The 56489-nt window shown below is 67.8% G+C and carries 51 protein-coding genes and 1 pseudogene; 34 read left to right on the top strand and 18 right to left on the bottom strand.

The features are described from left to right. Positions 1 to 827: 827 nt before the first annotated feature. Positions 828 to 968 (top strand): hypothetical protein, encoded by a 141-nt coding sequence (locus L3V18_RS11475; RefSeq protein ID WP_237054986.1) that lies wholly within the window; start codon positions 828 to 830, stop codon positions 966 to 968. A gap of 167 nt (positions 969 to 1135) precedes the next feature. Here the strand turns inward: L3V18_RS11475 and L3V18_RS11470 are convergent, their stop codons facing one another. After that, positions 1136 to 2449 carry a sigma-54-dependent transcriptional regulator gene (locus L3V18_RS11470; protein WP_237054984.1) on the bottom strand — a complete coding sequence of 438 codons (1314 nt, stop codon included), beginning with the start codon at positions 2447 to 2449 and terminating at the stop codon, positions 1136 to 1138. 242 nt (positions 2450 to 2691) lie between these two features. On the opposite strand from L3V18_RS11470, the gene L3V18_RS11465 reads away from it, so the two are divergent. Beyond that, entirely contained in the window at positions 2692 to 2835 is a 144-nt protein-coding gene (locus L3V18_RS11465; RefSeq protein ID WP_237054982.1) for a hypothetical protein, read from the top strand. Between the two features lie 244 nt (positions 2836 to 3079). Here L3V18_RS11465 and L3V18_RS11460 read toward each other — a convergent pair whose 3' ends face one another. After that, on the bottom strand, positions 3080 to 3622 hold the full coding sequence (locus tag L3V18_RS11460) for a COG4315 family predicted lipoprotein (RefSeq protein ID WP_237054980.1): 543 nt from the start codon (positions 3620 to 3622) through the stop codon (positions 3080 to 3082). 244 nt (positions 3623 to 3866) lie between these two features. Between L3V18_RS11460 and otsB the strand changes: the two genes are divergently transcribed. The 7 genes and pseudogenes from otsB to L3V18_RS11425 all read left to right on the top strand — a co-directional run bounded on the left by otsB (position 3867) and on the right by L3V18_RS11425 (position 12514). After that, the gene (otsB, locus tag L3V18_RS11455) at positions 3867 to 4790 is read left to right on the top strand and encodes a trehalose-phosphatase (protein WP_237054978.1); all 924 of its coding nucleotides are present in this window, start codon (positions 3867 to 3869) and stop codon (positions 4788 to 4790) included. Between the two features lie 205 nt (positions 4791 to 4995). Then, a pseudogene (gene otsA / locus L3V18_RS11450) lies at positions 4996 to 6360 on the top strand (alpha,alpha-trehalose-phosphate synthase (UDP-forming)); the annotation flags it as partial. A gap of 529 nt (positions 6361 to 6889) precedes the next feature. Then, positions 6890 to 7942, top strand: coding sequence for a dTDP-glucose 4,6-dehydratase (rfbB, locus tag L3V18_RS11445; RefSeq protein WP_237054976.1), 1053 nt, complete (start codon positions 6890 to 6892; stop codon positions 7940 to 7942). A gap of 10 nt (positions 7943 to 7952) precedes the next feature. Further along, entirely contained in the window at positions 7953 to 8837 is an 885-nt protein-coding gene (gene rfbA, locus L3V18_RS11440; protein ID WP_237054974.1) for a glucose-1-phosphate thymidylyltransferase RfbA, read from the top strand. Further along, on the top strand, positions 8834 to 9391 hold the full coding sequence (rfbC, locus tag L3V18_RS11435; protein WP_237054972.1) for a dTDP-4-dehydrorhamnose 3,5-epimerase: 558 nt from the start codon (positions 8834 to 8836) through the stop codon (positions 9389 to 9391). Before rfbA ends, rfbC begins: the two co-directional genes overlap by 4 nt. Further along, positions 9388 to 10287, top strand: coding sequence for a dTDP-4-dehydrorhamnose reductase (rfbD, locus tag L3V18_RS11430; RefSeq protein ID WP_237054970.1), 900 nt, complete (start codon positions 9388 to 9390; stop codon positions 10285 to 10287). Before rfbC ends, rfbD begins: the two co-directional genes overlap by 4 nt. Before the next feature lie 232 nt (positions 10288 to 10519). Next, positions 10520 to 12514: an alpha/beta hydrolase family protein gene (locus L3V18_RS11425; RefSeq protein ID WP_237055307.1), complete on the top strand. Its 1995-nt coding sequence runs from the start codon at positions 10520 to 10522 to the stop codon at positions 12512 to 12514. Between the two features lie 85 nt (positions 12515 to 12599). Here L3V18_RS11425 and L3V18_RS11420 read toward each other — a convergent pair whose 3' ends face one another. Then, complete coding sequence (locus L3V18_RS11420) at positions 12600 to 14327, bottom strand: peptide MFS transporter (protein ID WP_237054968.1); 1728 nt, start codon at positions 14325 to 14327, stop codon at positions 12600 to 12602. Positions 14328 to 14504: 177 nt separating this feature from the next. Between L3V18_RS11420 and L3V18_RS11415 the strand changes: the two genes are divergently transcribed. The 5 genes from L3V18_RS11415 (at position 14505) to L3V18_RS11395 (ending at position 21097) form a co-directional block, all read left to right on the top strand. Then, a complete protein-coding gene (locus L3V18_RS11415) occupies positions 14505 to 16574 on the top strand; it encodes a S9 family peptidase (RefSeq protein ID WP_237054967.1) in 2070 nt (689 codons plus the stop codon). A gap of 66 nt (positions 16575 to 16640) precedes the next feature. Then, positions 16641 to 17903: a DUF819 family protein gene (locus L3V18_RS11410; protein WP_237054965.1), complete on the top strand. Its 1263-nt coding sequence runs from the start codon at positions 16641 to 16643 to the stop codon at positions 17901 to 17903. A 194-nt stretch (positions 17904 to 18097) separates the two neighbouring features. Continuing rightward, complete coding sequence (locus L3V18_RS11405; RefSeq protein WP_237054963.1) at positions 18098 to 19786, top strand: carbon starvation CstA family protein; 1689 nt, start codon at positions 18098 to 18100, stop codon at positions 19784 to 19786. Further along, positions 19786 to 20064, top strand: coding sequence for a cory-CC-star protein (locus tag L3V18_RS11400; RefSeq protein WP_237054961.1), 279 nt, complete (start codon positions 19786 to 19788; stop codon positions 20062 to 20064). The genes L3V18_RS11405 and L3V18_RS11400 overlap by 1 nt, the downstream gene beginning before the upstream one ends. Before the next feature lie 10 nt (positions 20065 to 20074). After that, complete coding sequence (locus L3V18_RS11395; RefSeq protein WP_237054959.1) at positions 20075 to 21097, top strand: ArsA family ATPase; 1023 nt, start codon at positions 20075 to 20077, stop codon at positions 21095 to 21097. 138 nt (positions 21098 to 21235) lie between these two features. On the opposite strand, the gene L3V18_RS11390 is transcribed toward L3V18_RS11395, so the two are convergent. The 8 genes from L3V18_RS11390 to L3V18_RS11355 form a co-directional block, all read right to left on the bottom strand. Then, positions 21236 to 22252 carry a Tle-like phospholipase domain-containing protein gene (locus L3V18_RS11390; RefSeq protein WP_425493522.1) on the bottom strand — a complete coding sequence of 339 codons (1017 nt, stop codon included), beginning with the start codon at positions 22250 to 22252 and terminating at the stop codon, positions 21236 to 21238. A gap of 77 nt (positions 22253 to 22329) precedes the next feature. Beyond that, entirely contained in the window at positions 22330 to 23085 is a 756-nt protein-coding gene (locus L3V18_RS11385) for an ankyrin repeat domain-containing protein (protein WP_425493515.1), read from the bottom strand. 249 nt (positions 23086 to 23334) lie between these two features. Then, complete coding sequence (gene corA, locus L3V18_RS11380) at positions 23335 to 24339, bottom strand: magnesium/cobalt transporter CorA (RefSeq protein WP_425493514.1); 1005 nt, start codon at positions 24337 to 24339, stop codon at positions 23335 to 23337. Between the two features lie 29 nt (positions 24340 to 24368). After that, entirely contained in the window at positions 24369 to 25625 is a 1257-nt protein-coding gene (locus L3V18_RS11375; RefSeq protein ID WP_237054953.1) for a lipoprotein N-acyltransferase Lnb domain-containing protein, read from the bottom strand. Beyond that, positions 25618 to 26526 carry a CorC family transporter gene (locus L3V18_RS11370; protein WP_237054951.1) on the bottom strand — a complete coding sequence of 303 codons (909 nt, stop codon included), beginning with the start codon at positions 26524 to 26526 and terminating at the stop codon, positions 25618 to 25620. The genes L3V18_RS11375 and L3V18_RS11370 overlap by 8 nt, the downstream gene beginning before the upstream one ends. Before the next feature lie 157 nt (positions 26527 to 26683). Further along, positions 26684 to 27166 carry an rRNA maturation RNase YbeY gene (gene ybeY, locus L3V18_RS11365; RefSeq protein WP_237054949.1) on the bottom strand — a complete coding sequence of 161 codons (483 nt, stop codon included), beginning with the start codon at positions 27164 to 27166 and terminating at the stop codon, positions 26684 to 26686. Then, positions 27163 to 28212 (bottom strand): PhoH family protein, encoded by a 1050-nt coding sequence (locus tag L3V18_RS11360; RefSeq protein WP_237054947.1) that lies wholly within the window; start codon positions 28210 to 28212, stop codon positions 27163 to 27165. Before L3V18_RS11360 ends, ybeY begins: the two co-directional genes overlap by 4 nt. Positions 28213 to 28343: 131 nt before the next feature. Then, positions 28344 to 28589 (bottom strand): hypothetical protein, encoded by a 246-nt coding sequence (locus L3V18_RS11355; RefSeq protein ID WP_237054945.1) that lies wholly within the window; start codon positions 28587 to 28589, stop codon positions 28344 to 28346. 140 nt (positions 28590 to 28729) lie between these two features. Between L3V18_RS11355 and L3V18_RS11350 the strand changes: the two genes are divergently transcribed. The 4 genes from L3V18_RS11350 (at position 28730) to L3V18_RS11335 (ending at position 32719) form a co-directional block, all read left to right on the top strand. Further along, entirely contained in the window at positions 28730 to 29473 is a 744-nt protein-coding gene (locus L3V18_RS11350; protein ID WP_237054944.1) for a TetR/AcrR family transcriptional regulator, read from the top strand. 197 nt (positions 29474 to 29670) lie between these two features. Beyond that, positions 29671 to 30636, top strand: coding sequence for an HlyD family secretion protein (locus L3V18_RS11345; protein WP_237054942.1), 966 nt, complete (start codon positions 29671 to 29673; stop codon positions 30634 to 30636). A 41-nt stretch (positions 30637 to 30677) separates the two neighbouring features. Then, positions 30678 to 31622, top strand: a complete 945-nt coding sequence (locus tag L3V18_RS11340; protein WP_237055305.1) for an ABC transporter ATP-binding protein — start codon at positions 30678 to 30680, stop codon at positions 31620 to 31622. Then, complete coding sequence (locus tag L3V18_RS11335) at positions 31619 to 32719, top strand: ABC transporter permease (RefSeq protein WP_237054940.1); 1101 nt, start codon at positions 31619 to 31621, stop codon at positions 32717 to 32719. The genes L3V18_RS11340 and L3V18_RS11335 overlap by 4 nt, the downstream gene beginning before the upstream one ends. A 232-nt stretch (positions 32720 to 32951) precedes the next feature. On the opposite strand, the gene msrB is transcribed toward L3V18_RS11335, so the two are convergent. Next, positions 32952 to 33398, bottom strand: a complete 447-nt coding sequence (msrB, locus tag L3V18_RS11330) for a peptide-methionine (R)-S-oxide reductase MsrB (protein ID WP_237054939.1) — start codon at positions 33396 to 33398, stop codon at positions 32952 to 32954. A gap of 121 nt (positions 33399 to 33519) precedes the next feature. On the opposite strand from msrB, the gene L3V18_RS11325 reads away from it, so the two are divergent. Together L3V18_RS11325 and L3V18_RS11320 are read left to right on the top strand one after the other, a co-directional pair. Further along, positions 33520 to 34773: a bifunctional alpha/beta hydrolase/OsmC family protein gene (locus tag L3V18_RS11325; protein ID WP_237054937.1), complete on the top strand. Its 1254-nt coding sequence runs from the start codon at positions 33520 to 33522 to the stop codon at positions 34771 to 34773. Between the two features lie 121 nt (positions 34774 to 34894). Beyond that, positions 34895 to 36598, top strand: coding sequence for an amidohydrolase (locus L3V18_RS11320; protein WP_237054935.1), 1704 nt, complete (start codon positions 34895 to 34897; stop codon positions 36596 to 36598). A gap of 48 nt (positions 36599 to 36646) precedes the next feature. Here the strand turns inward: L3V18_RS11320 and L3V18_RS11315 are convergent, their stop codons facing one another. Both L3V18_RS11315 and miaB read right to left on the bottom strand, forming a co-directional pair. Continuing rightward, complete coding sequence (locus L3V18_RS11315; RefSeq protein ID WP_237054933.1) at positions 36647 to 37309, bottom strand: phosphatase PAP2 family protein; 663 nt, start codon at positions 37307 to 37309, stop codon at positions 36647 to 36649. Between the two features lie 19 nt (positions 37310 to 37328). Next, entirely contained in the window at positions 37329 to 38792 is a 1464-nt protein-coding gene (gene miaB, locus L3V18_RS11310; RefSeq protein ID WP_237054931.1) for a tRNA (N6-isopentenyl adenosine(37)-C2)-methylthiotransferase MiaB, read from the bottom strand. A 143-nt stretch (positions 38793 to 38935) separates the two neighbouring features. Here miaB and L3V18_RS11305 point away from each other — a divergent pair, with 143 nt between their 5' ends. From L3V18_RS11305 to L3V18_RS11280, 6 genes are all read left to right on the top strand, one after another. Then, complete coding sequence (locus tag L3V18_RS11305) at positions 38936 to 39856, top strand: lytic transglycosylase domain-containing protein (RefSeq protein WP_237054929.1); 921 nt, start codon at positions 38936 to 38938, stop codon at positions 39854 to 39856. A 200-nt stretch (positions 39857 to 40056) separates the two neighbouring features. Further along, on the top strand, positions 40057 to 40704 hold the full coding sequence (gene petA / locus L3V18_RS11300; RefSeq protein ID WP_237054927.1) for a ubiquinol-cytochrome c reductase iron-sulfur subunit: 648 nt from the start codon (positions 40057 to 40059) through the stop codon (positions 40702 to 40704). 3 nt (positions 40705 to 40707) lie between these two features. Beyond that, positions 40708 to 41967, top strand: a complete 1260-nt coding sequence (locus tag L3V18_RS11295; RefSeq protein WP_237054926.1) for a cytochrome b — start codon at positions 40708 to 40710, stop codon at positions 41965 to 41967. A 76-nt stretch (positions 41968 to 42043) separates the two neighbouring features. Continuing rightward, positions 42044 to 42784, top strand: a complete 741-nt coding sequence (locus L3V18_RS11290; RefSeq protein ID WP_237055302.1) for a cytochrome c1 — start codon at positions 42044 to 42046, stop codon at positions 42782 to 42784. Between the two features lie 194 nt (positions 42785 to 42978). Continuing rightward, the gene (locus L3V18_RS11285; RefSeq protein ID WP_237055300.1) at positions 42979 to 43614 is read left to right on the top strand and encodes a glutathione S-transferase N-terminal domain-containing protein; all 636 of its coding nucleotides are present in this window, start codon (positions 42979 to 42981) and stop codon (positions 43612 to 43614) included. A 163-nt stretch (positions 43615 to 43777) separates the two neighbouring features. Then, positions 43778 to 44314 carry a ClpXP protease specificity-enhancing factor gene (locus L3V18_RS11280; protein WP_237054924.1) on the top strand — a complete coding sequence of 179 codons (537 nt, stop codon included), beginning with the start codon at positions 43778 to 43780 and terminating at the stop codon, positions 44312 to 44314. A 179-nt stretch (positions 44315 to 44493) separates the two neighbouring features. On the opposite strand, the gene L3V18_RS11275 is transcribed toward L3V18_RS11280, so the two are convergent. From L3V18_RS11275 to L3V18_RS11265, 3 genes are all read right to left on the bottom strand, one after another. Beyond that, on the bottom strand, positions 44494 to 44817 hold the full coding sequence (locus tag L3V18_RS11275; RefSeq protein WP_237054922.1) for a DUF3301 domain-containing protein: 324 nt from the start codon (positions 44815 to 44817) through the stop codon (positions 44494 to 44496). Positions 44818 to 44908: 91 nt separating this feature from the next. Then, positions 44909 to 45796, bottom strand: coding sequence for a carboxylating nicotinate-nucleotide diphosphorylase (gene nadC, locus L3V18_RS11270; protein WP_237054920.1), 888 nt, complete (start codon positions 45794 to 45796; stop codon positions 44909 to 44911). Then, positions 45793 to 46062, bottom strand: coding sequence for a Trm112 family protein (locus tag L3V18_RS11265; RefSeq protein ID WP_237054918.1), 270 nt, complete (start codon positions 46060 to 46062; stop codon positions 45793 to 45795). The genes nadC and L3V18_RS11265 overlap by 4 nt, the downstream gene beginning before the upstream one ends. A gap of 187 nt (positions 46063 to 46249) precedes the next feature. Between L3V18_RS11265 and purE the strand changes: the two genes are divergently transcribed. The 3 genes from purE to L3V18_RS11250 are packed head-to-tail and all read left to right on the top strand — an operon-like array spanning position 46250 to position 48502. After that, positions 46250 to 46759 (top strand): 5-(carboxyamino)imidazole ribonucleotide mutase, encoded by a 510-nt coding sequence (gene purE / locus L3V18_RS11260; protein ID WP_237054916.1) that lies wholly within the window; start codon positions 46250 to 46252, stop codon positions 46757 to 46759. 35 nt (positions 46760 to 46794) lie between these two features. Next, positions 46795 to 47937: a 5-(carboxyamino)imidazole ribonucleotide synthase gene (locus L3V18_RS11255; protein WP_237055299.1), complete on the top strand. Its 1143-nt coding sequence runs from the start codon at positions 46795 to 46797 to the stop codon at positions 47935 to 47937. 22 nt (positions 47938 to 47959) lie between these two features. Further along, entirely contained in the window at positions 47960 to 48502 is a 543-nt protein-coding gene (locus L3V18_RS11250; protein WP_237054914.1) for a hypothetical protein, read from the top strand. 72 nt (positions 48503 to 48574) lie between these two features. On the opposite strand, the gene sodB is transcribed toward L3V18_RS11250, so the two are convergent. Then, entirely contained in the window at positions 48575 to 49153 is a 579-nt protein-coding gene (gene sodB, locus L3V18_RS11245) for a superoxide dismutase [Fe] (RefSeq protein ID WP_237054912.1), read from the bottom strand. Positions 49154 to 49344: 191 nt separating this feature from the next. On the opposite strand from sodB, the gene grxD reads away from it, so the two are divergent. The 5 genes from grxD (at position 49345) to ppnN (ending at position 56403) form a co-directional block, all read left to right on the top strand. Further along, positions 49345 to 49698 (top strand): Grx4 family monothiol glutaredoxin, encoded by a 354-nt coding sequence (grxD, locus tag L3V18_RS11240; RefSeq protein ID WP_237054910.1) that lies wholly within the window; start codon positions 49345 to 49347, stop codon positions 49696 to 49698. Between the two features lie 26 nt (positions 49699 to 49724). Next, on the top strand, positions 49725 to 50480 hold the full coding sequence (locus L3V18_RS11235; RefSeq protein WP_237054908.1) for an SDR family NAD(P)-dependent oxidoreductase: 756 nt from the start codon (positions 49725 to 49727) through the stop codon (positions 50478 to 50480). A 142-nt stretch (positions 50481 to 50622) separates the two neighbouring features. Continuing rightward, positions 50623 to 51219: a YhgN family NAAT transporter gene (locus tag L3V18_RS11230; RefSeq protein WP_237054906.1), complete on the top strand. Its 597-nt coding sequence runs from the start codon at positions 50623 to 50625 to the stop codon at positions 51217 to 51219. Between the two features lie 248 nt (positions 51220 to 51467). Beyond that, positions 51468 to 54695, top strand: a complete 3228-nt coding sequence (locus tag L3V18_RS11225; protein ID WP_237054904.1) for a TonB-dependent receptor — start codon at positions 51468 to 51470, stop codon at positions 54693 to 54695. Between the two features lie 313 nt (positions 54696 to 55008). Beyond that, the gene (ppnN, locus tag L3V18_RS11220; RefSeq protein WP_237054902.1) at positions 55009 to 56403 is read left to right on the top strand and encodes a nucleotide 5'-monophosphate nucleosidase PpnN; all 1395 of its coding nucleotides are present in this window, start codon (positions 55009 to 55011) and stop codon (positions 56401 to 56403) included. The last annotated feature ends 86 nt before the right edge of the window (positions 56404 to 56489 follow it).

The raw sequence follows: 56489 nt of genomic DNA, 5'->3' as shown, positions 1-56489 counted from the left end.
GCGGTCGCCGCGGCGGCGCGGGCCTGGAAGTGTGGCGGCGAATCGTGGCCTCAGGCAGTCCAGGGCATGGCCTGCGAGCGCCAGCGACGTTCGCCGCGTCCGTCGTTTCATTTCCGTGCGAAGGACAGGTTGGACCGAACGAGCTCTGGCGACGTGCGACACGGCGCAAGTCGCTTGCGGCGTGCCCGGTAACCACTTCCGCGTCTCACCTGTTGCCTGATAGAGAGGAAAGCTGGCGCCGTCCATCCATGAGCCACGCCGCGCTACCGGTTGGTGTAACGCTGGACCCTCGGAGGAACCTCGTACGGCATCCGCATACATGACACTGCCCGACGATGGCGATGTCATTCGGCGGCAGACCTGGTGCGTGGGGCGTCCGCGGGAGTGATTCCAAAGCCTCGGCGCTTTGACACGGTCGAGCTTTCTTCATGCTGGAGCGCGTCTGCACGCAAGCCTGCCTGGCATCTCGCCCGATCGCCGCAAGGACGAGGACTGGAACCGACTGCAGGAAGGATGAACCCACACCTGCCCGAGGGCCGGTACGGCGGACGTGGCTGCAGGAACGTCGATCTGCGCTCCGCTCGCGGCCGTCCGCGGGGGATGGCAGCGGATGGCTGCAGTCCTTGCGTGAAGCTGCAGCGTGCGTTCATCTCGAAGCGAACTACGACCGTCGCACGCAAGCGGCTGTTATCGGCGTGTCGAGGCCCGCGCGGCTTCCGCTCATCCTGCGTGAATCCCGTCATTGTCACGATCCGCTTGCCGCGTGGTGCGCCGGATTCCCCCGGGCACGCACTCCGGAGATTCATCCAGCCTGGAGGTCGAAGACGATGAATGATCTGGCGGAGGACCGTGACACCGACACCGCGGCAGGCGCGTACGTGGCCGCTTTTGCGCCGGAGAGGGGCGCGATCGCGGCGAGCCGGGTGCTGGATCACAGGCAGGAGCGTGGGCCGGCCGGCCCGGCCTGACCTGCAGGAATCTCCTCTGGACGACCTGCCTGGACGCGCTCGAAGCGGATATTCCCGCTGCGTGCACGACCGTTCTCGAGATTGGAGGTGACGTGGTGGGCATGGCTATGCGTGAGCTCCGGCCTCGGGGCCCATCGGCCCGATGCGGGCCCGCGTGCGAGATGCGCTCATAAGCGGGCGAGGTGGTTGTGCACCGTGCGGACGCTGATGCCCAGCGCCCTCGCCGTTGCTGTCTTGTCGTTGCCGTAATGGGCCAGCGTCTTGAGCAGCATCTGCTTCTCCACCTCGGCAAAGCGCATCCCGACGCTGAAAACGACCGACGTTTCGGAGTCCTCGATGACCCCGATCGAACGCTCGTTGGGCCGCACGAAGACGCAGTCGCTGGCATCGAGCAGATAGGCGCGCTGCACTGCGCTGCGCAGCTCGCGTACGTTGCCTGGCCACAGGTAGCGCATCAGTTCCCGTTCGCAGGCGTGCGCGAGCCTCTTGTGCCGGCCGTGAAAGGCATTGAGCCTGTCGATGAACACGCGCGCCAGCAGCACGATGTCCTCGCCACGGTCCCTGAGCGGCGGCATGTGAACGGGCACTTCCGCCAGGCGGTAGTACAGATCCTCCCGCAAACGGCCTTCCTCCACCGCCTGCAGCGGGTCGCGGCTGCTCGATGCGATTATCCTTGCCGGAGCCGTGGCTGAAGGGCCACCACCGTTCTGTGCGGAAGAGCTGGACTCCAGGGCCCGCAGCAGGGATGCCTGGAACGGCGGCGGCAGCTCGGCGACGTCGTCCAGGAGCAGCGTTCCGCCGGTGGCCTGCTCGAGCATCCCGTCCTGGCGCGGAGCCGCGCCGGAGAAGCCGTTGCGCTGCTTCTCGGGTATCTGGTATGCGAGCAGCTTGGCAGCCATCGCGCCGCAGCTTACCGCTACGAACTTGCCGGGCCTGTCGCTGGTGTCGTGCAGGGTCCTCGCCGCCAACTCCTTGCCGGTGCCGCTTTCTCCAGTCAGCAGGACTGACGCATTCGTAGGTGCGACCTTGAGAAGCGTGGCCACGACCTCCCGGATCGCACGCGACTGGCCTATCAGCGCCGTGCGCATCAATTGCGCATCCGAGGCGATGATCCTGGCCGGCTTCGCGTCCCGGAACAGCTTGCGCAGGCGTCCCGGATGAACAGGCTTGACCAGGTACTCGACGACGGGCGCGGTCACCGCACGCACGGCCGACTCCAGACATGGCTTGCTGGTGAGGACGACCACGCTTCCGTAGCGCGACGCATCCACCCGCTCGAGAAGGTCCAGGCCCGAGCCATCAGGCAGGTGCGATTCCAATACCAGGAGATCCGTCGACGCCTGCTTCAGGCTGGATTCGGCTTCGGCAAGACTGCGTGCGATCCCGGCTTCGCATTGCTCCTCGCGCGCCAGCGCTGCAGCAGCCTCGACAGAGACTGCGTCGCCGTCGACAATCAGGACTCGGGTCTTGGGAGTGAACATCGCGCCGCAAGCGTAGGGGCGGCGCGGTTAAACATGCGTATAGCCCATGTGCCGGAATGGCGCTCAGCGCGCCACCTGGATACCAGGAACGCGATGCATTGCGTGCGCATGATCGCGTTGCGTGCGTGTCGCAAAGCTGTCCGCGCAGGGTTCAGCTCACACGCTGCAGCGTCGAATGAACGCGAGGTAACCCACGATGTCGGAAAGTCAGTAGGGCTTGTGCAGATGCCAACGAGGTCTGCATGCTGGCGATGGCCCGCAGCGCGGGCTTCGACATACACGCACGGCTTGCCGGTGAAACCTGGCTGTGCCGCACGTCGAGGCCGGAGGACGGCCTGGCCCGGCGGGAGCTGGAGGCGATCGTCGGTCGGGGCGGGAGCGTATGAGCGAAACCCTGATCCCCGGACTGTCCGACGGAAGCGGGCAATGACATTGCGTCGAACCGTCGACGCTCCCGGATACCAGTGCGCACCGACCGGCGACGGCCCGCCGGAGTGCGAACGTCCAGCCCGGCACTCCGCAAGGGGCCGCCGCGGCGCCTACGTCGATACAGGCGTGCCACGCCATGCGGGTCGCAGAGCCAGACGCCCGCTCGTCGCGTCGACCCGCCGGCTGCGCGTAAAACCGGATCTATCGGGGCTGACCGGCCTGGTCGGAGGGTGGAGACGTGCTCCGGCCATCGGCACCCATCAAATGCCAGTGTCCCCACTCGTCCTCGACGGCATGACCGCTGATCGTTTCGGCTCCGAAATCCCCTGCATAGCGGTACAGGGGCTTGCCGTAGTAGGTGACGTGATATCCGCCCTGTTCCGTCAGCAGCGTGGCGACTGCGGCCTGCTGCAGGTCGAGCGCGACCTGGGGCTCGGGCACCCGCGATATCACCGGCGGCCATACCTGCTGGCAGGCCAGGTCGCACGAGCGACCATCCTCGTTGCCTTCCAGATAGTACAGCGCCGAGCCGCTGGCATCGACCAGGAATCCGTCGTCTCCTCCTCCGCGCATCAGCAGCGGATCCGCGTCGGGCACCTGTTCCACTGTGGTGGAAGGTGCTTGCCCGGATGTCGGTTCATCCGGAGCCGTCGTCTCGCGGGATGGAGCGGATGGAGACGATTCTTCGCTGCACGCGGAAAGCAGCGCGAACAGAACGACGGCGGGGAGGAGATTGTTGTTCATGAGTCCCTCCGGCTGGGATGCAGCAGTACTGTGCGCTTCCGGTCGTGACCACGCGGTCAATGGACGGCGCGCGGAGAACGGGCGTGCATCCGGCGCGGTGAATCCAGCACCCTCACGGGCTCGGCATCACAGATGCGCCGCGGATGGCGATGAAGGTCTGGGCCGAGGCGCCTGCGGTCGCCACGGCGGCGGTCGTTGTCGCCTGATGCTGCAATGCACGCATTCAGGTGAAACGGGGCGGCCGATGGAGAGCTTCACCATAGGCGAAAATTTTTCATTCCAGGGAAAATGTTTCCTGCAAGCGATGCCAGCGGACCGGATGGCATCTGAGCAGAGCTTCATCGGCGGCGAACGGCGGGACGCATACGATGGCGAAGTCATGACGCGACCGATCCGTAACCCCATGCATGCCGTTCGAACTGGAGCTGCCGCAGAACTACAGGCACCGCCGCTCCTCACACGCGAAGTTGCGTTGTTCCTGGACGTCGACGGTTGCCTTCTCGAAATCCGGGACGATCCCGCTCTCGTGCGGGCGGAAGCCCCGCTGATCGAACTGCTCGAGGCCATTTCGGAGAAGCTGGAGGGTGCGCTCGCGCTCGTCAGCGGTCGCAGCATCGCAAGCATCGACCGGATATTCGCGCCGGCGACGTTCGCCGCCGCCGGCCTGCATGGGCTGGAGCGCCGCGGAGCGGCAAGCCGGCCGGTTCTCACGCTTGCGCCCGAGGCCAACCCGATGCTGCGCGACGTCGTCGCCGAGGCGCGATCGATGCTGGCTCGCCATCCGGGGGCCCTGATCGAGGACAAGGGCGCCACGGTGGCATTGCACTGGCGCGTGGCGCCGGAGGCGGAGAACGTGGCGCGGTCGATCGCAGGCCGTGCGCTGGATAAGCTGCCTGACTACGAGATCCAGCACGGCAAGCAGGTTCTGGAAATACGGCCGGCCGGCGACGACAAAGGCACGGCGATCGCCGCCTTTCTCGAGGCGTACCCGTTCCGGGGCAGGATGCCTGTGTTCGCGGGCGACGACGTGACCGACGAGCATGGCTTCGAGATCGTCAATCGCCTGTCGGGCGTGAGCGTGCTCGTGGGCGACAGGACCGAAACTTCCGCGCGTTATCGTCTGGAAAGCCCCGCCACGGTGCGTGCATGGCTGGAGAACATCCAATGAACTTTTACGGTGTCCGAGGGATCGGATCCTTTTCCGGGAGGAGTGCGATTACAGGTTTGGAGTGTCCAAACTCCATCAGTCCCGCCCAAGCGTCCGCGAGCTCCCGGAGGGAGAGTGCAGGGAGAGACCGGCGTAAACGGCTGGATTCCCCTGGTTGCCCGATCCGGAAGGCGGTCCCGGGTTTCCGCTCGGTGGACGTGGCGTCATGAGTCGTCTGGTCGTGGTCTCGAACCGGGTCGCGCTGCCGGGAGAAAATCACGCCGGCGGGCTGGCGACCGGGTTGCGGGCGGCACTGAAGCGCAGGAGCGGGATGTGGTTCGGCTGGAGCGGCAGGGTCGTGCGCGAGGAAAGCGGGCACCTGCGGAAGGAGACGGATGCAGGAATCACCTATGTCACGCTCGATCTTTCGCGACAGGACTACGTCGCCTATTACAACGGCTTTGCCAATCGCACGTTATGGCCGCTTCTGCATTTCAGGCTCGATCTCGCCGACTATGCAAGGGAAACGCGCCTGGGCTATTTCAAGGTCAATGCGATGCTTGCCGACCGGCTCGCGCCGCTGCTGAGGGACGACGACATCGTATGGGTGCATGACTATCACCTGATCCCGCTTGCCGCGCTGCTCAGACAGAAGGGAGTCGGATGCCGTATCGGGTTCTTTCTCCATATTCCCATGCCGTCCTCGGAGATACTCACCGCGCTGCCGGATCATGCCGCGCTTTTCAGCACCCTGTATGAGTACGACCTGGTCGGATTGCAGACCCGGCAGGACGTCGAACGGTTCATCAGCTACACACGACTGCTCGGAGACGGTATGGCATGCACGGATTCCACGGTCCATCTGCCGAACGGGCACCGGGTGCAGGTGGGGGCTTTCCCGATCGGGATAGACGCCGAGCGCATCTCGCGGCAGGCCGCCGATGGAGTGTCCAAGTCCGCCGTGCGGACGCTCCGCGCGAGCATGGCGGGCAGGAAACTGGCGATAGGCGTCGATCGTCTCGACTACTCGAAAGGCCTGCCCGAACGGTTCGAGAGCTTTTCCCGATATCTCGCCCACTATCCCGACAAGGCCGGCCGGATGACGCTTCTCCAGATCGCGCCGGTATCCCGGGGAGAGGTTCCCGAATACAAGCTCCTGCGCAGCCAGCTCGAACAGATCGCAGGGCACGTCAATGGCCTGCATGCGGAACCCAACTGGACGCCGATCCGCTACGTCAACCGGAGCTTCTCGCATTCGACCCTGACGGGGTTCTACCGTCTCGCGTCGGTCGGCGTGGTCACCCCGCTGCGGGACGGAATGAACCTCGTGGCCAAGGAGTACGTCGCGTCCCAGGATCCCTCCAGCCCGGGTGTGCTGATCCTGTCGTTGTTTGCGGGGGCCGCCACGGAGTTGCAGGAGGCCATGCTCGTGAACCCCTACGATCTGGACGGGGTCGCGGATGCGCTCTCGCTGGCGGCGAACATGCCGCTTCCCGAGCGCCGCGAGCGGTGGGAGGCATCGATGGCCCTGATCCGGCGTCACGACATCCATTACTGGTGCAACAGTTTCCTGGACTCCCTGCATCCGGTGCGGCCGGAACGTCCCCCGATCGAGCTGCCGGCGATGAGACCGGACCTGCCTGCCTGCAGGCCTCAATGAACCGAACGCAGCTTCTTGGCGTGGGTCGGATGCGGCCTCCTGTCCGCGGACCGCGCGCGCCGGGCTGCCGCGGCCACGTTCTGGAACCAGGATCGATCGCGTAGATGGCCGAAGCGGGCTGCCACCCACGCTGACGACGTGAAAATGGGGCCTGTTGCACATGTTGATCCGCTTCAGACCGCGCTGGAGGCCTCGGCAAGAACGGAGCGGGGCGACGTCTTCGGATGGAAAGACGTTAGACTTGGCGGCGAGCCGCCGCGGGTTGGCGATTGTCGCGGGCCGTGGACGGCGGGTCAGCGTCGTTTTTGAAAGTCCTGTTGATTCAAACTTCTATCGAAGCTTGAAGGGGCATGCTGGCATTATGGGCTGGCGCCGGCTCGATCCGCTTGGCGGGCGTTCCGGGTGCGGCGGCTGGTCCCTCCAAACGATAGCGTGTTCATTCGACAGTCTGGAGTAATTGATGCCGACTTGGCTTGTGACCGGCGGAGCCGGGTTCATCGGGGGCAATTTCGTGCTTGGCGCCGTGGCACAGGGCGTCAAGGTGGTCAACCTCGATGCGCTGACCTATGCGGGCAATCTCGACACACTGGCGTCGCTGGATAGCGACCCCAATCATGTGTTCGTCCAGGGTGACATAGGCGATCCCGACCTCGTTGGACGATTGCTCGCCGAGCACCGGCCGGATGCGGTGATCAATTTCGCTGCCGAGAGCCACGTCGACCGTTCGATCGACGGTCCGGCCGCGTTCGTGCAGACCAACGTCGTGGGAACCCTGAGCCTGCTGGAGAAGGCCCGCGACTACTGGAAGGCCCTGGAGCCGGCCGCACGGGATGCGTTCCGTTTCCTGCACGTGTCCACCGACGAGGTCTACGGCACTCTCGGCGAGACCGGCAGGTTCAGCGAAACCACGCCGTATGCGCCGAATTCGCCGTATTCGGCGTCGAAGGCCGCGTCCGATCATCTGGTGCGGGCGTTCCACCACACCTACGGACTGCCGGTGCTCACCACCAACTGCTCGAACAACTACGGGCCATACCATTTCCCGGAGAAGTTGATCCCGCTGGTGATCGCAAAGGCACTGGCCGGCGAGCCGCTGCCCGTGTACGGCGATGGCAGGCAGGTGCGCGACTGGCTGTTCGTGCGCGACCACTGCGACGCCATCCGCACCGTGCTGGAACGGGGGCGTGTCGGCGAAACCTACAACGTCGGCGGCAATTCCGAGAAACAGAACATCGAGGTGGTGAAGACCATCTGCCGGCTTCTGGACGAGCGTCGTCCGCGCGAGGACGGCCAGCCGCGCGAGAGCCAGATCGCCTTCGTCGCGGACCGTCCCGGCCACGATCGCCGTTACGCGATCGACGCCAGCAAGTTGAAGAACGAGCTGGGCTGGGAGCCGAAGTACACCTTCGAGCGCGGCATCGCCGAGACCGTCGACTGGTATCTGGACAACCAGGTCTGGGTGCAGCGCGTGCTCGACGGCAGCTATCGCCTCGAGCGTATCGGTCAGGGCTGAGGGGGAACGCATGGCACGCAAGGGCATCATCCTCGCCGGTGGTTCCGGTACCCGCCTGTACCCGATCACCCAGGGCATCAGCAAGCAGCTGCTGCCGGTATACGACAAACCGATGATCTACTACCCGCTCAGCGTGCTGATGCTGGCGGGTATACGCGACGTGCTGATCATCAACACGCCGCATGAGCAGCCGCTGTTCCGCAGTCTGCTCGGCGACGGCTCGCAGTGGGGCATGAACCTGGAGTACGCGGTTCAGCCCAGTCCGGAAGGTCTTGCCCAGGCCTTCCTGATCGGACGCGAGTTCCTCGCCGGCCAGCCCTGCTGCCTGGTGCTGGGCGACAACATCTTCCATGGTCCCGGTCTTACCGCGATGCTCAAGCGTGCCGATGCGCGCGATCGCGGCGCGACGGTGTTCGGCTACTGGGTGCGGGATCCGGAGCGTTACGGCGTGGCCGAGTTCGACAAGGAAGGGCGAATCGTCAGCCTGGAAGAGAAGCCGCGTCAGCCGCGCTCCAATTATGCGGTGACCGGCCTGTACTTCTACGACGAGCGTGCCAGCGACATCGCAGCCGAGCTGAAGCCGTCGCCGCGCGGCGAACTGGAGATCACCGATCTCAACAAGCGGTACCTCGAAGAGGGATCGCTCCATCTCGAGCAGCTCGGGCGTGGCTATGCCTGGCTGGATACAGGCACCCACCAGTCGCTGCTGGAGGCCTGTAACTACATCGAGACCATCGAGGCCAGGCAGGGCCTGCGGGTCTGCTGCCCCGAGGAGATCGCCTGGAACAACGGCTGGATCGACGACGAGAAGCTGGTCGAGCTGGCGCAGCCGCTGTCCAAGAACGGCTATGGCGAGTACCTGCTGGGGCTGGCCAAGCGGGGGGTCGTGCCATGAGAGTGATCGAGACCGACCTGCCGGGATGCCTGGTTTTCGAGCCTCAGGTCTTCGGCGACGACCGCGGCTTCTTCTTCGAATCGTTCAATCACGACAAGCTGGCCGGATACGGATTGCGGCCTGCGTTCGTGCAGGGCAATGTGTCGTCGTCCAGCAAGGGCGTCCTGCGCGGATTGCATTACCAGTGGCCCCGTCCGCAAGGCAAGTACGTGTCGGTGATCGAGGGCGAGGTCTGGGATGTCGCCGTCGACATCCGTCGTGGCTCTCCGCATTTCGGGCGCTGGGCGGCCGTACACCTCAGCGCGGAGAACAAGCGGCACTTCTGGATTCCGCAAGGTTTCGCCCATGGCTTCGTGACGCTGAGCGAACGCGCGGTGTTCACCTATCTGTGCACCGCGACCTATGATCGCGATGCCGACGCGGGCATCCGCTGGGACGATCCGGATCTGGCGATCGACTGGCCCGTCAGCGCGCCGCTGCTGTCGGAGAAGGACGGGCGAGCCCCCTTCCTGAAGGACGTACCCGAAGACCGCCTGCCGCTGTTCGTCCCATGAAGCTGCTGCTGCTCGGAGGCAACGGCCAGGTCGGCCACGAACTGCGGCGCAGCCTGGCGCCGTTGGGGGATGTCGTCGTCACCACCCGCGACGGCCGGCTGGGGGACGGAAAGCCGGCGGAGCCGCTCGACCTGTCCGACCTGGAGGCGATCCCCGCTCTTGTCCAGCGCGTTCGCCCCGATGCGGTGGTCAACGCGACCGCGTACACGGCGGTCGACAGGGCCGAGGGTGAGCGCGAACTCGCGTTCCGGATCAATGCGGAGGCGCCGGCAGTGCTGGCGTCGAGCTGTGCCGAGGCAGGCATCCCGCTGCTGCATTATTCGACCGACTATGTGTTCGACGGACAGGGTAAGCGTCCGTATCGCGAGGACGATCCGACGTCGCCGCTGGGCGTCTATGGCGAAAGCAAGCTGGCCGGCGAGCAGGCGATCCGTGGAAGCGGCGCTGGTTACCTGATCCTGCGTACCGCGTGGGTCTATGCGCTGCACGGGCACAACTTCCTGCGCACGATGCTGCGTCTGGGGGCCGAGCGCGACGAGCTGCGCGTGGTCTCCGACCAGGTGGGCAGCCCGACACCGGCCTGGCTGATCGCCGATGCGACCGCGGAAATCCTCCTCCGGGGCATCGGGACGTCCGGGATACTGCATCTGACCAGCGCCGGTGAGTGCAGCTGGCATGCATTTGCCAGCGAGATCATGCGCCTGGGCGTCGCGACCGGCCGCATGGCGCAGGCGCCGCGTGTCACCCCGATCGCCACTGCCGAGTATCCGACTCCCGCCCGTCGGCCTGCTTACTCGGTGCTGGATACCCGGCACCTGGTCGACCGCTACGGCGTCGATCTTCCGCGCTGGGAAGACGCGCTGGCACGGACCCTCTCGGAAGACGGTTCCGACTGAGCCAGCCGCCGCCTGTCGAGCCGTGGCACCGGGTACCGGGGCTTGCCTCCGACAATGCACGGTGCGTTACCGGCTGCCGGGGATTGGGAACCACGGAAAGTGGCGTTTGCGGTATATATGGCAACGAATGCCAGGAGCGGCACTCGGGCCGGATTCCCGGCCGACACGACAGGATCAACAGGATGGCTGGGGCAGGGGGACTGTGTCGGCCGCGGAAACCATGGAGTCTTTGATGAAGAAGATCATTCTCGCCACCGCGATCGGCATGGCCGCGGCGGTTTCGGGCGTGCCCGACGCGCGGGCCGTCAACGTCGACAACTACATCAAGCGCGACAGCTTCTCGGACATCAAGATATCGCCGAACGGCGACTACTACGCTGCAACCGTGCTGCAGGAAGATCGGACTTCGCTGGTGATCCTGAATCGGGAAACCGGTGAGGTGACCGGCAATTTCACCTTGGAGCGGAACAAGCACGTCAACGGTTTCTGGTGGGTGAGCCCGGAGCGCGTGGTGATCAGCACGGCGCAGAAGTTCGGCATGCTCGCCGCGCCGCAGCTGGACGGCAACCTGTATGCGATCAACGCCGATGGCAGTGGCGCCGATATCCTGGTGGGCCAGTCGGTACAAGGCGCGGGTCTGCAGACGCGCATCCAGCCGAAGAAGGTCGAGCGGGTGGCGGCATTCCTGGTCGACGACCTGCCCGAGGACGACAAGTACGTGATCGTGTCGGTCTCGCCGTTCACCGCCGATCCCTATACGCAGGCGGACAGGCTGGACGTCCGTACCGGCAGGCGGACGCAGCTGGCTCGTGCGCCGGTGCGTAACGCCGATTTCGTTACCGACAACGACGGTATCGTGCGCTTCGCCTACGGTTCGGGCGTGGACAATGTGAGGAAGCTGTATTACCGCGCCTCGGAGGGCGGTGAATGGGAGCTTCTCCGCGATGAGGGGACGACCGATCTGTTCGAATGGCCGATCGGGTTCTCGCATGACAACGGTACCGCCTATTTCCGTGCCGAGCGCGCGAACGGGCCGGACGAGATCGTCGCCTTCGACGTCGAGTCCCGCACCTCCCGTGCGCTGGTGAAGGACGACGAGGTCGATCCGTACCGGATGATCTATCGCAACAATTCGCTCGAGCCGATCGGCGTGATGTTCATGGACGGCCGGCCCAGGACCGAGTTCTTCGATGACGCTTCCACCGAAGCGCGGCTCTACAGGAGCTTGGAAGCAGCGTTCGCCGGACAGGCGGTCTGGATTACCTCGCAGACCACGGACGGCCGCCTGGCCCTGGTCCAGGTGTGGAGTGACCGCAGCCCGGGCGACTACTTTCTTTTCGATACCGTCGCCAAGAAGGCAGACCATGTGCTGACCCGACGCCAGTGGATCGATCCGGAGCAGATGGCGGAGATGCAGCCGATCAGCTTCGACTCGCGGGATGGATTGAAGATCCACGGCTACCTCACGACGCCGAAGGGATCCAACGGGACGGCGCTTCCGATGATCGTGATGCCCCATGGGGGCCCGTTCGGCATCCGCGACGTCTGGGGCTTCGATCGCGACGCGCAGATGCTGGCCGAGGCCGGCTACGCGGTGTTGCAGATCAACTTCCGCGGATCGGGCGGCTACGGCAACAAGTTCGAGGACATCGGTGCGCGACAGTGGGGCGGGACGATGCAGGACGACGTCACTGACGCGACCCGCTGGGCCATCCAGCAGGGGCATGCCGATCCGCGCCGCATCTGCATCTTGGGCGGCAGCTATGGTGCCTATGCTTCGTTGATGGGCGTGGCCAAGGAGCCCGGCCTGTACAAGTGCGCGGCCGGTGTCGTCGGTGTCTACGATCTGCCAACGATGCACACCCATGGCGACGTCCAGCGGCGCGGCTCTGGGGAGACATACCTCAACGAGTGGATCGGCGCCCGGGAATCGCTTGGCGCGGTCTCTCCGAACCGCATGGCCGACCGTATAAAGGTGCCGGTGTTCCTGGCTGCGGGTGGTGAGGATGATCGTGCTCCGATAGAGCATACCCGGATGATGGAAAAGGCCCTCAAGGGAACGGGTGTCCCGGTCGAAGCGCACTACTACCGTGAAGAGGGACACGGCTTCTACAAGGAAGAGAACAACCGGGACTACTACACCCGCCTGCTCGCCTTCCTCTCCAGGCACCTTGGCGGCGAGGTGGCGACGGTTTCGACCGGGAGCGCGGCCGATACCGGCAAGTGACCGCGCGGGTTGTCGCGAACGGTGGAAACGACAACGGCGCCCGAGGGCGCCGTTGTCGTTCCGGTACGGGTAGTTCCGGATGGAGTTACTTGACCCCGTGCATCCAGCGCTTCGCCAACGGCGTCAGCACGAGGAACACGATGCCTGAGCCGATGCCGATCCAGACCATCAGCCAGAACAGCTCGCCATACCGGCCGGCGGCCTCGGCCATGTTTATCGTGGCGCCTTCCGCCATTTCCAGCGAGGCGAGCTTGCCGAACTGCGCGGCCAGGACCTCGGAGTACGCGGTCGCGAGCCAGAATGCGCCCATCATCAACCCGACCACGCGCGCGACCGACAACTGGGTCACCGCCGACAGGCCGATCGGCGACAGGCACATCTCGCCGAGCTCCAGCACGAAATAGGCAAGCACCAGCCACCATACGCTGGCCATCGCGCCACTGGCGCCGGCCTCGCCTGCGGCCAGCAGCATCGGCACGAAGGCCAGGCCGGCGAACATCAGGCCGATGCCCATCTTGGCCGGCTTGCTGGGATTGAGCCCGCGCCGGTCCAGCCACGGCCACAGCCACGAGAAGATCGGCGCCAGCACCACGATGAAGAACGCGCCGAGGAAGGTCAGCGAGCCGGCGGTCTGCCTGACCAGCACGATGTCGTGGGCGATCGCGATGAACAGGCCGATCGCCATCAGCACCACCAGACCCTTGGCGATGTCGTTGCGGCCGCGGTCGCTGGCCGTCAGTGCGGCGATCATCAGCGGTGGGCTGGCCGCCAGCGAGTACACCGCCCACGGCAGCGCCGGCACGTAGCCGTTGTCGGACAGGCCGAACATGTCCTTGGTCAGCAGGCGGTCGGTGAAGGTCACCCACGATCCGTAGGTCTGTTCGTACAGGGTGAAGAAGATCAGTACGCCGAAGATCAGCAGTACCAGGGTGATCATCTGCTGGCGCTGCACCGTCGTGCAGTGTTTCCACAGGAACCAGATGAACCAGAGCAGCAACAGTCCCGCGATGATGTGCATCGCCCCATGTACGGTCCAGGTCCGCTGGATCAGCTGCCAGACCACCGCCACGCCGCCGAGGCTGCCCAGGTAGATCCACCATTCGCGCGACAGCGGGCCGATGCGCTCGGCGAGCCTGGCCGGGTCGTTCGGCTCGGCATGCCCGTGCAGGTACTTCTGGCCCCAGACGAACATCACCAGCCCGGCCAGCATGCCGATGCCTGCGGCGCCGAACCCGTAGCTCCAGCCGTAGGTCTCGCCGAGGAAGGCGCAGATCAGCGACGCGAACAGCGCGCCGACATTGATGCCGGCGTAGAAGAGCGTGAAGCCCGAGTCGCGGCGCGGATCGTTCTCCGGATACAGGCGGCCGACGATGGTCGAGATGTTCGGCTTCAGGAAGCCCACGCCCATGATGATCAGCGCCAGCGACAGATAGAACACCTGCAGCGCACCCTCGTCGCGGACGACCTCTCCGGCCACGATCCGCGCCTGTTCGCCCTCGAACGCCATGCCGATGTGCCCGAGCACCAGCAGCACGCCGCCGAGCAGCACCGCCTTGCGCATGCCCAGATAGCGGTCGGCCAGCAGACCGCCGATCACCGGTACCGCGTACACCAGGCCGCCATACGCGCCGAGCAGGTCATAGCCGGCGTCGTCGCCGAACAGGTGGTACTTGAGGATGTACAACAGCAGCAGCGCCTTCATGCCGTAGAAGGAAAAGCGCTCCCACATCTCGGTGAAGAAGCAGACGAACAGCCCTTTCGGGTGGCCGAGGAATTCGTCGGTATCGACGCGGGTCACAGCGCTTGACGTCACGGCAGGCTCCGTATTGCGCGCGGAGGGCGCGGGAAATCCGGCGAGTATAGCGGTGGCCGTGCGGCCGGCCGGGCCGTGGGAATGGTGCGGCGCAGCAAGTCGAAGATGACCACCGGGCTTTGCCCGCGCGCGTCTTGACCCCTACCATCGGGCGTTTAGCCCTTCCGGAGCCCTCGCATGTCCGTTCGCCACGCCGTCCTGCCGCTGCTGATCGCGGCCGTGCTGCCCGTCAGTTTCTCCGTCGTCGCCGCCGAGCGCGGTTTCGACGTGCGCGACCTGGCGTCGATGGACCGTTACTCGTCTCCGGCCCTGTCGCCCAACGGTCGCCACATCGTGTTCGCCAGGCGCGAGGCCGACCTGGGCGCCAACAAGGCCAGCACCGGCCTGTGGATCGAGGACCTGTTCGCGCGCGATGCCGCGCCACCGAGGCGCCTGACCCCGGAAGGCTGGAACGTCAATTCACCGGCGTTTTCTCCCGACGGCCGCTCGGTCTATTTTCTCAGCGGCAAGTCGGGCAGCTCGCAGTTGTACGCGATCGACGCCGCCGGCGGCACGCCGCGCCAGCTGACCGATTTCCCGGTCGACGTCGGCGGATTCCGGATCTCGCCGGACGGCCGCCGCGTCGCGTTCAATGCCGAGGCGTTTCCCGACTGCGGCAGCGACCTGGCCTGCAACAAGGCGCGTCTGGACAAGCGGGGGGAATCGAAACAGAGCGGCATCGTGTTCGACCGGATGTTCGTCCGCCACTGGGACGCGTGGAACGACGGCCGCCTGAACCGCGTGTTCGTGGCGACGCTGGGCGCCGCGCCAACGACGACGGCGACCCTGGTCGGCGCGGACGTGATCGGCGACGTGCCATCGAAGCCGTTCGGCGACAGCGGCGAGTACACCTGGGCCCCGGATGGAAATTCGCTGGTGCTGAGCGCGCGCCTGGCCAATCGCGAGGAGCCCTGGTCGACCAATTTCGATCTTTATCAGGTCAATGCCGACGGCAGCGGCCGGGCGAAGAACCTGACCGCGGCGAACAAGGCCTGGGACACCGGGGCGACCTTCAGCTCCGACGGCGCGACGCTGTACTACCAGGCGATGAAGCGGCCGGGCTTCGAGGCCGACCGCTTTGGCCTGATGGCGATGGACATGTCCACCGGCGCCGTGCGCGAGATCGCGCCGGACTGGGACCGCTCCGCCGGCGGCATCACCCTGTCGGACGACGGCTCGACGCTCTACACCGCGGTACAGGAACTCGGCGAGCATCCGCTGTATGCGGTCGACATCGCCAGCGGCGAACCGCGCAAGCTGGTCGGCGACGGCAGCGTATCGTCGGTGCAACTGGCCGGGCCGACCCTGGCCTTCGCCCGCAACGGCCTGAAGACCGGCAACGTGATCTTCACCACCGGCACCGACGCGGCGTCCTTGCGCGCGATTACTCCGGGCGCCGGCGAGATGCTGCCGGAAGTGAAGTTCGGCGATTTCGAGCAGTTCAGCTTCAAGGGCTGGAACGACGAGACCGTCCACGGCTACGTCGTCAAGCCGTGGAACTACAGCGAGGGGCAGACCTATCCGGTCGCCTTCATCATCCACGGCGGCCCGCAGGGCAGCTTCGGCAATGGCTGGAGCTACCGTTGGAACCCGCAGACCTACGCCGGCCAGGGGTACGCGGTGGTGATGATCGACTTCCACGGCTCCACCGGCTACGGCCAGGCGTTCACCGACTCGATCAGCGGCCATTGGGGCGATCGCCCGCTCGAGGATCTGCAGAAGGGCTGGGCCGCGGCGCAGCAGAAGTACGCCTTCGTCGATGGCGACCGGGCCTGCGCGCTGGGCGCAAGCTATGGTGGCTACATGATCAACTGGATCGCCGGCAACTGGAATGAGCCGTGGAAGTGCCTGGTCAATCACGATGGCGTGTTCGATCAGCGGATGATGGGCTATGCCACCGAGGAGCTCTGGTTCACCGAGTGGGAGAACGGCGGCACTCCGTACGACAACCCGGCCGGCTACGAGGAGTTCAATCCGGTCAACCACGTCAAGGACTGGCGCGTACCGATGCTGGTGATCCACGGGCAGCTCGACTTCCGCATTCCGGTCGAGCAGGGTCTCGCTGCGTTCACGGCGCTGCAGCGGCAGGGCATCGAATCGAAGTTCCTGTACTTCCCCGACGAGAACCACTGGGTGCTCAAGCCGCAGAACAGCGTGCAGTGGCACGACACGGTCAACGACTGGCTGAAGCAGCACATCGGTCAGTAAGTTCCGTCCGCAACCGCCCCGCGTCCCCGCGGGGCGGTCCGTACCGCCCGCAGCACCGGAGTTCCCATGGCCGCAGTCGTCGATCCTTCCACCAGCAACGCGCTGATCACCAACGACGCCGTCGTGATGGGCCTGCTGGCCGTCACGCTTGGCGCCATCTTCTGGACCTCGTCGCGGCCCGACGGCTTCTGGAAGAAGTTCTACACCTACGTGCCGGCCTTGCTGCTGTGCTATCTGATCCCGGCGATCTACAACACCGTTGGCCTGATCGACGGCAATGCCTCCGGGCTGTACCCGATGGCGCGCGACTATCTGCTGCCCAGCGCCCTGGTGCTGCTTTGCGTCGCGATCGATCTGGGTGCGATCCTGCGGCTGGGGCCCAAGGCGGTGATCATGTTCCTGACCGGTACCGCCGGAGTGATGCTCGGCGCGGTGGTCGCGTTCGGCGTGATGGGAGTGTTCCATCCGGAGACGGTTGCCGGCGAAACCTGGCGCGGGATGACCACGGTCGCGGGCAGCTGGATCGGCGGCGGCGCCAACCAGGCGGCGATGAAGGAGGTGTTCGAGGTCGACAGCAATCTGTTCGGCCAGTTCATCGCGGTCGACGTGCTGGTCGCCAACGTGTGGATGGCGGTGCTGCTGTTCCTGGCCGCGCGCTCGGAGGTGTTCGACCGCTGGACCGGTGCCGACACCTCGGCGATCGAGGACATGAAACGGCGGATCGAGGCCTACCAGGCCGAGCATTCGCGGATCCCGACGCTCGCTGACCTGATGATGATCCTGGCTGTCGGTCTGGGCGCCACCGGCCTGTCGCATCTGCTCGCGGAGCCGATGGTCGTCTGGGTCGGCAGCCTGCCCGAGGCGTGGAATCTGGAAGATTACAGCCTGACCTCGGGCTTCTTCTGGATGGTGGTGTTCGCGACCACGATCGGTCTGGTGCTGAGCTTCACCCGTGTGCGTACGCTGGAAGGCGCCGGTGCGTCCAAGGTCGGCTCGGCGATGCTGTACGTGCTGGTCGCGACGATCGGCATGCACATGGACATTGGCGCGCTGCTCGACAAGCCCGGGCTGTTCGCGCTCGGGCTGATCTGGATCAGCGTGCATGCCGGCCTGCTGTTGGTCGTCGCCAAGTTGATCCGGGCGCCGCTGTTTTTCATGGCGGTCGGCTCGCAGGCCAACATCGGCGGCGCGGCCTCGGCACCGGTGGTGGCCAGCGCGTTCCACCCGGCGCTGGCACCGGTCGGCGTGCTGCTGGCGGTGCTGGGCTATGCGCTTGGCACCTACTGCGCCTACCTGACCGGGCTGATGCTAAGGATCGTCGCGGGCTGAGGCCGCGGCGCGGCACCGGCGTCCGGACCTGATCCGGGCGTCGCGTGCTGCAGTGCAAAAGACGCGGCCGGGCCGGTGCAACTTTAGTCGCAATGCCCGTTTCGGGAGCGTTTTCGGCTTCCAATCCGCCCCCCGACGTTCCATCCTCCGAGCCAGACGCCCCGGGTCGACCGGGGGTGGACGGAGGGCATGCCGTGAGTTCCATCGCGCTTATGATCGTCGGCCTCGCCATCATGGCGGCCGGCTTCTTCTTCTACTCGAAGTTCATCGCCGAAAAGATCTACCGGCTCGATCCGAACTTCCGCACGCCCGCCCATGAGCTGCGCGACGACATCGACTTCGTCCCGACCAACAAGTTCGTGCTGTGGGGTCATCACTTCACCTCGGTAGCCGGGGCGGCGCCGATCGTCGGTCCTGCGATCGCGGTGATCTGGGGCTGGTTGCCGGCCTTCCTGTGGGTCACGCTGGGCACGGTGTTCTTCGCCGGCGTGCACGACTTTGGCGCGCTGTGGGCCAGCGTACGCAACAAGGGCAAGTCGATCGGCACCCTGACCGGCACGGTCATCGGCAACCGCGCCCGCAACCTGTTCCTGGTGGTGATCTTCCTGCTGCTGCTGATGGTGAACGCGGCTTTCGCGGTGGTGATCGCCAACCTGCTGGTCGCCAATCCCGCGTCTGTGATCCCGACATGGGGCGCGATCGTCGTCGCGCTGTGCATCGGCCAGGCGATCTACCGCTTCAAGGTGCCGCTGCTGTGGCCATCGATCATCGGCGTGGTCGTGCTGTATGCGCTGATCTTCGTCGGCCAGTCGTATCCGGTCACCCTGCCCGAGTCGGTGATGGGCTTCGGGCCGAAGGCGCAGTGGATCATCCTGCTGTTCGCCTACGCCGGTGTCGCATCGCTGCTGCCGGTGTGGGTGCTGCTGCAGCCGCGCGACTACATCAATGGCCTGCAGCTGTTCGTCGGCCTGGGCCTGATGTACGCGGCGACCCTGTTCTTCGCGCCCGAGGTGGTCGCGCCGGCGATGAACGCCGACGTGCCTGCGGGCACGCCCGGCATCGTGCCGCTGCTGTTCGTCACCATCGCCTGTGGCGCGATCAGCGGCTTCCATGGACTGGTCGCCTCCGGTACCAGCTCCAAGCAGCTGGACAAGGAAACCGATGCCCGGTTCGTCGGCTACTTCGGTGCGATCGGCGAAGGCATGCTCGCACTGGCCGCGATCATCGCCTGTACCGCCGGCTTCGCGACGCTCGGGGAATGGCAGGGCGTGTACGACAAGTTCGGCTCGGGCGGCGTGGTCGCGTTCGTCAACGGCGGCGGCAACATCCTCGCCAACGGCCTGGGCCTGGATCCCGGCCTGGGCAGCACGATCCTGTCGGTGATGGCGATCCTGTTCGCGGCGACGACGATGGACACCGGCCTGCGCCTGCAACGCTACGTGGTGCAGGAAGCGGCCGAGATCGCCCGGATCAAGCCCGTGCAGAAGGGCTGGCTCGCGACCCTGGTCGCGCTGGGAACCTGTCTGGCACTGGCCTTCGGTGCCGGCGGCGACGGTTCCGGAGGCATGGTGATCTGGCCGCTGTTCGGCACCACCAACCAGTTGCTGGCGGGTTTGACCCTCGCGATCCTGTCGGTGATCCTGATCAAACAGCGGCGGCCGGTCTGGTTCACCGCGATTCCGCTCGCGTTCCTGCTGGTGATGTCGGTGATGGCGCTGCTGGTCCAGCTCGGCAAGTTCTATGCCGAACAGAACTGGCTGTTGCTGGGCATGGACATCGTGATCCTGGTCGCCGCACTGTGGGTGGCGCTGGAGGCGGTGATGGCGATGGCGCGCGGCAGCAGCGGCAGCGGCGAGCCGGTGGCCGAGGGTGGAGCGGGCTGATGGCCGGCAGGGACTCGCGCAAGGACACTCCGCTGGCGCGGATCGCGGCCGGATTGCACGAGTTCTACGTCGCGCCGTACAGACGGACCTTCGCGCGCGCGCAGCGCGACGAGGACGACCTGTTCATGCTGCTGGTGTTCGCCGAGACGCTCGGCGTTCCCAACCCGGCCGCCTGCTACACGATGGAACTGATGCCGGTGATGTACGAGCGCTTCCACGCCTGGCATCGGCGCATGGGCCTGGAGCGCTCGCCGCTGGACCATATCGGCTGCTGCTGAGGCAGGACCGATGCTGCTGGAGCTGGCGCGTTCGCGGCGGGTGCTGTTCGTCGGCGGCAAGGGCGGGGTCGGCAAGACCACGGTCGCCGCGGCGACTGCGCTGGCGATGGCGGAGGAGGGCCGCCGGGTGCTGCTGGTGTCGACCGATCCCGCGCACAACCTCGGCCACTTGTGGGATTGCGAGGTCGGTGCGCGGACACGGCGGCTGGCCCCGGGCCTGGACGGTCTCGAACTCGATCCCGAGCAGACCGCGCGCGCGCACCTGGAAGAAGTCGGCGCGGCGCTGCGCCGGCTGATGCCCGAGCACCTGGCCGGCGAGGTCGACAAGCACATGGCGCTGTCACGCGACACGCCCGGCATGCACGAGGCGGCGCTGCTGGAGCGCATCGCCGAGCTGGTCGAGGAGGGCGCGGATCCAGGCCGTCGCGACGGATACGATCTGCTGGTGTTCGATACCGCACCCTCCGGGCATACCGCGCGGCTGATGGCGCTGCCGGAAATGATGTCCGCCTGGGTCGACGGCATGCTGCACCGGCAGGCGCGCAGCCGTCACTTCGGCGAGCTGTTGCGCGGACTTGGCCGCGACGATTCGGTCGGGGTGCAGGTGCTGGGCGCGCATCCGGGGGAGGAGGGAAACCGGCGGAGCGACGATGGAGAGGCGCGCAACGACCGCATCCGCGGCCTGTTGAATCGCCGACGCCATCGCTTCGAACATCTGCGCGAGGCCGTTGGCGACCAGGCGCGCACCGCCTTCGTCATCGTGCTGACCGCCGAGCGGCTTCCGGTGCTGGAGACCGTCGAGCTGCATGCGCAGCTGCGACGATCCGGGGTCGCCGTCGGCGGACTGGTGGTGAACAAGCGTTCGCCGGCGGATGCTGGCGCGTTCCTGGCCGGGCGGGCACGGCTGGAAGATGGGTATCTGGAGGAGCTGCGCATGGCGCTGCCGGACCTGCCGCTGTTGCAGCTGCCGTTGCTGGAAGGCGAGCCGGTCGGTCGGGAGGCGCTGGCGGCCTTCGCCACGCGCCTGCGGTGAGCACGTCCCGGCCACTCGCCAGAGCTCGGTCGGGAAGGCGTTCCGAAGGGAGTGTGCGGGCCAACGTCCGGAAGAGTGGCCCGGACCGGCACCGCTCTCTCCGGGTGAGAGCGGCGCCCGATCCTGCGCCCGGTTGCCTCAGCGGCCGATACCGGCCTGTTCGGCCGTCTGCTGCTGGGCCACCGGATCCTGCGCCTGTGCGGGGTCGAGACGATGGGCGGCCGTCTCGCGGTCCCAGGTCTGCTGCGCACCCGGGTCGATCTGGCCGGCCAGCAGGCGATCCAGGCGCGCGCTGGCATCCTGACCCAGGTCGACGCGGCCCTGCTCGTGGTCGAAGCGGCGCACCGACAGCCCGGCCGCGTCCTGCGCCTCCATCACCGAATCGATGTAGTGCAGGTCGACCCGGTGCATCAGCATCTTGCCCGGCACGATGCGCTCGAAGAACGACAGCGGATCCGGGTCCGGCAGTTCGATCCGGGTGCCGGGCGCGTCGGGCATCGCGTACTTCAGCGGAAAACTGTCTTCCTGCAGATGGGTCAGGATCTCGCTCTTGACCGAATAACTGCGGATCAGGCCCTGTTCGGCTTCCTGCTTGAGCACGTCGGCGTCGTAGCCGAAGCGCTCCAGCGTGCGGTCGTTGACGCCGGCGGCATTGAAGGTCACCGCCGGCACCTCGTGGACCATGCTGGCGGCCGCGGCCAGGCCGCCGCCGAGCGAGTGGCCGGTGATCACCAGGTTGTCGCCGTACGCGCGCTCGGCCTGTCCGGCCAGCGCGATCGCCTGGTCGTACTGGGCGTCCCGCAGTCCCAGGCCCTGGCGCAGGTTGTGCCTCCAGTCGCGGCCCTCGTCGGTGCCGGTGAAGGCCAGTACCACGTGCCCCTGGTCGTTGGTGTAGAAGTTGGCGCCGAACCCGCTCTTGCCGTCATGCAGCAGGCTCGGGTCGATGCCGGCTTCGCGCAGCGCCGCGTCGTCCATCCGCGACCAGCCGGCTGGAGGGCTCGAATGCTCGAATTCGCGGCCGCGGCGTTCGTCGGTCCAGTTGTAGTTGTCCTGCAGGATCGCGGACAGCTGGCGATCGATCTCGTGGGGCTCGCGGCCAGCGATCTGTCCGGCGAATCCTTCGCCGTGGCCGGGGGTGTTGGAAAGATTCTCCATTTGCGCGTTCATCGCAGCTCCTTGCGGTGGCGGGCCCTCCAGGCCCGTCAGTTGATCGAATTCACGAACCGGCGGATTCAGCGGGTGGCGATGCCCTGGGCCGCGAGCCAGTCACGCACTTGCTGCCGTTCGGCGCGGGCCTGTGCGTTGAGGCGCGCGTCGGAGCCGGCAAACAGAGCATCCTGGAAGGTTTCGCCGCGGCTGTTGACGGCATTCGGGTCGACGCCGGCCTCGAGCAGGCGCAGCACGCATCCGGCATCGTTCACGTTGGCGGCGACGTGCAGCAGGCTGTTGCCCATCGAGTCCTTGCGCTGCAGGTCGACGCCGGCGCCGACCAGCATGTCCAGTTGGGGCGTGCGCCGGTTCTGCACCGCGCGGAATACCGGCGTCCAGCCGGCACGCGGGCTGACGATGTCGACCGGTGCGTGGTGGTCGATCAGCACCTGCAGGTACCGGGGATCCTCGACCATCGCCGCCATGTGGGCGACGGTGTCCTGGTCGGTGGCCGGCTGCGCGGCGTCGGCGCCGGCCTCCAGCAGGGCTGCCAGCGCGGCGGGCTTCTGGTTCCAGATCGCCCATTCGAGCAGGGTGACGCCGTCGTCGCCCTGCGCGGACAGGTCGCTGCCGGGCGCCAGCTCGCGGATGCGGGCGACGTCGCCGGCGGCCACGGCATCGGCCAACGGCTGGATCGACGGATCGTTGAACGGGGTGCTGGATTCTTTCATGGATGCTGACATGCGATTTTGCTCCTTGGCACTACTCGGTCCTGCGGTGCATGAAACCATGACGAGGGCGGCTGCGAGGGCCGCCAATACGGTGACTGCTGTACGCATTACGGATCGCTCCGGTTGCGAAGACGCGGGCCTGGCCTTAAGCCCGCTCGGGCCGAGGTTAGCACGGTTTCCCGACCCTGCCGTATGGAAGCGGGCCCGGAAACGTCCAGTCCGTCACATCGTGCGGGTGCTGGCGACCGCGACGGGGCCGGTCTCCATGCCGTGCATTGTGCCCCCGGCAACCGGCCAGGCGGGACCGAGATCAGACGGGAGCGACCTCCGCAGCGGCACGCCGCGCCGGTGCCGCGGTCACAGCCATCTGGACCGGCGCAGCCATCCATACAAAGCGAGACAGACCGTGATCGTGACGCCGATCAGGATCGGATAGCTGTAGCGTCCGTCCAGTTCGGGCATGTGCTTGTAGTTCATGCCGTACCAGCTGGCGATCAGCGTTGGAGCGGCCAGCAGCGCCGCCCAGCCGGCCAGGCGCTTGACCACCTCGCCCTGGTGGATGGTGACCAGCGACAGATTCACGCTCATCGCCGCGGTCAGCATCTCGCGCAGGGTGTCGGTCGAGTCGTTGATGCGCACGACATGGTCGAGCACGTCGCGGAAGTACAGCTGGCTCTCTTCGTCGATCAGCGCGCCACGCGGCCGGGCCAGCTGGCCGAGGATGTCCTGCAGCGGCGTGACCGCCATGCGCAGCCGGGTCAGCTCGCGCTTGAGGTCGTAGAGCCTCTTCACCGTCTCGCTGCGGAACTCTTCGGCAAAGACGTCCTGCTCCAGCTCGTACAGGTCCTGGCTGAACTCCTGCACGATCGGCATGAAGTTGTCGACGATCAGGTCCAGCACCATGTACAGCGCCGTACCAGAGCCCGGGTGCTCGATATCGGCGGCCTCGCGTTCGAAACGCGCGCGGGCAGGAGCGTAGCTGGTCGACGCGCCGTGGCGCACGGTCACCAGGTAGCGCGGCCCGACGAACAAGTGGCTCTCGCCGAAGCGGATATGGCTGTCGACGCTCTGCGCCGTGTGCGCGACGATGAACAGCGAGTTGCCGTAGCTCTCCAGCTTGGGCCGCTGGTGCGCGTTGCCGGCGTCCTCGACGGCCAGGTCGTGCAGGTCGAACTCCTCCTGCAGCTTTTCGAGCAGGCCCTCGTCGGGTTCGTACAGGCCGATCCAGACGAAGCTGCCGTCGTCCACCGCCAGGACATCGCTGATCTCGTCCAGGCCGATGTCGCGCCGGCGTCCCGCGCGGTCGTAGACCACGCAGTTCACCACGCAGGATGGCAGCGAGGGATCCTTCATGCCGCGCATCGTGCCCCCGCGGCGGAGGCTCGGCAAGCTCAGCGCCGGCCCAGGCCCGACAGCAGACCCAGGTGGACCGGCCACAGCAGCACGATCCAGTGCAGGTTGCGTTGCGGGTATGCCTGCAGCCAGTAGAAGAACAGGGCGGCCACGGGCAGCAGCGCGACGACCGCCAGCAGCGTCGCGAACCAGGCGCGGGGACGTCGCCCGCGCAGCACCTGCCACGCGCCCGGCAGCAGCAGCCAGCACAGCGGGCTGAACAGCAGCAGGTTGCGATTCGCCCATCCGAAACGATGCTCGGTACCGAACCAGACGAACAGCATCACCGCACCCAGGGCGCCGCACAGCAGCCAGAACGGTGCCGCAATGCCGGCGGTCAGCCGCGGATGCCGGCGGCCGAGCCAGGCCAGGCCAAGGCCGGCCGCGATTCCGGCCAGCGCCCACGGCCACCACCGCGGCCTGCCCTCGGCTGGCTCCGGCGGCAGCCGGTGCGGCAGCAGGGTCTGTTCGGACGCGACCAGCGGCTCGCCGGTGGCCGGATTGTCGACCTCGCGCAAGGCCGCCTGCAGCCGCATCGGCACGAACGACTCGCCCCACAACGGCTGCGGAACATCGGCCGCCGGACCCAGGCCGAGGTCGAAGCCCAGCCACATCCACGGCGCCGGACGGGCCAGCCGCAGCGCCTCGCTGCGGAAGCTGGTGCCGTGCGAGCGTCCCTGCAACTGCCGCTCGAGGCCGCCGCCGAGCGCCGCATCGAGCGCATCGCGGACCCGGGTCGAGCAGTTGTCGAGAAAGTAGTCGTAGCGGTAGCGCGCGTTCTCGGGCAGCGCGTTGCGCGCCAGCGCATCCGCCAGCGCGCCCGCCTGCGCCGGGGTCAGGTCCAGCCACTGCACCGAGACGCCGCGGCCGACCCGGTCGTAATAGGCGAGGTCGTCGGTGAACGGAATCACCGCAAGCATGTAGCGCATGTCGCCGCGGACGAAGCGGGCGACGAAGTCGGGTTCGGTGGGGTCGAAGAAGCCGTAGTTGTAGGCCAGCGCCTGTCCGTTCGCAGGGTCGTCGACCAGCAGTGCGTTGTGGCCGAAGCGTTCGAAGAACACCTCGCCCGGCAGCATCGTCACGATCCCGATCCTGGGCGGCGGTGCGGACAGGGCGGCGGGTGCGGATCCGGACGGCGCGGCCCCGGGTGCCGGCGTCTGCGCGACGGCACCGGCCGATACCAGCATCGCCAGCGTCCACAGTCCGACGGCGAGCCAGCCGCGCAGCCGGGCCGAGCGCCCCCGGCGCTCACGCATCGCCGAGGATGCCCACGTGGAAGGCATGTACCCGGCGCGCATCGGCGCTGGAGACGCGGAACACGAAACGGCCCAGGGTCAGTTCCTCGCCGGCCTCGGGCAGATGGCCGATCGCGGCGATCACCAGTCCGCCGATGGTGTCGTATTCGTCGTCGTCGAAATCCGCGCCGAAGCGCTCGTTGAAGTCGTCGATCGGGGTCAGCGCATCGACCACGAACTGGCCGTCCGCCTGCGCGGCGATCAGCGCGTTCGGGTCCTCGGCATCGTCGTGCTCGTCGTCGATCTCGCCGACGATCTGCTCCAGCACGTCCTCGATCGTGAGCAGGCCGGCGACGCCGCCATACTCGTCGATCACGATCGCCATGTGGTTGCGGCTGAGGCGGAATTCGCGCAGCAGCACGTCCAGGCGCTTGGACTCGGGGATCAGCACCGCCGGGCGCAGCAGCTCGTGGATGCCGAGCGGACCGTCCTCGGTGGCGATCACCGCGCGCAGCAGATCCTTGGCGAGCAGGATGCCGAGGATGTCGTCCTTGTCCTCGCCGTGGACCGGGAAGCGGGAGTGGCCGGATTCGACCACGTCCTTCATCAGATCCATCAGCGGCGCTTCGGCCGCCAGCATGACCATCTGCGAGCGCGGCACCATCACATCGCCGACGCTGAGATCGGAGACGCCGATCGCGCCCTCCATCATCGCCAGGGTGTCCGCCGCGATCAGGCCGTCGGCCTGGGCGTCCCTGAGCAGTTCGACCAGGTCCTCGCGGGAGGTAGGCTCGCCCGACAGTGCCGAGCTGATGCGTTCCAGCCAGGAGCGCCGCTTCTCCGGGTGCTTGCCTTCGTGCGGCTTCTCGTGGAGCCGGTCGGCGTGTTCTGGGGTTTGGGTACTACTGTCGTCCTCGGACATTGCGTCTGCAGAAACGCCCGCGGGGGTTGGGCGCGCCAACCCAGTCTACCGCGGAATCGGGGCGTGCCGCCCGTCCCGGCGGGTGGGCCGGGTGCCATGCCGGGACGGCGGGGCGAACCGGTGGCCGCGGCGGGACCGGCAGCGCCTGCCCATGCCGTCAGCCGTCGCGGTAGGGATCGGCGATCCCGAGAGAGGCGAGGATCTCGCGCTCCAGCCCTTCCATGCATTCGGCCTCGCGTTCGTCCTCGTGGTCCCAGCCGAGCAGGTGCAGGGCGCCATGTACGGTCATGTGGGCGTAATGGAACGCCAGCGGTTTCTTCTGTTCCCGCGCCTCGCGCGCGACCACCGGAGCGCAGATCACAAGATCGCCCAGCAGCGGGAACTTCACGTTCTTCGGCAACCCCTCGGGTATCTCCGCGGGAAAGCTGAGCACGTTGGTGGCGTAGTCCTTGCCGCGGTAGTGGCGGTTGAGCGCGCGGCCCTCGCGCGCGTCGACGATGCGGATCGCCAGGTCGGCCTCGCGGATGCGGCCGTCGAGCGCGGCTGCGACCCACTTGCGGAAGCTCACCGCCGCCGGGATGCCGGTGCGCGGCAGGCCGTAATGGACGGCGACATCGAGACGCACGGGCCCTCTGGTCATGGCGCGGATCCGGTCGCCTTGTCGGTGGCGTCGCGCGCATCGTAGGCGTTGACGATCCGTGCGACCAGCGGATGCCGGACCACGTCGCGCGACTCGAAGAAGGTGAAGGAAATCCCTTCGACCCCGCGCAGCACCTCCAGCGCGTCCTTCAGTCCCGATTTCTGGTGGCGCGGCAGGTCGATCTGGGTCATGTCGCCGGTGACCACCGCGGTGCTGCCGAAGCCGATCCGGGTCAGGAACATCTTCATCTGTTCGATCGAGGTGTTCTGCGCCTCGTCGAGGATCACGAAGGCGTCGTTGAGCGTGCGTCCGCGCATGTAGGCGAGCGGCGCGATCTCGATGACGCTTTTCTCCAGCAGCTTGACCACCTTCTCGACCCCGAGCATCTCGTACAGCGCGTCGTACAGCGGACGCAGGTAGGGATCGACCTTCTGGGTCAGGTCGCCGGGCAGGAAGCCGAGCTTCTCGCCGGCCTCGACCGCCGGCCGTACGAGGATCAGCCGGTGCACGCGGCCGTCGTTCAGCGCCTCGACCGCACTGGCGACGGCGAGGAAGGTCTTGCCGGTGCCGGCCGGGCCGATGCCGAAGTTGATGTCGTGGGTGGCGATCGCGTGCAGGTACTTCTGCTGATTGGCGCCGCGACCGCGGATCGTGCCGCGCTTGACGCGGATCGAGACATCCTGCGGTTCGTAGTCGGTTTCGATCCGGTCGGCGCCGGCCTCCGCCAGGTGCAGGTGCACCGCCGACTCGTCCAGGGTCTCGCGGCCGGCGTCGTCCCACAGCGCGCGCAACAGCTTCTCCGCACGCGGAAGGGCGTCGCCGGGGCCGGTGATGCGGAAGACGTTGCCGCGGTTGGCGATCTCCACGCCGAGCCGCAGTTCGAGCAGGCGCAGGTGGCTGTCGAACGGGCCGGCCAGGTTGGCCAGGCGTTCGGCGTCCGCGGGATCGAGGGCGAATTCGGACGCTGTCGTCCGGACGGTGGCGTCGTTCAAGGAAAGCTCGTTCGTTGATGGGGGAGGGCGCGAGGCGCGGCCGCAGGTCGGCATCGCGGGGAGCTCCGTCGGCGGACTGTCGGCGACAGGCGGGGACGGGATGGCCGGTTCGTATCGCCAAGCTTGCGCCCATGCGGCGGTTTTCGCAAAGCTGTGGTCGCCGGTCGTCGTGACGCGAATGTGGCTCAGTCGGGCCGGGTCGTGCGATCGCGACGTACCGCGCCGGCCCACGCCATCACACCGGCCACGAACACCAGCACGCCGCCGACCAGGTAGAGCCAGGCGACCGTGTCGGCGCCGCTGTCGCGCATCGCCCGGGTGAAGAAGCGGATCACGCCGAGCAGCCCCAGGCTCCACAGCCACAATGCCAGCGCGTTGCTGCGCAGCCATCGACGGAAGGAGCGGGGCTGAGGTGGGCGCGACGGGGGCATCCGTGGAAGCTCGGCGGGCGGGGGCCCACCTTACCTTTGCCGGGGTGTCCACGACTTGCCGGATCTGGCGTTCACGGCTCCGTCTACCGCTCGTCGGACGGGACTTGAAATAAAATTAATTGATTAATTAATATTGATGCATGACGAACAGACCCGCTGCCGAGAAGAAACCGCGCGCCCCCGGCAAAGGCGCCCCTCGCCGTGCGCCGGGGCGTCCCGGCGCGGATGCGCCCGATCAGCGCGAGCGCGTGCTGGACGCCGCGATCGCGTGCTACGTCGAGCAGGGCATCGCCGGCACCACGCTGAAGCGGATCGCCGACCGTGCCGGAGTCAATCCGGCGCTGCTGCACTACTACTTCGGCGACAAGGGGCAACTGCGCGAAGCGGTGGTCGAGGAGCGGATCCTGCCGGCGTTCGCCGGGCTGCGGGAGCGGATCGTGCGCGACGGCGGCGACATCGCGGGACTGGTCGGTGCGTTCGTCCATGGCGTCGGCGTCGTGGTCGCCGAACATCCGTGGCTGCCGTCGCTGTGGGTGCGCGAGGTGCTGTGCGAGGGCGGCGGCCTGCGCGACGTGCTGTTCGAGCGGGTCGGCCCGCAACTGCCGCTGATGATGGCCGGCCGTTTCGCCGAGGCGCAGTCGCGTGGCGGGATCAATGCCGATCTCGATCCGCGCCTGCTGATGGTGTCGCTGGTCGGCCTGACCCTGTTTCCGGTCGCCGGAGCGCCGATCTGGAGACAGTTGTTCCAGGCCGAGGATCTCGATTTCGACGCGCTGCGCCGGCACACCCTCGCCCTGCTCGACCGGGGCCTGGAGCTGGCGCCCGCCGGCCACTCCTCGACAGGCCCGGCCGCACCTGCCGGTCCGCAGCGCGAGCAGGCGTGAGAAAGCGCATGGCGACGCACGACCGAACGCCGCCGCCGGGGTGCAGGCCAGCGGAACCTGTCCTCCAGGGCACGTCCATGCGGCTGCGCCGTGGTGTCGTCCCTTCTGCCCGGCAGTTGCACAAGAGCAATGCGGTCCATCCGGGCCGCACATCACCGACCTTTGTCTCCGCCGCTGGCGGAACCGGAGAAGAACGCATGAAGCGAACGATCACGCGCCTGGCCTGCGGCATGGCGCTCATCCTGTTGTCCGCATGCGGACGCGACGCGCCCGATGCGCTGGGCACGCTGGAGCGGGACCGGATCACGCTGCCTGCGCCGGCGGCCGAGCGCATCGTCGCGATCGACGTGCGCGAAGGCCAGCCGGTCAAGGCCGGCGAGCGGGTGATGCAGCTGGAGCCGGACCGGACCGGGGCGCGACTGGACGCGTTGCAGGCGCAGGTGCGCCAGGCCGGCGAAGCGCTGGCCGAACTCGAGGCCGGGCCGCGCAGCGAGGCGATCGACCAGGCCCGCGCCCAGCTCGCGGCGGCGCGTGCGCAGGCCGCCGACGCCCAGGCCTACTACGCCCGTGTCGAGCCGCTGGGCCAGCGGCAGCTGGTGTCCGCTGCCGAGGTCGATCGCGCCCGTGCCGCCGCCGGCAATGCCGGCGCGCAGGTGCGCGCGGCGCAGGCGGCCCTGCTGGAACTCGAGCACGGCACCCGCGCCGAGCGGCTCGCCCAGGGACGGGCGGCCGAAGCCGCGGCCAGCGCCGAGGCCACGGCCCAGCGGGTCACGCTGGAGAAGCTCTCGCTGGTGGCGCCGCGCGATGCGATCGTCGAGAGCCTGCCGTACAAGCTTGGCGACCAGGCGCCCCCGGGAGCGCCGCTGGCGGTGCTGCTGGTCGGCGACGCACCGCATGCGCGGGTCTACGTGCCCGAGCCGGTGCGTGCGGGTGTCCATGTCGGGCAGCGCGCCCGGGTCCGGGTCGAAGGCGTCGATGCCGCATTCGAAGGTCGGGTCCGGATGATCCGCAGCGAACCCAGCTTCACGCCGTACTACGCGCTGACCGGCGAAGACGCGGCGCGGCTGAGCTATCTGGCCGAGATCGCGCTGGAAGGCGACGCCGCGCGCGGGCTGCCGGTCGGATTGCCGGTCCAGGTCGAATTCGTCGGCGACGTACCATGAGTGGCATGCACGCACAGGCGGCCGCGGCGCCCGGGGTCGCGATACGCGCGCGCGGGCTGACCAAGCGTTTCGGCGACCTGGTCGCGGTCGACAAGGTCGACCTGACCGTGCCGAAGGCGCACGTGTACGGCTTCCTCGGGCCGAACGGCTCGGGCAAGACCACCACGATCCGCATGCTCTGTGGCCTGCTCGGCCACGATGCGGGTTCGGTCGAGGTGCTGGGCCTGAAGGTGCCCGAGCAGGCGGAAACGCTGCGCCAGCGGATCGGTTACATGACCCAGCGCTTCTCGCTGTTCGAGGACCTGTCGGTGCGCGAGAACCTCGAGTTCATGGCCGCCGCGCAGGGCGTACCGAAGGCTCGGACCCGGGCACGTATCGAGACGCTGATCGAGCAGTACCACTTCAGCGACCGCCGCGATCAGCTGGCCGGGACGATGAGCGGCGGCCAGAAGCAGCGGCTGGCGCTGGCCGCGGCCACGATCCACGAGCCCGAGCTGCTGTTCCTCGATGAGCCCACCAGCGCGGTCGACCCCGAGTCGCGCCGTGATTTCTGGGAGAAGCTGTTCGAGCTGGCCGACGCCGGGACCACCCTGCTGGTGTCGACCCACTACATGGACGAGGCCGAGCGCTGTCACCGGCTGGCGATCCTGGACCGCGGGGTGCTGGTCGCCGACGGCACTCCGGCGGAACTGACCGGCAAGCTCGCCGGCCGTGCCATCGAGGTCCGCGCCGGGCAGCCGCGGCGTGCGCAGAAGGCGTTGCTGGAGGTGTCCGGCGTGGTCAGCGTCGCGCAGATCGGCAATGCGCTGCGGGTGCTGACCCGCGAGGACGGCGACGCCGGAGCGCGCATTCGCGATGCCCTGCGCGAGGCCGGACAGGATGCTTCGGTCGAGGCGGTGGCGGCGAATCTGGAGGACGTGTTCGTCGACGCGACCCGCGGACGCCTGCCATCCGCGGACCGTGACGGCAAGGAGGATCGGGCATGAACTGGCGACGCCTGCTCGCGATCGTGGTCAAGGAGATGCGCCAGCTGCGCCGCGACCGGATCACCCTGGCGATGATCGTCGGCATTCCGGTGATGCAGCTGGTGCTGTTCGGCTATGCGATCAACCTCAACCTGCGCGGCCTCGACGCCGCGATCGCCGATCAGGCCGGTACCAGCGGCTCGCGGGCGGTGGTGATGGACATGCTCGCGACCGGCGTGATCCGCCCGGTCGCCGAGGCCGACAGCCCACAGGAGCTGGTCGCGATGCTGCGACGGGGCGAGATCAGCGTCGGCGTGGCGATTCCGCCCGATTTCGAGCGCCGGCGGATCGACGGCCGGGAGGCGGTGCAGGTGATGGTCGACGGCAGCGACACGGTGGTCCAGAGCGCGGCGATCCAGCTGGCGCGGATGCCGATCGTGGACACTGGCGACGGCGCGACCGTGCGCGGGGATGCCGCCGATCCGATCGGCGTGGTCGCGTTCTACAACCCGGAGCGGCGCTCGGCGGTGAACATCGTGCCGGGCCTGATCGGTGTGATCCTGACGATGACGATGGTGCTCTTCACCGGTGTGGCGATCGTCCGCGAGCGCGAGCGCGGCAACATGGAGCTGCTGATCGCGACCCCGATCAGCCGCTCCGAGCTGATGGTCGGCAAGGTGCTGCCGTACGCGGTCATCGGTCTGGTCCAGACCACGGTCGTGCTGCTGCTCGGGCTGTGGCTGTTCAAGGTGCCGGTGCTCGGCAGCGTGCTGCACGTGTATCTGGCGGCGGTGCTGCTGATTCTCGCCAACCTGACCCTCGGCCTGCTGATCTCGACCAAGGCGCGCTCGCAGTTCCAGGCGATGCAGATGACGTTCTTCGTATTCCTGCCGTCGATCCTGCTGTCGGGCTTCATGTTCCCGTTCGCCGGCATGCCGCAGGTCGTGCAGTGGATCGCCGAGGTGCTGCCGCTGACCCATTTCCTGCGCCTGATCCGCGGCGTCATGCTGCGCGGCGCCAGCCTGTGGGAACTGTGGCCGGACGTGCTGGCGCTGGTCGCGTTCACCACGGTGATGATGACCCTGGCGATCCTGCGTTTCCGCAAGCGCCTGGACTGACCGCGGATGCTTCCGGCCGGAGGAGCGGCATGAGCCGCGATGGGCATTGCTGGGACGGCCGGAATCGCGGCTCACGCCGCTCCGACATCAGACGGTCATGCATGGCTCCAGCCCCCTGAGTCAGGGGGCGATTCGCGCGCAGCGCGAATGGGGGTGTGGAGGCGCAACGGCGGGGCCCAAGGTTTGCGCAGCAGACTCTGGGGATTCCCGGGCACGGCCCGGGAGTCGCGACTCAGCCCTCGGCCTTGCGCAATGCGACCGCATTCATGCAGTAGCGCAATCCGCTTGGTGGCGGCCCGTCGGGGAACACGTGGCCCAGATGCGCATCGCATGTATTGCAGCGGGTCTCGATCCGCTGCATGCCATAGCTGTCGTCGCGATGGTAGGCGATCGCGTTGGACCGTGCCGGCTGGGTGAACGACGGCCAGCCGGTGCCGGAGTCGAATTTCTCGTCGGCGTCGAACAGCAGCGTATCGCAGCACACGCAGTGATAGCGGCCGGGTTCGAGCAGGCCGCACATCGGACTGCTGAACGCACGTTCGGTGCCGGCCTGGCGGGTGACGCGATACTGCTCGGGCGTCAGCTGCGCCCGCCACTCGGCATCGCTCTTCTCGACCCGGCGGGCCGGTTCGGGGTTGCCGTGGCCCGCGAAGGCGAGCACGTCCTGCCACTTCAGCATCGTCGTTCTCCAGGGCGTCGGATCGCGTGGCGGATCGCCGGTCGCGCTTCCACCACTCTGACACAGCGGTCGGGCTATGGTGGCGTCCTGCCGGAAATCCGGTCCGATGATTGGAGGTGCCGTGAGCAGCCGCAGGTTCGAGTTCGAGAACGCACAGGGCCAGGCCCTCGCCGGGCGGCTGGAGTTGCCGGCGGGTGGCGATCCTGACCGCTGGCAGTACGCACTGTTCGCCCATTGTTTCACCTGCGGCAAGGACATCGCCGCCGCCAGCCGGATCAGCCGCGCCCTGGCCGCACGCGGCATCGCCGTGCTGCGCTTCGACTTCACCGGGCTGGGCGGCAGCGATGGCGAGTTCGCCAACACCAGCTTCTCCTCCAACGTCGCCGACCTGCTCGCCGCGGCCGGGGCGCTGGGTCGGGAGTACCGTCCGCCCGGCCTGCTGATCGGCCACAGCCTCGGTGGTGCCGCGGTGCTGGCGGCCGCGCATGCGTTGCCGGAGGTCAGGGCGCTGGTGACCATCGCCGCACCGGCCACCGCCGCCCACGTCCGGCATCTGCTCGCCGATGCCGAAGCGGTCCTGCGCGACGACGGCGAGGCCCGCGTCCGGATCGGCCCCCGCGAATTCACGATCAGGCGCCAGTTCCTCGACGACCTCGACGCCAATGCCTCCGACGACCACATCGGCAAGCTGCGCCGCGCGCTGTTGCTGTTCCACTCGCCGGTCGACGAGGTCGTGCCGATCGCCGAGGCCGCGCGCATCTACAACGCCGCGCTGCATCCGAAGAGCTTCATCTCGCTGGACAAGGCCGACCATCTGCTGAGCCGGGCAGCCGATGCCGAGTACGTCGCCACCGCGCTGGCGGGCTGGGCCAGCCGTTATCTGGAGATGGATGCCGGTCTCGCCGCCGCCGATGCCGTGCCGGTGCTGCAGGCGCCGACCGCGGTCGCCGAAGGCGAGGTGCTCGTCACCGAACTGGACCGCCGCTTCCTGCGTGGGTTGTTCACTTCCACGCATGCGCAGATGGCCGACGAGCCGGTCGGCCAGGGCGGCGGCGACCAGGGCCCGACGCCGTACGATCTGCTGCTGATGGCGCTCGGCGCCTGTACTTCGATGACCCTGCGGCTGTACGCCGGGCGCAAGGGCTATCCGCTCGACGACGTCCAGGTATGGCTGCGGCACGAGCGCATCCATGCGAAGGACTGCGCCGAATGCGACCGCAAGGACGGACACATCGAGCGGATCGTCCGTCGGGTGAAGCTGTCGGGTGCGCTCGATCCGGCCCAGCGCGCCGACCTGCTGCGGGTCGCCGACCGCTGCCCGGTGCACCGGACGCTGGAGAGCGGACCGGTGATCACCACGGTCGAGGTGGACTGAGCCGCGCGGTCTCCCCATCCCTGCAAGCGGGAGGGCCCGGGGATCGCGCCCGGATGCGGCGACTTGCATCCGCCGCGCGGCAGTGGCCACATTCGGACATCACATTCCCCGGAGACCGCCCGTGCGCCTGTCCGTCCGTGCCATGCCCGCCCGTCTCGCGTCGTTGCTGCTCGCCCTGTCTGCTGCCGGTCCGGTTGTCGCGGCGGAGGCCGCGCCTGAGGTCACCGTGCTGACCGCGCACGCCATCCATACCCTGGATGCCGCCCGCCCGCGTGCCCGAGCAATGGCTTTCGACGCCGGTGGCCGCATCCTCGCGGTCGGCGACGCGGAAGCGCTCGCGCGCCGCTTTCCAGGCGCGCGGGACCTCGACCTTGGCGATGCCACGGTCGTACCCGGCCTGATCGACGCCCATGCGCACGTGGGCGGGCTCGGCTTGGCGACGCTGACCGCCGACCTGGTCGGCACGCGCGACAAGGCCGAGGTGCTGCAGCGCCTGCGCGACTTCGCACGCGATCTGCCACCCGGCGCATGGCTGCTCGGCCGTGGCTGGGACCAGAACGACTGGCCGGAGAAGACCTACCCGACCGCGGCCGACCTCGATGCGGCGTTCCCCGAGCGGGCGGTCTGGCTGGAGCGGATCGACGGCCACGCGAGCTGGGCCAACAGCGTCGCGATGCGGGCGGTCGGGCGCGACCTGTCGGGCGACTGGCAGCCCGACGGCGGCCGGATCCTCCGCGACGCCGCGGGGCGACCCACCGGCATCTTCATCGACGCCGCTGCCGCGCTGGTGGAGGATGCGCGGCCGCCGCTGGACGAAGCCACCGCCGAGCGCGCGCTGGTGCTGGGCATGCAGGCGGCGGTCGAGCACGGCCTGACCGGCGTGCACGATGCTGGCATCGGTCTGGACCAGTTCAAGCGCTACCAGCGCCTGGCCGATCGTGGCGCGCTGCCGCTGCGGATCACCGCGATGGCGGCCGGCGACGGCGACGCACTCGATGCGCTGTGCCGCGATGGGCTCTACTCCCATCCTTCCGGTCGCCTGCAGATGCGCACGGTCAAGGTCTATGCCGACGGGGCCCTGGGCAGCCGCGGCGCGGCCCTGCTGGCGGACTACAGCGACGATCCGGGCAACCGCGGGTTGATGCTGACGCCGCCGGAGGGCCTGCACGCGGTCGTTCGCAAGGCGCGCGACTGCGGCGTGCAGGTGGCCGCCCATGCGATCGGCGACCGCGGCAACCGCGAGGTGCTGCAGGCCTACGCCGACGTGCTGGGCGATGGCGCGGCCGGCGATCATCGCTGGCGGATCGAACACGCGCAGGTGCTCGCGCCCGGGGATCTGCCGCGGCTGGCGGGGCTCGGGGTGATCGCGTCGATGCAGCCCACGCATGCGACCAGCGACATGCCATGGGCGGAGGACCGCCTGGGGCCGGAACGCATCGTCGGCGCATATTCCTGGCGGCAGTTGCGCGACAGCGGCGCACGGCTCGCGCTGGGCTCGGATTTTCCGGTGGAGCCGGTCGATCCGCGGCTCGGCCTGCACGCGGCGGTCACCCGTGCCGACGCCGAAGGCGAGCCAGTGGGCGGCTGGCGTCCGGAGGAGAAGCTGACCGCGTTCGAGGCCCTGCGGGGGTTCACGCTGGACGCGGCGTATGCCGGATTCGCCGAGGACACGGTCGGCAGTCTCGCGGTCGGCAAGCGGGCCGATTTCGTGGTGCTGGCCGAAGACCCGTTGGCGGTACCGCCGGCACGGTTGCGTGGACTGGTCGTGCTGGCGACCTACGTCGACGGCGAGGCGGTCTACACGCGCGCCGGACACGCCGACTGAGTCGCGCGGCGTTCTCCCGGGCCGGAGCCGGGCACGTCCGCGGCCGCTTCAGTCGACGGGTTCCAGCGCCGTGCGCATCGGCGCCGATCCCGTGCGTCGCCAGAGCAGCCCGGCCCAGGCGAGGCCGGCGAGCGCGGTGGCGGCGCCGGCGAGCAGGTCGATCGCGTAGTGCTGACCGGTCGTGACGATGGTCGGAAACAGCAGCGTCGGTAGCCAGACCCACGGGCGCGACGCCGGGTACTGGCGCGCGAACGCGACCATCACCACCACCGGGATCGTGATATGGCCGGACGGGAAGCAGGTGTTGGGCTCGTCCAGCGCATGCAACAGGTCCCAGGCAGCACGGGTCGCGCCATCCAGGTCGTCGGGCAGGGCGGCGCGGGCGATCCGGGTCGGCCACGCCAGCCAGATCGCCACGTTCAGCCCCATCGCCACCGCATAGGCCTTGAAGGTCGCCCACAGCAGCGCGCGGTCGCGCAGGCCGAGCGCGAGGAACGGGTTGATGCACAGCAGCAGCCAGTACGGCCAGATCGTCCACGCGTGCCAGCCGATCGCGGTGTCCAGCGTGGTGAGTGGCAGCAGCGCCGGCGGCCGGGTCGGCTGTGCGTTGATCCACAGGTAGAGCGCGGTGTTGACGGAGACCACCGCCAGCACCGCGAGCAGGCGGATGCGGAACGCGACCGGGCGGGCGTCCGTTGCCCCGACGGCCATCAGGCCCCGAGTCCCGCGGTCACGCGCCGGCTTCGTCGCGGCTGTGGACGCGGCCGCGCAGCGAGTTGCTCATCGTCTCGGTGATCACCACGTCGACGAATTGCCCGATCAGGGCCGGCCCGCCCAGACGCGGAGGGACGGGGAAATTCACCGAGCGCATGTTCTCGGTCTTGCCGGTCAGTTCGTTCGGATCCTTGCGCGACGGGCCTTCGACCAGCACGCGCTGCACGCTCCCGACCATCGCTTCGGAGATGCGCTTCGCATTGGCGTTGATCGTCGCCTGCAGCCGCGACAGCCGGGCGTGCTTCTCTTCGCTGGAGACGCTGTCCTCCAGGTCTGCGGCGGGAGTGCCGGGGCGGCGCGAGTAGATGAAGGAGAACGACTGGTCGAAACCGACGTCCTCGATCAGCTTCATCGTCTTCTCGAAATCGGCATCGGTCTCGCCCGGGAAGCCGACGATGAAGTCCGAGCTGATCGAGATGTCCGGCCGCACCGCGCGCAGCTTGCGGATCTTCTGCTTGAACTCCAGCGCGGTGTAGCCGCGCTTCATCGCCGCCAGTATCCGGTCGGATCCGGACTGCACCGGCAGGTGCAGGTAGTTCGCCAGTTGCGGCACGTCGCGGTAGGCCTCGACCAGCGAGTCGCTGAACTCCAGCGGATGCGAGGTGGTGAAGCGGATCCGGTCGATGCCGTCGATCTCGGCGATGGCACGGATCAGCAGGCCGAGGTCGGCATGCTGCTGTGTGTCATCCCCTTCATCGTCTTCGAGCAGGGCGATCGGGCCCCGGTAGGCATTGACGTTCTGGCCGAGCAGGTTGATCTCGCGCACGCCCTGCGCGGCCAGCTCGGCGACCTCGACCAGCACATCCTCGAACGGGCGGCTGATCTCGGTACCGCGGGTATAGGGCACCACGCAGAACGAACAGTACTTCGAGCAGCCTTCCATGATCGAGACGAACGCGGTCGGCCCTTCGGCACGCGGTTCGGGCAGGCGGTCGAACTTCTCGATCTCGGGGAAGCTGATGTCGACCTGCGGGCGATCCTGTTCGCGGCGGGCACGGATCAGCTCCGGCAGCCGGTGCAGGGTCTGCGGCCCGAACACCAGATCGACGAACGGGGCGCGCTTGATGATCGCCTCGCCCTCTTGGCTGGCGACGCAGCCGCCGACGCCGATCAGGACCGGACGGTCGCCGTTCTTGAGGGGCTTCCAGCGGCCGAGCTGGCTGAACACCTTCTCCTGCGCCTTTTCGCGGATCGAGCAGGTATTGACCAGGATCACGTCGGCTTCTTCGGCGTTCGTGGTCAGTTCGAAGCCGTCCGAGGCGGCCAGTACGTCGGCCATCTTGGCCGAATCGTACTCGTTCATCTGGCAGCCGTGGGTCTGGATGAACAGCTTCGGGGCAGCGGGTTCCCCCGGCGCGCGAGTGCGGGCAGGGGCGGTCTGGGCCGACCCGGCGGTCGGCAGCGGATGGAGTTCGGACATGTCGGATCCCGGGAGTTCGGCGGTTATTCCGTGCCGGTCAGCACTGCGAGGTCGGGTAGTGTAGCGGCCGAAACCGGCCAAAGGTCGCGTTTCCGAGCGATGAGAGGTGGCAATCCAGCGTGTTTGGGGAGACACTCGCGGCCATGAAAGGGGGACTGGCGTTTCTGGGGATCGTCTGTCTGCTGTCCGCCGCACCCGTGGCGGCCGGCACCATTTACCGTTGCCAGGGCGCGGACGGCGTGCCCAGCTACGTCAGCAAACGGATCAAGGGCTCCACCTGCACCGCGGTGACCAGCTACCGCGGCGGACAGGCATCGTCAGTGCCCGCCTCGCCGCCGGCGCCATCGGCCGCGGTCGGCAGCGCCGCTCCCGCCGGCAGTGTCCAGGGTTCGCCCGCGTCCGCCAGTCTGCCGGCCGCGGACGGGGTCGCGATGACCAATGCCGCGCCGATCCAGCCGGTCCGGCAGGGCAGCCCGGGATCGCGGGTGGTGTCCGGTCAGGTCTATTCCTACATCAAGGACGGCGTGCGCCACTACACCAGCAGCCGGCCGCGCAACCTGGCCAACGCCGGTCCGGTACGCACCATCAACTACAGCTTCATCGAGACCTGCTACGCCTGCGGGGCCAACCGCGGCGTCAACTTCGGCACGGTGCGGCTGAACACCGCCGCCTACAGCGACGAGATCGCCGCCGCAGCCCTGCGCTACGGCGTCGAGGAGGCGGTCGTGAGGGCGGTGATCCACGCCGAGTCCGCCTACAACCCGCGGGCGATCTCGCGTGCCGGCGCCCAGGGGCTGATGCAGCTGATGCCGGCGACCGCGCGCCGTTTCGGCGTCAGCGACGCCTTCGATGCGACCCAGAACATCAGCGGCGGCGTGCAATACCTGGCGTGGCTGCTGAAGCGGTTCAACGGCGATCTCACCCTGGCCGCGGCCGGCTACAACGCCGGCGAGGGCGCGGTCGACCGGTACAAGGGCGTGCCGCCCTATGCCGAGACCCAGCGCTACGTGCAGCGTGTGGGCGTGCTCGCCGATCGCTACCGGCAGGCCATCGTCCAGCGCTGAGGGGCGTTCCGGACCGGTCCGGGCTGCACCGCGGCCCCCGCCGAAGCCCGACAGGACGCGATTGCGCGCACGGAACCGGGCCATGGATTGTCTGGCCGTTAAGGCTTCCGTTACACTTTCCCGTCTTTATTGAGCCGCGAGCCGTCGCCAGTGGCCGGCACGCGGTGGACTTCGATATTCAAGTGTTTGCGGAGTGCCGGATGGCCAACCAAGGGGTCAACGATCCTATCCACGAGCCCGTCAACGCCGGTCGACGCCGGTTTCTGACGGCGACCACAGCCGTGGTCGGCGCCGTTGGCGCGGGTATTGCGGCAGTGCCGTTCATCAAGTCCTGGAACCCGAGCGCGCGGGCCAAGCTGGCCGGTGCACCGGTCACCGCCGACATCAGCGCCCTGCAGGAAGGCCAGCGGCTGATCTACGAGTGGCGCGGCCAGCCGATCTGGATCGTCAAGCGCTCCAAGGCGATCCTCGACGCGCTGCCGACCCTGGACAGCCATCTGCGCGATCCGTTGTCGGAGAACCCCGAGCAGCAGCCGGCCTATGTGCTGCAGGGTGATCCGGAACTGCGTTCGATCAAGCCCGAGATCTCGGTCCTGGTCGGCCTGTGCACCCATCTGGGCTGCTCGCCGGAGATCAAGGCCGAGATCCGCCCCGAGCCGTTCGATCCGGAGTGGAAGGGCGGCTACTTCTGCCCCTGCCACAAGTCGCGCTTCGACATGGCCGGGCGTGTGTTCGAGGGCGTGCCGGCGCCGACCAACCTGGTCGTGCCGCCGCACCACTATGCCGACGACAACACCATCGTCATCGGCGTCGATCCCTCGCAGTCCAACACCCCGGGGGCCGCGTAAGCCATGTCCAACATCATCGCCCGTACCGCCAACAACGTCTGGGACTGGGTCAACGCGCGCGCGCCCGGCATGATGCCGGTGTACCGCAAGCACATGAGCGAGTACTACGCGCCGAAGAACTTCAACATCTGGTACTACTTCGGTTCTCTGGCGCTGCTGGTCCTGGTCAACCAGATCGTCACCGGCATCTTCCTGACGATGCACTTCAAGCCGTCGGCGGCGGAAGCGTTCTCGTCGGTCGAGTACATCATGCGCGACGTCGAGTGGGGCTGGCTGATCCGCTACATGCACTCCACCGGCGCGTCGCTGTTCTTCGTCGTGGTCTACCTGCACATGTTCCGCGGCCTGATGTACGGCAGCTACCAGAAGCCGCGCGAGCTGGTCTGGATCCTCGGCATGCTGATCTACCTGGTGCTGATGGCCGAAGCCTTCATGGGCTACGTGCTGCCCTGGGGCCAGATGTCGTTCTGGGGCGCCAAGGTGATCATCTCGCTGTTCGGCGCGATCCCGGTGATCGGCAACGGCCTGGTCGAGTGGATCATGGGCGACTACCTGCCCGGCGACGCCACCCTCAACCGCTTCTTCGCCCTGCATGTGATCGCGTTGCCGCTGGTGCTGCTGCTGCTGGTCGTGCTGCACCTGGGCGCGCTGCACGAGGTCGGCTCCAACAACCCCGACGGTGTCGACATCAAGAAGGGCCCGAAGGGCAACCGCTGGGATCCGAACAAGCCGGCCGACGGCATCCCGTTCCACCCGTACTACACGGTCAAGGACCTGTTCGGCGTCGGCTTCTTCCTGATCATCGCCGCCTTCATCATCTTCTTCGCGCCGGCGTTCGGCGGCTGGTTCCTCGAACACGACAACTTCGTCGAGGCCAACCGTCTGGTCACGCCCGAGCACATCAAGCCGGTCTGGTACTACACCCCGTACTACGCGATGCTGCGCGTGGTGCCGGACAAGCTGGGCGGCGTGATCGTGATGTTCGCCGCGATCGCGATCCTGTTCCTGGTGCCGTGGCTGGACCGGGCCAAGGTCAAGTCCTACCGCTACCGCGGCATCCTCTCCTGGATCATGCTGCTGGCGTTCGCGCTGTCGTTCCTGTGGCTGGGCAAGATCGGCGCCGGTCCGGGTACCGACATCGTCGAAACCTACATCGGACGCGGCCTGACCTTCTTCTACTTCGCCTTCTTCATCACCATGCCGGTGTGGACCAAGCTCGACAGGACCAAGCCGGTGCCGGAACGGGTGACGATGCATGACTGACGTGATGCAGGTCCCTCTGCAAGAGCCCGCACGCCACGGTGCGGACTTCTCAATCAAGAGCCAGTCTTCCCAGATGATGCGTACCCTCAAGAAGCTCGCCATCCTCGCTGCCGGCCTGCTGGTCTCGGCCAGCGCCCTTGCCGCCGCCGGCGGCGACCTGCAGCAGGCGGGCACCGACCTCGGCGACAGCGCGTCGCTGCAGCGCGGCGCCAAGCTGTACATGAACTACTGCTCGGGCTGCCACTCGCTGAAGTACCTGCGCTACTCGCGCATGGCGGAGGATCTGGGCCTGAGCGAGGAAGAGGTGATGGACAACCTCAACTTCACCGGGGTCAAGTTCGGCGAGCAGATCAATGTCGCGATGACCGCGGAACAGGGCAACGCCTGGTTCGGCAAGATGCCGCCGGACCTGAGCCTGATCGCCCGGTCGCGCGGCAGCGACTGGGTCTACACCTACCTGAAGTCGTTCTACCTGGACGAGTCGCGCCCGCTGGGCTGGAACAACAAGCTGTTCCCGAACGCCTCGATGCCGAATCCGCTGTGGGAGCTGCAGGGTCTGCAGCACGCCGAGTTCGGCGAGCTCGACGAGGCGACCGGCGAGCGGCCGGTCGCCGGACTGAAGGTCACCCAGGCCGGCCAGCTCAATGCCGAAGACTTCAGCCAGGCCGTCCGCGACATCACCGCATTCCTCGAGTACGCCGGCGAACCGGCCGCGCTCAAGCGCCAGAGCATCGGCGTCTGGGTGATCCTGTTCCTGGCCGCGTTCACCTTCCTGGCCTGGCTGCTGAAGAAGGAATTCTGGCGCGACGTGAAGTAAGGCTCGCGTGGCGCTTCAGGGCGTGCCGGTCGGCGACCGGACGCCTTCGCGTGCCGGAGCCGCCCCGGGGGCGGCACTTTACGGGCGCACGCTGAACGGGCAGGCTCGGGGTCCTGGCGACCGTCCACAAGGGGTGGACGGCGTCTTCATGACCGGGGCGTGATCATCACCGCCGGTCCCTGGAGAGGTCGATGATGGCGGCGAGCCCACGTATGCGTAATGCCCTGACTCTGTTTTCCTCGACCGATTGCGTGCTGTGCCATCGGGTCAGGCTGGTGCTGTCCGCGAAGGGCGTGACCTACGACCTGATCCCGGTCGATCCGCAGAATCCGCCCGAGGATCTGGTCGATCTCAATCCCTACCACTCGGTGCCGACGCTGGTCGAACGCGAGCTGGTGCTGTATGCCGCCAGCGTGGTCAGTGAATATCTCGACGAGCGCTACCCGCACCCGCCGCTGATGCCGGTCGATCCGCTGTCGCGCGCGCGTCTGCGCCTGGCGATGCTGCGGCTCGAGCACGACTGGGTGCCGCAGGTACAGGCGATCCAGCTGGGCAACAAGGCCCAGGCCGATGCCGGGCGCAAGCGCCTGAAGGAACTGCTGACCGCGTCGGTGCCGCTGTTCAAGGCCAGCAAGTTCTTCCTCAACCCGGAGATGAGCCTGGCCGACTGCGCGATGGCGCCGATCGTCTGGCGCCTGCCGGCGCTGGGCGTGCCGCTGCCGAAGGACGGCAAGGCGATCGAGGACTACGGCAACCGGATCTTCCGCAGCCCGGGCTTCGCCCGCAGCCTGACCGACGACGAGCGCAAGCTGAACGAACTGCCGGTTTGACCGCCGCGGACATTTGCCGACGGTTCCAGTCGGAAGGAATGCCACCGTCGCCATCCGGGGATCGGGTGTAACCTGTCGGAACCCGACCGGCAGGCCGCGCCGCGGCCGGCCTCATCATCTTCTCCCCCGGCGGCACGACCGCCGGCATCACGTTGCCAACGACATGCCTGCAAGCGATTCCCCGCCCATGACCAGCCACCGCCCTTACCTGCTGCGTGCGCTGTACGAGTGGATCGCCGACAACGGGATGACGCCGCACCTGCTGGTGGATGCGACCCGGGCCGGAGTGCAGGTGCCGCTGCACGCGGTCAAGGAGGGACGGATCATCCTCAACGTTGCCGAGCGCGCGGTGTCGAGGCTGGAGATGGGCAACGAGCTGATCCGTTTCAGCGCCCGCTTCGGCGGCGTCAGCCATGCGGTGGTGGTGCCGGTCGAAGCGGTGCTGGCGATCTACTCGCGCGAAACGGGGCAGGGCATGGCGCTGCCCGAAGACGCCGCGGTCGGTGGCGACGCCCCGACAGGCGACGAGTCCGACACGTTCCAGGAGAGCGGCGGATCGGATGCACCCGAGGACTCCGGGCAGGCTCCGGCCACGACGCCGTCGCTCAGCGCGGTCCCGGGTACGCCGTCGTCCGACGACGATGACGACACCCCGCCCAGTGCGCCACGCCGCACCGGGCACCTGCGCATCGTCAAATAGGGCTTCCGGAGCCATCCTCACCGCCGCTCTCGACCGGTCCGTGCAGCGGTGCTGCCACCATCCGCCAGGATCCGGACGGCATCCCTCGGGTTCGGTCCCACAGAGGCTTCCCGCAGGAGCGGCGCAAGCCGCGATGGAACCTCCGGCGAAAGCCGGTCGCGGCTCATGCCGCCCTTGCGTCAGTTCCCGCTTTCGCGCGGCGGCATCACCGGTCCACTAAAGGTCACCAGCCGGCCACCGCGCAAGGTCATCCTCCCGCTATGGCGGTCGTCGCCATTGAGCGAGTAGTCGAAGCGGAACGTCCGTTCCAGCCCCATGCGGCCGTCGTCGTGGCGGGACAGGCGCATGCCGATCACGTGCACGGTCTGGTCCAGCCATTGCACACCGGCGGCCCGGCAGGCTTCGCGTCCAAGACGTTCCGCCTGCTCCGCGGCGGCACGGGCGGCATTCCACCAGGCATAGCCGAGGGCGCCGAGAATCATCAGCACGATTGCGGTGGGCATGGCGGTCGCGTTGTCGGTGGGTGGAAGTGAGGCGGCGGTTGCCGGTTGTGGTCGGGGCGGCCATCGATCGATCAAGACGACCTGTGTCGCTTCATCGCCGCGGCGGCGGACCGAGCTTGAGCGAAAGATCGATCGCCCGGACGTGCTTGGTCAGCCCGCCGATCGAGATGAAGTCCACGCCGTCCTCGGCGATCGTCCGCAGGCCCGCCAGATCGACCCCGCCGGACACTTCCAGCGGAATGCGGCCATCGAACGGAGCGCCGCGGGCGATCACGACCGCCTCGCGGCGCATCGCCGGGCTGAAGTCGTCGATCAGCACGCGGTCGCAGCCTTCGGTCAGCGCTTCGCGCAGTTGCTCCAGCGACTCGACCTCGACGATCAGCGGCAGCTCCGGGTGCATCCTGCGCGCGGCCCGGATCGCCGCGGTCAGCGAGCCGGCCGCCCGCACGTGGTTCTCCTTCAGCATCACCGCATCGAACAGTCCCATCCGGTGGTTGAAGCCGCCACCGACGCGTACCGCGTACTTCTGCGCCTGTCGCAGGCCGGGAAGGGTCTTGCGGGTGTCGAGGATGCCGGTCCCCGTACCGCGTACCGCGTCGACGTGCGCGGCGGTGATCGTGGCGGTGCCCGACAGGGTCTGCATGAAGTTGAGCGACGCGCGCTCGGCGCTGACCAGCGCGCGATTCCGCCCCTGCAGCGTCGCCAGTACCGTGCCGGCGGCGACGCGGTCGCCCTCGTCCACGCGCCAGTCGATCCGCACCTCGGGATCGAGCGCGCGATGACAGGCGTCGAACCACGGCCGGCCGCAGACCACGGCGTCCTCCTTGCACAGCAGGTAGGCGCAGTCGGGAGCGTCGGGCAGCAGCGCGGCGGTGACGTCGCCGCTGCCGATGTCCTCGGCCAGCGCGGCGGCGACGTCGGCCGCGATCCGCTCGGCCGGAGGCGCAGAAACCGCGGCTGCCGCCGCAGGAGCGCTCATGGAGCGCCGAGGCCTTCGACCTGGGCGGTCGCGATCGCGTCCTCCGCAAGCAGCACCGGAATGCCGTCGTCGATGCGGTAGACGGTCTTGCGGTCGCGGGTAACCAGTGCTTCGGTCAAAGGTTCGGACTGTGGGCCGCCGCCGTCGCGGACGATGCCGCCGGCCGCGATCGCGGCGTTCAGCGCCGCCAGGCCGGCGGCGTCCAGCAGCGACAGCGGCTGGCGTGTGGTGGGGCAGACGAGCAGGTCGAGCAGCTTGCGGTCCATGGGGTTCCTGGTCGTTCGTTGGAGCTGGCGAAGCCGGATGCCCGGCCGGGGCGGGGCATCCGGCTCGCGGGAGATACTGCGCCGGATGTGGAGTTTTGCCGGATCGGGTGACGGGTTCCTACCGGGTAGCGGGCGGGAAGCCCTAGAATACCCGGCTTCGAACAATGTTCCGACGTTGGGCCAAGCCATGACAGACAGCAAGGCCGATCCCGCCCCGCTGGTGGGCATCGTGATGGGGTCGCGATCCGACTGGGAGACCATGCAGCATGCCGCCGCGCGGCTCGAGCTGCTGGGCGTGCCGCACGAGGTCCGCGTGGTCTCCGCCCATCGCACGCCGGACGTGCTGTTCGAGTACGCCGCCAGTGCAAGGCAGCGCGGCCTGCGCGCGATCATCGCCGGCGCCGGCGGCGCCGCGCACCTGCCGGGCATGCTGGCGGCCAAGACGCTGGTGCCGGTGCTGGGCGTGCCGGTGCAGAGCAAGGCGCTGAACGGCATGGATTCGCTGCTGTCGATCGTGCAGATGCCGGCCGGAATCCCGGTCGCGACCTTCGCGATCGGCAATGCCGGCGCCGCCAATGCCGCGCTGTTCGCGGCGGCAATGCTGGCGGTCGAGCAGCCGGAGATCGGTTCGGCGCTGGACGCGTTCCGCAGGAAGCAGACCGAAGACGTCGCTGTCAACGACGATCCGCGCCGATGAGCGGGGCCGGCAGCGCGAAGGCCGGGGAGCGGCCGATGACCACCGTCGGCATTCTCGGCGGCGGCCAACTGGCGCGGATGATGGCACTGGCGGGCGCGCCGCTGGGCCTGCGCTTCCTGGTGATGGATACCGCCGCCGACGCCTGCGCGGGTCAGTTCGCGCCGATGGTCGTCGGCGACTACCGGGACGAGGCAGCACTGGCCGAGTTCGCGTCGCGGGTCGACGTCGCCACCTTCGATTTCGAGAACGTGCCCGCCGAGTCCGCCGAATGGCTGGCCGGGCGTGTCCCTGTGTTCCCGAATCCGCGCGCACTGGCGGTGGCCCAGGACCGGCTCGCCGAAAAGACCCTGTTCCGCGAGCTCGGCATTCCGGTGCCCGCGTTCGCCGCGATCGACAGCCGCGACGCACTGGAAGCGGCGATCGCCGAGGTCGGCACGCCATGCATCCTGAAGACCCGCCGGCTCGGCTACGACGGCAAGGGTCAGTTCCGTGTGAAGTCGCCGGCGGATCTGGATGCCGCCTGGGACGCGCTGGGCGCGCAGGCCGCCACCGTCGGGCTGATCGTCGAGGGCTTCGTCGCCTTCGAACGCGAGCTGTCGGTGGTCGCGGTGCGCAGCCGCGAGGGCGAATTCCGGACCTGGCCATTGACCGAGAACTGGCACGTGGACGGCGTGCTGTCGGCCAGCCTGGCGCCGGCCCGGGTCGACGCGGAGCTGGAGGCGAAAGCCGTCGCGCACGCGCGCAAGCTGGCCGAGGCGCTGGGCTACGTCGGCGTGTTCGCACTGGAGCTGTTCTGCCGCGACGGCGAGCTGCTGGCCAACGAACTCGCTCCGCGTGTGCACAATTCCGGCCACTGGACCCTCGAGGGCAGCGAGACCAGCCAGTTCCAGAACCACCTGCGCGCGGTGCTCGGCCTGCCGCTGGGCGAGACCCGGATGCTCGGCCACGCCTGCATGCTCAACTGGATCGGGGCGATGCCGGATCCACTGCCGGTGCTCGACGAGCCGGGTGGGCACTGGCACGACTACGGCAAGTCGCCGCGCGCCGGGCGCAAGGTCGGCCATGCGACATTGCGCGCGGACAGCACGGACGCGCTGGCCGAGACACTGGAGCGGGCCGGACGGGGACTTGGCCGCGAAGCCCAGGTTGCGCCGGTGGTCGGACGCCTGCGCGGCTGAGCCGGGTTCCGGGGAGCCGGCGATGAGTGCCGTGCCGATCGACGTCGCCAGCCGCGAAACCGCCGATTTTCTCGCGGCGGAGCTGCCTGCCGGCGCATGCGTGCTCGAGGTCGGCTGCGGTGCTGGCGGCCGCGTGCGCCTGCCTGCCGCTCGGGGCGCCGGTCCTGGTCGAGGATTTCGCTCCCGAGCTGGTGGACGAGGCGACGCTGGACTGGTTCGCCGGCGTGCTGCGCTCGCCGGCGGCGCGGGCGCTGCTGCAGCCGCCGCAAGGCAGCATGGTCGCCGTTCTGCGGCAGGCCGGGGATCCGTTCCCTGGCAGGCCGATCGCGCCCGCCACCGGGTGCATCCGCTGGAGGCGATGCGCGCGGCGATGGCGGACCGCGTCGGACCTGTGCGTGAGACGACGGTGCCGTACTTCTACCGCTACCTGATTCCCGCGCTGCCGGTGCGCGAAGATGCGGCGGCCTGGGTCGAGGTCGTGTTGGAGGAGGAACGCAGGCGCATCGCCGGCGGCGAGATCGTAGCTCTCGGGCGCCGGCTGGCCGCCCCGGTACGACGGGCCTGAAGAGGTGTGCCGCAACGAAAACGGCCGGGTTGCCCCGGCCGTTCGTGTATTCGTGCGGAGGAAGATCGCCGCTTACTTCATCTGCGACGCGACGAAGTCCCAGTTGACCAGGTTCCAGAACGCCTCCACGTACTTCGGGCGGGCGTTGCGGTAGTCGATGTAGTAGGCGTGTTCCCACACGTCGCAGGTCAGCAGCGGGGTGTCGTCGCCGGTCAGCGGGGTCGCCGCGTTGGAGGTGCTGACCAGCGCCAGCGAGCCGTCCGGGCGCTGCACCAGCCAGCCCCAGCCCGAGCCGAACGTGGTGACCGCGGTCTTGGTGAATTCTTCCTTGAAGGTCGCGAAGTCGCCGAACGCCTTGTTGATCGCGTCGGCCAGCTTGCCGGTGGGCTCGCCACCGCCGTTCGGGGACAGGCAGTTCCAGTAGAAGGTGTGGTTCCAGACCTGGGCCGCGTTGTTGAACATGCCGCCCTGCGACTTGCGGATGATCTCCTCGAGCGGCAACTCGGCGAACTCGGTGCCTTCGATCATCTTGTTGAGGTTGTCGACGTAGGTCTTGTGGTGCTTGCCGTAGTGGTAGTCGAGCGTCTCGCCGGAGATGTGCGGTTCCAGTGCGGCGCGGTCGTAAGGAAGGGCGGGCAGTTCGATCGCCATGGGGGACTCCTTTTGGCTGGGTGACTCGACCCCGGGCGCCTGGCCCGGCGTCATGGCTGAAGGGAGGCCGTCGGTGGCAGCCGTGCGGCTGCATCGGGGACTCTGCGAAGGATTACAATGAGCGATTGTATCCCCACGCCCGTGGACCGTGCCCATACCGGTTCCGGGAAAATTTGTCCCAGGAGCGTCACATGTCCGTGTTCGAACGGATCCAGGCCGAAGTCGAAGGCCATCCGATCGTGTTGTTCATGAAGGGAACCCCGCAGTTCCCGATGTGCGGCTTTTCCAGCCGCGCGGTGCAGGCCCTGAAGGAGGCCGGGGCGACCGACCTGCGCACCATCAACGTGCTCGAGGATCCGGAGGTGCGCGCCAACCTGCCGCGCTTCTCCAATTGGCCGACCTTTCCGCAGCTCTTCATCAACGGCGAGCTGATCGGCGGCTGCGACATCACGCTCGAGCTGTTCGAATCGGGCGAGCTGGCCCGGATGATCGGCGAGACCCAGGCGGCCGGGACTGCTACGGGCGCGGAAAGCCGCCGCCCGTGAGCGGAACGGTTCCGACGCAGCCGTCCATGACGGCTGGCGGGCAGGCCGCGGCAGCGCGGGCCCTCGATGGGCGCGTGGTACTGATCGCAGGCGCCCACGGTGGACTGGGTGCGGCGGCTGCGCAGGCCTGCGCGGCCGCCGGCGCGACGGTGGTCCTGCTGGGCCGCAAGCTGCCCAAGCTCAACCGCGTTTACGATGCGCTCGCCAGGACCGGGCCGGAGCCGCTGCTGTACCCGCTCGATCTGGAAGGCGCGTCGCCCGACGACTACGCCGAGCTGGCGGCCCGCATCGAGGCCGAGCTGGGCCGGCTCGACGGCCTGCTGCACTGCGCTGCCGAATTCCGCGGCCTGACCCCGCTTGCACAGACCGACCCGGCGACGTTCGCGCGTGCGATCCACGTCAATCTGACCGCGCGCTGGTGGCTGACCCAGGCCTGTCTGCCGCTGCTGGCGAAGTCGGCGGATCCGGCGGTGGTGTTCGCGATTGATGATCCCGTGCGCGTCGGCCAGGCCTACTGGGGTGGCTATGGGCTGGCCCAGCACGGACTCGCCGCGCTGGTCGGCATGCTGCAGCAGGAGCAGGGCAGCGGACCCGTCCGGATCAGCGGACTGCAGCCGGGACCGATGCGCACGCCGCTGCGGTCGCGCGCGTATGCCGACGAGACCGACAGCCGCACCTGCGATCCGGCTCTCTACGCGCCGGCATGCGTGACCCTGCTATCGTCCGCCGGCGAGGCCTACCGGGGACGGGTGTGGATGCCCGAACCGGGCCGGGGGGGCTGATCCGCCACGCTGTCGGCCCCGTCGCCCATGAGAACGGTGGGATCCGGTATCCAGCGGCGCATCGGGTGCCGGACTTCCGCGCTCGTCCGGCTGCGGCGTCCCTGGCGTGGCATGAAGCGCCCGAAAACAACGAAGACCGACCATGACCATCGCGTCCGCCGCCCTGCTGCTGTTCCTGATCCTGGATCCGCTGGGCAACATCCCCGTCTTCCTGAGCCTGCTGCGCAACCTGCCGCCGCGCCGCCAGCGGATCGTGCTCGCGCGCGAGCTGCTCATCGCGCTGGCGGTGCTGATGATGTTCCTGTGGGGCGGCAAGTACGCGCTGGAGCTGATGCACCTGCGCCAGGAATCGGTCGCGATCGCCGGCGGCATCGTGCTGTTCCTGATCGGCATCCGGATGATCTTTCCGCCGCCGGAAGGCCTGATGGGCGAGCTGCCCGACGGCGAGCCGTTCATCGTGCCGATGGCGATCCCGCTGGTCGCCGGACCGTCCGGCATGGCCGCGGTGATGCTGATGGGCAGCAATGAGCCTGCCCGGTTGGCCGACTGGAGCCTGGCACTGATGATCGCCTGGGGCGCGACCGCGGCGATCCTGTTCTCGGCCACCCTGCTGTACAAGCTGCTGGGCCGGCGCGCGCTGACCGCGATCGAGCGGCTGATGGGCATGCTGCTGGTGGCGATCTCCGTGCAGATGTTTCTGGACGGGCTGGGAACCTACCTGCAGATTTCAGCGCCGTGACAGCAGATGCGCCCCGGAATTGCCTGAATCGGCGTTTTGCGGGCGATTTTCGTGGAAGTTGGATCCTCGTCACGCCCCTGTCACATTCCCGCCTTAGCGTGTTAAAGTGCCGTTAACCCGGAGGGGGCGCATCGCGTCAGCCGGGATTTCTGGGTGCCAAGGAAATCAATTCGCTGCAGGCGGCTTCCGGTTTTGGCCGGGGAAGCGGCCGTCTGCGCCCAACCCCGTGTAATTGAGGCTCACGTCCAATGACTCACAACAACCGTGTCCGGCTCTCCAGGCTGACCATCGGTCTGCTCGCCGCTCTCGCCACTGCGCCTGTGTTCGCCCAGGCCACCTCCGCCGGTGTCGGCGGTCGCGTCGTCGGTACCGACGGCCAGCCGGTCGCCGGCGCCGAAGTCACCATCACCCATACCGAGTCGGGCACCGTCAGTCGCGCCGTCACCGGCGCCGATGGTCGCTACAACGCCCGCGGCCTGCGCGTCGGCGGTCCGTACACGATCACGATCAATGCGGCGGGTGAGGGCACGGGCGGCCAGGATGGCGTCTACCTGAACCTGGACAAGGTCAACCAGGTCGACGTGACCCTGGCCGGCGGCGACGTGACCACGCTGGAGTCGGTCGAGGCCATCGCCGGCGTCTACGGTTCGGACGTGTTCAGTGCGACCAAGATGGGCGCCGGTTCGAACGTGACCCGCGAGCAGATCGATGCCTTCCCGTCGATCCAGCGCAATCTGCAGGACTACGCCCGCCTCGACCCGCGCGTCGCCCAGACCGACAAGTCGCGCAACGAGATCTCGGTTGGCGGCCAGAACCCGCGCTACAACGCGATCCGCGTCGACGGCATCAGCACCAACGATGCGTTCGGCCTGGAGTCCAACGGCCTGCCGACCCCGAAGCAGCCGTTCTCGATGGACACCATCGAGGAAATCGCGGTCGACGTCGCCAACTACGACGTGACCATCAACGGCGGCGTCGGCGGCGTGATCAACGCGGTCACCAAGTCCGGCACCAACGAATTCCACGGCTCGGTGTACGGCACCTACCGTGACAACAGCATGGTCCGCGACAACGAGGACGGCAGCGACTTCTCGGGCTTCGAGGACGACTTCGTCTACGGCGCGACCATCGGTGGTCCGATCGTCAAGGACAAGCTGTTCTTCTTCTTCAACTACGAGAAGCAGGAAACCGGCGCTCCGGGCCCGACCTTCGGTCCGATCGGCTCGGGTGCGTCGAACATCGTCGACATCACCCAGGCGGACATCGATCGCGTTCGTCAGATCGCCCAGGGCTACGGTTTCGATGCCGGCCAGTACGGCGTCGGCGGTGCCGATACCACGGCCGAGGAGTACGGCCTGAAGATCGACTGGAACATCAACGACAACCATCGCGCGAGCTTCCGCTACGGCACCACCGACCAGAGCATCGCCAACTTCCCGGGTTTCGGCAGCAGCCAGATCGCGCTGAACACCTATTCCTACCAGCGCGACTTCGAGCTCGACAGCTACACCGCGCAGTTGTTCAGCGACTGGAACGACGTGTTCTCGACCGAGGCTAAGGTCTCCTACCGCGACTACTCGGCCGTGCGCACCCCGCCGAGCGCGTTGCCCGCCATCGCCATCGCTATCCTCAACCCGGACGGCACGGACGACAACACGCTTAACCTCGGCACCGAGGAGAACACCCACGCCAACGTCCTCGAGACCGAGACCTGGAACGCGTTCTTCGCCGGCAACCTGTTCATCGGCAACCACACCATCAAGTTCGGTGCGGACTACGAGAAGAACGACATCTACAACCTGTTCGGCCGTCGCAGCAACGGCGTCTACGAATTCGACAGCATCGACGACTTCGAGGCCGGCCGACCGAGCTTCTTCCAGTACTACCATCCGCGCGACGGTATCATCGACAACACCGCCGCGGTGTGGGGCCTGGAGAACCTCGGCCTGTTCGTGCAGGACACCTGGGCGGTCAACTACAACCTGACCCTGACCTTCGGTCTGCGCTACGACGAGCCGATCGTCGACGACAAACCATTCCATAATGCTGCCGCCGAGCAGGCGTTCGGTTACAACAACAGCGACACCATCGACGGCAATGGTCTGTGGCAGCCGCGCTTCGGCTTCAACTACACCTTCGACAGCGAGCGTCCGGCCCAGCTGCGCGGCGGCTTCGGCCTGTTCCAAGGCGCGGCGGCCAACGTTTGGCTGTCCAACCCGTTCACCAATACCGGTTTCGGTTACACCGACTACACGCTGTTCAATGGTCTGCAGACGCCGTGCAATACGCCGGACGGGCGTTGTTTCGTCGCCGATCCGAATGGCCAGCTCGCTCTCATTCCGGCGGGCTCGACCGGCGGCACCCAGTCGATCGACTTCGTCGATCCGGAGCTGGGCCAGCCGGCGGTGTGGAAGGCCAACCTGGCGCTCGACTCCGAGCTGCCGTGGTGGGGCATCGTCGGCGCCGCCGAACTGGTGCTGACCCAGGTCAAGGAGGCGATCTACTACCAGCATCTGAACCTCGGGGCTCCGACCGCTTATGGCCAAGACGGCCGGCCGATCTTCTGGAATGATGCCGGCCGCGATCCGGCGAACTTCAACCAGTTCGGCAACGACAGCAATGGCGCGAGCGAGCGTGCAAACCGCAACCGCGATTTCGGCGACGCGATCATCGCCCGTCCGACCAGCAAGGGGCAGTCGCAGCAGCTGACCCTGTCCTTGAACAAGCCGTTCAACGACAGCGACTGGATGTGGCAGCTGGCCTACACCTACACGAACGCCGAGGAGGTCAGCCCGCTGACCAGCTCGACCTCGGGCTCGCAGTGGGGCAACAACTTGGTGTTCGATCCGAATGAAGAAGTCTCCAGCCGCTCCAGCTACGAGATCCGCGATCGCATCACCGCTGCGGTGAGCTGGAAGCACGCGTTCTTCGGCGACTACAACACGATGGTGTCGATGTTCTACGAAGGGCGCAGCGGCCGTCCGTACAGTTATGTGTTCGACAATGACGCCAACGGCGACAACCGCTTCGGCAACGATCTGCTGTACATCCCGAAGGGCCCGGGCGACGTGCTGTTCGGCTCGCCGGAGGAAGAGGCCGCGTTCTGGAACTTCGTCTACGGCAACGAGTATCTGAACTCGCACCGTGGTCAGGTCGCCGAGCGCAACGGCGCGACCTCGCCGTGGGTCAACCAGTTCGACATCCGCATCTCGCAGGAACTCCCGGGCTTCTGGGAAGGCCACAAGTCGGAAATCTGGCTGGACATCCTCAACGTCGGCAACCTGCTGAACAAGGATTGGGGACAGATCGAGGAAGTCGGTTTCCCGTTCGGTCGCGGCGTGGTCGAGTATGGCGGCATCGATCCGGCCACCGGCAAGTACGTGTACCGGTTCAACAATCCGGACAGCCTGCGCATCTACGACGACCGTGGCATCTCGCGCTGGTCGCTGCAGGTGGGCTTCCGCTACAAGTTCTGATTGCGGAACGGCCGCTGGCGAATGCCGGTGGCGGGCTCGAGAACGGCCGGGGGCGACCCCGGCCGTTTTTTATGGGCGACCGTTGGGATCGGGAGGTTGCTGTGGCGGAGGTCGCATGCGCGGCCGGAGTGGTCCGATCACATGCCGACCCGGGATGGGACCGCGTCGCCGGCGCCGGGCGTGAACGGTCGGTCCGGCTCGCAGGCCGGTCGTGTGGGAAAGCACCCGCGACAGGTGCGGCGCGTGTCCCCGGACAACCTGCTAGAGTCGGTCGGCTACGAACGGGAAACGAGAGAAAGGAAGAGAAAAGAGAATGAGTACCGCCCCCCACACCCCCGGCTTTCACGCGCCACTGCCAACGGTCAACGCCCGCATCTATCCCAGTGGAGGCCTCGACGTGCTGTCGCGGGACGAGGTCGCGCGCCTGCGCGACGCCTCGACCGGCATGCACGACCTGCTGCGGCGCTGTGCGCTGGCGGTCCTGACCACCGGCAGCATGTCCGACGATCCGCGTGCGGCGCAGGCGCAGTACCCCGACTTCGACATCCAGGTCCACCAGCAGGACCGCGGCATGCGGATCGACCTGAGCAACGCGCCGGGGATGGCGTTCGTCGATGGCGAGATCATCCGCGGCGTCGCCGAGCTGCTGTTCGCGGTGGTGCGCGACCTGGCGTTCCGCGCGATCGAGCTCGGTGAGGACGGCGGCCGCGATCTGGAGAGCAGCGACGGCATCACCGACGCGGTGTTCGGACTGCTGCGCAACGCGCGCATCCTCGAGCCGGCCGACCCCAACCTGGTCGTGTGCTGGGGCGGTCACTCGATATCGCGCGAGGAGTACATCTATACCAAGCAGGTCGGTTACGAGCTGGGCCTGCGCGGACTCGACATCTGCACCGGTTGCGGACCGGGTGCGATGAAGGGGCCGATGAAGGGGGCCAACATCGCCCACGCCAAGCAGCGCCGTCGCTATCCGCGCTACATCGGCGTGACCGAGCCGGGCATCATCGCCGCCGAGTCGCCGAACCCGATCGTCAATCACCTGGTGATCATGCCGGACATCGAGAAGCGCCTGGAGGCGTTCGTCCGCATCGGCCACGGCATCATCGTGTTTCCGGGCGGCGTCGGTACCGCCGAGGAGATTCTCTACCTGCTCGGCATCCTGCTGCGCGAGGAGAATGCAGGTCTGCCGTTCCCGCTGATCTTCACCGGCCCGACCGCATCGGCGCCGTATTTCGAACAGATCGATCGTTTCCTGCGGCTGACCCTCGGCGAGATCGCGACCTCGCGCTACGAGATCATCATCGCCGATCCGGCCGAGGTCGCGAAGAAGATGACCGCCGGCATCCGCAAGGTGCGCGAACACCGGATCGCGCAGAAGGATTCGTTCTTCTTCAACTGGTCGGTCGACATCCCGCTGGAGTTCCAGCAACCGTTCCGGCCGACCCACGAGGCGATGGCCGCGCTCGACCTGCACAAGGGGCGCAAGCCGCACGAGCTCGCCGCCGATCTGCGTCGCGCGTTCTCCGGCATCGTCGCCGGCAACGTCAAGGAGGAGGGCATGCGCCACATCGACGAGCGCGGGCCGTTCGAGATCCATGGCGATCCCGAGATGATGCAGTCGCTGGACGCGCTGCTGCGGGCCTTCGTCGAGCAGCGGCGGATGAAGATCCAGGGCGACTACCAGCCCTGTTACAGGGTGATTGCCTGAGCGCAGGCGTCCGGCACCGGGGGGGGGGGGGGGAAAGGCCCCCCCCCCCCCCCGGGACAAGGGCCCCCCCCCCCCACCCCCAAACG

The sequence above is a fragment of the Marilutibacter chinensis genome, from assembly GCF_021725675.1.
Taxonomy (GTDB): domain Bacteria; phylum Pseudomonadota; class Gammaproteobacteria; order Xanthomonadales; family Xanthomonadaceae; genus Marilutibacter; species Marilutibacter chinensis.
Note: the sequence above shows the minus strand (reverse complement) of the source record. Positions and strands in the feature narration are given on the sequence as shown.

Excerpts from the sequence above, each read along its gene's own strand:
- purE (WP_237054916.1), top strand. The coding sequence starts at position 46,250 with ATGACAGACAGCAAGGCCGATCCCGCCCCGCTGGTGGGCATCGTGATG.
- nadC (WP_237054920.1), bottom strand. The coding sequence starts at position 45,796 with ATGAGCGCTCCTGCGGCGGCAGCCGCGGTTTCTGCGCCTCCGGCCGAG.
- L3V18_RS11235 (WP_237054908.1), top strand. The coding sequence starts at position 49,725 with ATGACGGCTGGCGGGCAGGCCGCGGCAGCGCGGGCCCTCGATGGGCGC.
- L3V18_RS11315 (WP_237054933.1), bottom strand. The coding sequence starts at position 37,309 with ATGGCCGTCGGGGCAACGGACGCCCGCCCGGTCGCGTTCCGCATCCGC.
- L3V18_RS11335 (WP_237054940.1), top strand. The coding sequence starts at position 31,619 with ATGAACTGGCGACGCCTGCTCGCGATCGTGGTCAAGGAGATGCGCCAG.
- L3V18_RS11305 (WP_237054929.1), top strand. The coding sequence starts at position 38,936 with ATGAAAGGGGGACTGGCGTTTCTGGGGATCGTCTGTCTGCTGTCCGCC.
- rfbB (WP_237054976.1), top strand. The coding sequence starts at position 6,890 with ATGCCGACTTGGCTTGTGACCGGCGGAGCCGGGTTCATCGGGGGCAAT.
- L3V18_RS11295 (WP_237054926.1), top strand. The coding sequence starts at position 40,708 with ATGTCCAACATCATCGCCCGTACCGCCAACAACGTCTGGGACTGGGTC.
- grxD (WP_237054910.1), top strand. The coding sequence starts at position 49,345 with ATGTCCGTGTTCGAACGGATCCAGGCCGAAGTCGAAGGCCATCCGATC.
- L3V18_RS11410 (WP_237054965.1), top strand. The coding sequence starts at position 16,641 with ATGGCCGCAGTCGTCGATCCTTCCACCAGCAACGCGCTGATCACCAAC.
- L3V18_RS11475 (WP_237054986.1), top strand. The coding sequence starts at position 828 with ATGAATGATCTGGCGGAGGACCGTGACACCGACACCGCGGCAGGCGCG.
- ppnN (WP_237054902.1), top strand. The coding sequence starts at position 55,009 with ATGAGTACCGCCCCCCACACCCCCGGCTTTCACGCGCCACTGCCAACG.
- L3V18_RS11390 (WP_425493522.1), bottom strand. The coding sequence starts at position 22,252 with ATGGAGAATCTTTCCAACACCCCCGGCCACGGCGAAGGATTCGCCGGA.
- L3V18_RS11250 (WP_237054914.1), top strand. The coding sequence starts at position 47,960 with ATGAGTGCCGTGCCGATCGACGTCGCCAGCCGCGAAACCGCCGATTTT.
- rfbA (WP_237054974.1), top strand. The coding sequence starts at position 7,953 with ATGGCACGCAAGGGCATCATCCTCGCCGGTGGTTCCGGTACCCGCCTG.
- L3V18_RS11375 (WP_237054953.1), bottom strand. The coding sequence starts at position 25,625 with ATGCGTGAGCGCCGGGGGCGCTCGGCCCGGCTGCGCGGCTGGCTCGCC.
- L3V18_RS11385 (WP_425493515.1), bottom strand. The coding sequence starts at position 23,085 with ATGCGTACAGCAGTCACCGTATTGGCGGCCCTCGCAGCCGCCCTCGTC.
- L3V18_RS11360 (WP_237054947.1), bottom strand. The coding sequence starts at position 28,212 with ATGCCGACCTGCGGCCGCGCCTCGCGCCCTCCCCCATCAACGAACGAG.
- L3V18_RS11400 (WP_237054961.1), top strand. The coding sequence starts at position 19,786 with ATGGCCGGCAGGGACTCGCGCAAGGACACTCCGCTGGCGCGGATCGCG.
- msrB (WP_237054939.1), bottom strand. The coding sequence starts at position 33,398 with ATGCTGAAGTGGCAGGACGTGCTCGCCTTCGCGGGCCACGGCAACCCC.
- L3V18_RS11370 (WP_237054951.1), bottom strand. The coding sequence starts at position 26,526 with ATGTCCGAGGACGACAGTAGTACCCAAACCCCAGAACACGCCGACCGG.
- L3V18_RS11285 (WP_237055300.1), top strand. The coding sequence starts at position 42,979 with ATGGCGGCGAGCCCACGTATGCGTAATGCCCTGACTCTGTTTTCCTCG.
- L3V18_RS11225 (WP_237054904.1), top strand. The coding sequence starts at position 51,468 with ATGACTCACAACAACCGTGTCCGGCTCTCCAGGCTGACCATCGGTCTG.
- L3V18_RS11470 (WP_237054984.1), bottom strand. The coding sequence starts at position 2,449 with ATGTTCACTCCCAAGACCCGAGTCCTGATTGTCGACGGCGACGCAGTC.
- L3V18_RS11395 (WP_237054959.1), top strand. The coding sequence starts at position 20,075 with ATGCTGCTGGAGCTGGCGCGTTCGCGGCGGGTGCTGTTCGTCGGCGGC.
- L3V18_RS11275 (WP_237054922.1), bottom strand. The coding sequence starts at position 44,817 with ATGCCCACCGCAATCGTGCTGATGATTCTCGGCGCCCTCGGCTATGCC.
- L3V18_RS11460 (WP_237054980.1), bottom strand. The coding sequence starts at position 3,622 with ATGAACAACAATCTCCTCCCCGCCGTCGTTCTGTTCGCGCTGCTTTCC.
- L3V18_RS11280 (WP_237054924.1), top strand. The coding sequence starts at position 43,778 with ATGCCTGCAAGCGATTCCCCGCCCATGACCAGCCACCGCCCTTACCTG.
- otsB (WP_237054978.1), top strand. The coding sequence starts at position 3,867 with ATGGAGAGCTTCACCATAGGCGAAAATTTTTCATTCCAGGGAAAATGT.
- rfbC (WP_237054972.1), top strand. The coding sequence starts at position 8,834 with ATGAGAGTGATCGAGACCGACCTGCCGGGATGCCTGGTTTTCGAGCCT.
- sodB (WP_237054912.1), bottom strand. The coding sequence starts at position 49,153 with ATGGCGATCGAACTGCCCGCCCTTCCTTACGACCGCGCCGCACTGGAA.
- L3V18_RS11255 (WP_237055299.1), top strand. The coding sequence starts at position 46,795 with ATGACCACCGTCGGCATTCTCGGCGGCGGCCAACTGGCGCGGATGATG.
- L3V18_RS11265 (WP_237054918.1), bottom strand. The coding sequence starts at position 46,062 with ATGGACCGCAAGCTGCTCGACCTGCTCGTCTGCCCCACCACACGCCAG.
- miaB (WP_237054931.1), bottom strand. The coding sequence starts at position 38,792 with ATGTCCGAACTCCATCCGCTGCCGACCGCCGGGTCGGCCCAGACCGCC.
- L3V18_RS11465 (WP_237054982.1), top strand. The coding sequence starts at position 2,692 with ATGCTGGCGATGGCCCGCAGCGCGGGCTTCGACATACACGCACGGCTT.
- petA (WP_237054927.1), top strand. The coding sequence starts at position 40,057 with ATGGCCAACCAAGGGGTCAACGATCCTATCCACGAGCCCGTCAACGCC.
- L3V18_RS11355 (WP_237054945.1), bottom strand. The coding sequence starts at position 28,589 with ATGCCCCCGTCGCGCCCACCTCAGCCCCGCTCCTTCCGTCGATGGCTG.
- L3V18_RS11415 (WP_237054967.1), top strand. The coding sequence starts at position 14,505 with ATGTCCGTTCGCCACGCCGTCCTGCCGCTGCTGATCGCGGCCGTGCTG.
- corA (WP_425493514.1), bottom strand. The coding sequence starts at position 24,339 with ATGCGCGGCATGAAGGATCCCTCGCTGCCATCCTGCGTGGTGAACTGC.
- ybeY (WP_237054949.1), bottom strand. The coding sequence starts at position 27,166 with ATGACCAGAGGGCCCGTGCGTCTCGATGTCGCCGTCCATTACGGCCTG.
- L3V18_RS11350 (WP_237054944.1), top strand. The coding sequence starts at position 28,730 with ATGACGAACAGACCCGCTGCCGAGAAGAAACCGCGCGCCCCCGGCAAA.
- L3V18_RS11290 (WP_237055302.1), top strand. The coding sequence starts at position 42,044 with ATGCGTACCCTCAAGAAGCTCGCCATCCTCGCTGCCGGCCTGCTGGTC.
- L3V18_RS11425 (WP_237055307.1), top strand. The coding sequence starts at position 10,520 with ATGAAGAAGATCATTCTCGCCACCGCGATCGGCATGGCCGCGGCGGTT.
- L3V18_RS11345 (WP_237054942.1), top strand. The coding sequence starts at position 29,671 with ATGAAGCGAACGATCACGCGCCTGGCCTGCGGCATGGCGCTCATCCTG.
- rfbD (WP_237054970.1), top strand. The coding sequence starts at position 9,388 with ATGAAGCTGCTGCTGCTCGGAGGCAACGGCCAGGTCGGCCACGAACTG.
- L3V18_RS11230 (WP_237054906.1), top strand. The coding sequence starts at position 50,623 with ATGACCATCGCGTCCGCCGCCCTGCTGCTGTTCCTGATCCTGGATCCG.